The sequence below is a fragment of the Pseudomonas sp. RV120224-01b genome, from assembly GCF_003208145.1.
Lineage (GTDB): Bacteria > Pseudomonadota > Gammaproteobacteria > Pseudomonadales > Pseudomonadaceae > Aquipseudomonas > Aquipseudomonas monteilii.
On sequence record NZ_QKMQ01000002.1, the window covers coordinates 114783 to 171517 of the forward strand.

A 56735-nucleotide genomic window follows, 5' to 3' on the forward strand; every position below is an offset into this window, starting at 1 on the left:
CTGAAGACCGACGATGGCGTGAAACCGGCAATCATCGTACCGACCAAGCAAGGCAGCCTGTATGTGCTCGACCGCCGCGACGGCACGCCGATCGTACCGATTCGCGAAATCCCTACCCCGCAAGGCGCGGTGAAGGGCGACCACACCTCGCCGACCCAGGCCCGCTCCGACCTCAACCTGCTTGGCCCTGAGCTGACCGAACAGGCCATGTGGGGCGCCACGCCGTTCGACCAGATGCTGTGCCGCATCCAGTTCCGCGAGCTGCGCTACGAAGGCCAGTACACCCCGCCGTCCGAGCAGGGCTCGCTGATCTACCCAGGCAACGTCGGCGTGTTCAACTGGGGCAGCGTGTCGGTCGACCCGGTGCGCCAGCTGCTGTTCACCTCGCCCAACTACATGGCCTTCGTGTCAAAGATGGTCCCGCGTGAGCAGGTTGCCGAAGGCAGCAAGCGCGAAAGCGAGACCAGCGGTGTGCAGCCGAACACCGGCGCACCGTACGCCGTGACCATGCACCCGTTCATGTCGCCACTGGGCGTACCGTGCCAGGCCCCGGCCTGGGGCTACGTTGCCGCCATCGACCTGTTCACCAACAAGGTGGTGTGGAAGCACAAGAACGGCACCACCCGCGACAGCACCCCGGTCCCGATCGGCCTGCCGGTTGGCGTGCCGAGCATGGGCGGCTCGATCGTGACCGCTGGTGGCGTCGGCTTCCTCAGCGGCACGCTGGACCAGTACCTGCGCGCCTATGACGTGAACAACGGCAAGGAGTTGTGGAGTGCACGCCTGCCAGCAGGTGGCCAGGCCACGCCGATGACCTACACCGGCAAGGATGGCAAGCAGTACGTGCTGGTGACTGCTGGTGGCCATGGCTCGCTGGGTACCAAGATGGGCGATTACATCATCGCTTACAAACTCGCGGAGTAATCCTCAAATGCGGCGGCGCCTGCACCGCCGCATTCGCGGCTAAAGCCGCTCCTACAGGAATTGCGCTTTACCTGTAGGAGCGGCTTTAGCCGCGAAGAGGCCGGTACAGCCAACCAAAGATGAAAGCCCTGCCTGCTGCCTTCGTCTACCATTGAAACCCATCCCCCCCTGCCCCATCTAAGCACCATAGTCATTCACGCAGGTGCCCCATGAGCGACCAGCAGGATTTCCCGGAACACCCCGACGAACACAGCGAAGTCGAACACACCACCACGCAGGCCGAAGCCGGCCATGCCCTCGCCCTGCCCGGCCAGCAGCTGCCGGACAAGGTCTATGTGATCCCGATCCACAACCGCCCGTTCTTCCCGGCCCAGGTACTGCCGGTCATCGTCAACGAAGAACCTTGGGCCGAAACCCTCGACCTGGTGGCCAAGTCGCCGGACCACTGCCTGGCACTGTTCTTCATGGACACCCCGCCAGAAGACCACCGCCACTTCGACACCGCCGCGCTGCCGCAGTACGGCACGCTGGTCAAGGTACACCATGCCAGCCGTGAAAACGGCAAGCTGCAGTTCGTCGCTCAGGGCCTGACCCGGGTACGCATCCGCACCTGGCTCAAGCACCACCGCCCGCCCTACCTGGTTGAAGTCGAATACCCGCGCCAGCCCGCCGAGCCCACCGACGAGGTCAAGGCCTACGGCATGGCGTTGATCAACGCGATCAAAGAGCTGCTGCCGCTCAACCCGTTGTACAGCGAAGAGCTGAAGAACTACCTCAATCGCTTCAGCCCCAACGACCCGTCGCCGCTCACCGACTTCGCCGCCGCGCTCACCTCGGCCACCGGCAACCAGTTGCAGGAAGTGCTCGACTGCGTACCCATGCTCAAACGCATGGAAAAGGTGCTGCCGATGCTGCGCAAAGAGGTGGAAGTCGCGCGCCTGCAGAACGAGATCTCGGCCGAGGTCAACCGGCAGATCGGCGAACACCAGCGCGAGTTCTTCCTCAAGGAACAGCTCAAGGTCATCCAGCAAGAGCTGGGCCTGACCAAGGACGACCGCAGTGCCGACCTCGAACAGTTCGAGCAGCGCCTGGAAGGCAAGACCCTGCCGCCCCAGGCACGCAAGCGCATCGACGAAGAGATGGGCAAGCTGGCCATTCTCGAAACCGGCTCACCCGAGTACGCCGTTACCCGCAACTACCTCGAATGGGCCACCGCCCTGCCATGGGGTGTTTACGGCAAGGACAAGCTCGACCTCAAGCATGCGCGCAAGGTCCTCGACCAATACCATGCCGGCCTCGACGACATCAAGGAACGCATCCTCGAATTCCTCGCCGTAGGGGCCTGGAAAGGCGAGATCAGCGGCTCGATCGTGCTGTTGGTCGGCCCGCCCGGGGTGGGCAAGACCAGCATCGGCAAGTCCATCGCCGAGTCGCTTGGCCGGCCGTTCTACCGCTTCAGCGTTGGCGGTATGCGTGACGAGGCCGAGATCAAGGGCCATCGCCGTACCTACATCGGCGCCCAGCCCGGCAAGCTGGTGCAAGCCCTGAAAGACGTCGAAGTGATGAATCCGGTGATCATGCTCGACGAAATCGACAAGATGGGCCAGAGCTACCAGGGCGACCCGGCTTCAGCGCTGCTGGAAACCCTCGACCCGGAGCAGAATGTCGACTTCCTCGACCACTACCTCGACCTGCGCCTGGACCTGTCCAAGGTGCTGTTCGTGTGCACTGCCAACACCCTCGACTCGATCCCCGGCCCACTGCTCGACCGCATGGAAGTGATCCGCCTGTCCGGCTATATCACCGAGGAAAAACTGGCCATCGCCAAACGCCACCTGTGGCCCAAGCAACTGGAAAAGGCCGGCGTGGCCAAGACCAGCCTCAGCATCAGCGACAGCGCCCTGCGTATGGTGATCGAAGGCTACGCTCGCGAAGCCGGCGTGCGCCAGCTGGAGAAGCAACTGGGCAAGCTGGTGCGCAAGGCCGTGGTCAAATTGCTGGAAGACCCTGAAGCCAAACTGAAGATCGGCACCAAGGACCTGGAGGCCGCGCTCGGCACGCCGGTGTTCCGCAGCGAGCAGGTACTGGCTGGCAAAGGCGTGATCACGGGCCTGGCCTGGACCAGCATGGGCGGCGCCACGCTGCCGATCGAGGCGACCCGCATCCACACACTCAACCGTGGCTTCAAGCTGACTGGCAAGCTGGGTGACGTGATGAAGGAGTCGGCCGAAATTGCCTACAGCTATGTCAGCTCCAACCTCAAGCAGTTTGGCGGTGACCCTGGCTTCTTCAACGAAGCGTTCATCCACCTGCATGTACCTGAAGGAGCTACACCCAAAGACGGCCCGAGCGCTGGCATCACCATGGCAAGTGCCCTGCTGTCGCTGGCCCGCGACCAGGCGCCGAAAAAAGGCGTGGCCATGACCGGCGAGCTGACCCTCACCGGCCAGGTGCTACCGATTGGTGGTGTGCGCGAGAAGGTGATTGCGGCGCGGCGGCAGAAAATCTTCGAGCTGATCTTGCCAGAGCCTAACCGAGGGGACTTCGAAGAACTGCCGGACTATTTGCGCGAAGGCCTGACGGTTCACTTCGCCAAGCGCTTTGCGGATGTGGCCAAGGTCCTGTTCTAACCTGCACCGGCCTCTTCGCGGCTTTAGCCGCGAGGAGGCCGGCACTGACAACACAAAACCCAACAGCATCGGTTATCCTCGGGCCATCGCCAGCCCCCGGAGCCAACATGACCGCCCCTCGTCTGCTCGTTCCCCTGAGCTTCGCCCTGCTTTCTGCCTGCGCCCAGCACCCCACACAGCCCGTCGAACTGGATGCCGAGAGTGAATGCCCAACACGGCTGCAGGTAGGCCAGGCACTCACCCTGAGCTTGCCCAGCAACCCGTCCACCGGCTATCGCTGGCGTGTCGAAAACCCAGCCTCAAGCATACTGCTCAGCCTCGGCCCGGAGGTGTACAGCGCCCCCGAAGAAGAAGACGTGGTCGGCAGCGCCGGTGTTTCCACCTGGCGCTTCCAGGCCAGCAACACCGGGGACGCCCAACTGGTGCTGGTCTACCAGCAGCCGTGGGCCGCAGACGTCGCCCCGGTGCAAACCTTCGACTGCAAGGTTATCGTCCGCTGAGCACGATCAACTGCGGTCATACGCCATCTGCACGACCTTCAGGTAGTCACAGAGGTCTTTCAGCGCGACCGTGGCAGCATCCAGCCCCATCGTCGCGCTGAGCTTCGCGGCCTGAGCCTGCCACTCCAGTTCCACCTTGCGCAGTTCGTGCAACCACTCGTTCTTGAGCGGCTCAAGGCCGGACAAGGCCTTGAGCGCCTCCTGCTCATCCTGAGCAGTTTGCAGCGCTCGCTGTAGGTGCCGCTGGTCGCCCAGCGCTTCCTCTATTTTTGCATCAAGCCGGGTGCGGACCTTGCTCAAGTCGCTGAACGTCTTGGCCCCCTCCAGTGCATCAGCATGCTTGGCCAACTTCCCGGTCATAACCTTCAACAGGCTGGCATCAACTTTCGGGTCCTTTATCAACCCTATCACCTGGTCGATTTCTTCATCACTCGGGATCAATCCCTTCAATGCACTGGCAACTGAAGGCCTCTCGAACAGCTCGATAGCTTGGCCGATATCTACACGCTGCTGACGCAACTGAGCCAACCGCAGATCGAATGCTGCCGCCTGCTCCTGGAGGGTGACGATTCTCTTTTCCAACTCCGCCAACGGCTCTGCCAAAGCCGACAGCGAGAAGAGTTCCAATCGCAGATTCTGCCTGGCCAATAGCACATGAAGCTGGTCCAGACGGCTCAGCACACTGGCAAGCCTGTAGTGGGTATCCGTCCCCAGTTTGCTCGGAATGAAATCCCGGTCCTCCAGCAAAACGATACCGCCTATCAGGCTCTCCTTGAAGGCGCGCTCTACAGCCAACAACAGCGTGCGCAATTCTGTCAATTGCTCACGCGCCCCTGGCAGCACGTTCATATCCCAGCTTTCGATCAGGTGGAATACATGATCTTGCACCTTTTGCATCTGTACAAAATCAGGCAGGCTTGCATTCGCGTCAATAACATCCATGTCAAACATCCTCATACTCCTCGATCAGTTCATTGAACAACTCGGACAATGTATGGCAAATATTGCCTATCTTGCTCCACGGTTTGATAACTTCAGAAAAATCATGAACGAACGACTCAAGTTGAGTGATGCTGCTCAGCTCTTTGGCCTCGTTGACAGAGTTATTGGCGTAAGAGGCCAGAAACAACCAGACGTCTGCCAGGCGCTTGGTCGCTGCCGAGAGGTCCTTGCACCTGAACTGCAGGTCCCTGACCAATGTCGAAACGCGCTCGAAGTCGATCAAGGCGGGGGCCATCTTGCCCAGCGCATCCGCAAGCTCTTCACGCTGTCCGATCAACGCATTTTTGCTTGCCCGGATCTTTTCTGCCTTGTCACCGAATACACCACCGGTTATTACCAGACCGAGAGGACCCAGCAAGATACCTGTAAACGCGTAGCCCACATTGGTGTCATACTCAGACTTCAACTGATCGATCTGTACGTCCCATTGATCCAGTTGCTGGCGTTTTTTCAAAATTTCTTCATGGGAAACTTTCTCGTCGAAGTGCTTCAACAACCGCACCATTCGCGGCCTTAGTTCGCGCTTGATCTCGCTGTTAAACCAGTTGGCGCGTGCATCCACCTCATCGATTCGCCGCCGGGTGCCTTCAATCTCCCTGACGAGTTCGTTGATGCCAACTCCCAACACACTGGCGATCTGCACTTGTTCCTCTTCGCTCAGTTCCAAGGTGTATACATCATCGCCTTGTTCGGCCTTGCGCTGCTTGATCGCCACGAAAACATCGCTGCTTTCAAGATGTTCCAGCAGGCTGCCACCACGCTGTACCAGGCTTTCGGCGAACAGTTCTATTTCAGGCCCCAGTTGCTTGATGCTACGCTCCAGTATGTCCCATTCGTACACATGCCTGTGCAGCGCCGTATACAGTTCATGTACCATCGAAGCATCTAGGCCCAGTGTCGCATAATCGACTTCTCGTTCAATTTCGACTCGCGTACGGGGCAACTGATTCACGGTATTGGTGTAGCGCTTGATGGCCTTCAGATTATCAGCTGTCAACAGACTACCGACATGCTGTCCCCCCTCCAGTCGGTTCTCGATAAATGAAAAATAGCGTTCCGGCAACATTTTAACCCTGGACACCGGATCCAGCTCTTCCACGGTAACTTCATCCCGCCCACTCATGGCACTCATCACTTAATCAAAACCCCTTTTCAAGCCCAATGAACATGCGCTGAAAGTGTCCACCTTCCCCACGCTCAGTTCATTCACCTTGATAACTTAACGCTGTGGGAAAGTTCACTGCTCCCGGTCTGAACGCTCCGACCCTGAAGCATTGCCATGGCAAGATGCGCGGCCATTGGATAAAATGCGCCCCCGTTTCACCCTGTATCGAGCCTGCCGTGAGCAAACAACCCGACCGCCTCTTCTCCCAACCCCTGGAGCAGGTGCCTGATTTCGTCTTCAACGAGGACGTGGTGCGTGTGTTCCCGGACATGATCAAGCGCTCGGTGCCCGGGTACCCGACCATCGTCGAGAACCTCGGTGTGCTGGCCGCGCGTTTCGCCCAGCCAAATACCGCGCTGTACGACCTGGGCGCATCGCTGGGCGCAGTCACCCAGTCGCTGCGCCGCCATGTACGCAGCGACGGCTGCCGGGTGATCGCAGTGGACAATTCCGCCGCCATGGTCGAGCGTTGCCGCCAGTACCTCACCGCCCAGGACTCGATGTTCCAGGAGCTGCTGCCGGTGCACGTGCTGGAGGCAGATATCCTTACCCTGCCCTTCGAGCCCGCCTCGGTAGTGGCGATGAACTTCACCCTGCAGTTCATCGCCCCCGACCAGCGTCTGGAACTGCTCGGCCGTATCCGCCAGGCACTGCTGCCCGGTGGCGCGCTGATCCTCTCGGAAAAGCTGCGGTTCGCCGATGAGCAAGAGCAGGACCTGCTCAATGAACTGCACCTGGACTTCAAGCGGGCCAATGGCTACAGCGAACTGGAAATCGCCCAGAAGCGCAGCGCCATTGAAAACGTGATGCGCCCCGATACCCTCGAAGCCCACCAGGAGCGCCTGCGCGCCGCCGGTTTCTCGAAAGTGGTGCCCTGGTTCCAATGCCTTAACTTCGCCTCGTTGATAGCCCTGCCATGATCGATCTGTCCCCCCTCGTCCGCCGCCTGGCGGGCACGCCCCTGGCTTCCTGGTCGCAAGGCCTGCAAGCGCAACTGGAAGCCAAGCTGGAGAAAGGCCACGGTGACCTCGACCGCTGGCGTGGTGCGCTCGATGCGCTGCCCGCCCTGCAACCCAGCGATATCGACCTGGTCAACGGGCTGCGTCTGGACTGCGACTGCGACGACGCCACCCGTGCGCAAATGCGCCAGGCACTGATGGACCTGTCGCCTTGGCGCAAAGGCCCGTTCGACCTGTTTGGCGTGCATGTGGACACCGAGTGGCATTCGGACTGGAAATGGTCACGCGTTGCGCCGCACCTGGACCTCAAAGGCAAGCGCGTGCTCGACGTGGGCTGCGGCAACGGCTACTACCAATGGCGCATGCTCGGTGCCGGGGCCGACATGGTGATTGGCGTCGACCCCAACTGGCTGTTCTTCTGCCAGTTCCAGGCCGTGCAGCAATACCTGCCGGAGCTGCCGGCGTGGCATTTGCCGTTCGCCCTGGAGGACCTTCCCGCCAGCCTGGAAGGTTTCGACACGGTGTTTTCCATGGGCGTGTTCTACCACCGCCGCTCCCCCATCGAACACTTGCTGGCGCTGAAAGACTGCCTGGTCAAAGGTGGCGAGCTAGTGCTGGAAACCCTGGTGATCGAAGGCGACGAAAACCAGGTACTGGTACCTGAAGACCGTTACGCGCAGATGCGCAACGTCTGGTACTTGCCATCGGTTCCGGCCCTGGAGCGCTGGTTGCGCCGTGCCGGTTTCAGCGAGGTGCGTTGCGTCGATGTAAGCGTGACCAGCGTCGAGGAACAGCGCAGTACCGAGTGGATGCGCTACCAGTCGCTGGGCGACTTCCTCGACCCGAACGACCACAGCAAGACCATCGAAGGCCTGCCGGCCCCACGCCGCGCCACCCTGCTGGCGCGCAAATAAAAAAGGCGCCCGGTTGGGCGCCTGAATACACCTGCGCCGAGGAGCTGTCGCGCGCAGGTGCTGTTACCTCAGTCCTTGGCCACCTCACGGGCCTTCTCTTGCGCCTTGCGCTCGCGTTCGGCAACGGCTTGTTGCTTGTCGCCGTGCAGGCGCTGCTGGTCTTCGCGGAACGCTTGCCAGAACTGCCTGGAACGCTCCGCACCGCCCTCGGCGTAAACACTGGCGCTGCCCAGGGCAAGGGTGGCCAACAGCAGGTATTTGGTCAGGTTCATCGTGGTTGCCTCGTGATAACCGATCAGACACGGCCATCCTAGTGAGGGGTAGCTAACAGCAAGGTGAGGCGAGGATTACAGTCCTGCAATCTGCGCAGAACAGACAGCCAGATAACCGCAGCATTACAAATCCGTTATCTGCGCCGCGATTGCTTTCTCATGCCGTAACATCCCGCCCCTTGACCCTGATGCCACTACAGGGTCGAGAATCGCCCCCTTTCATCACACCGAGCCCCTTCATGCGCCTACTGATCATCGAGGACGAACTGCGTACCGCCGATTACCTGCAACAGGGCCTGCGCGAAAACGGCTACGTGGTCGACTGCGCCCACACCGGCACCGACGGCCTGCACCTGGCCCGCCAGCAGCCGTATGACCTGGTCATCCTCGACGTTAACCTGCCAGAACTCGATGGCTGGACCGTGCTGCAGCGGCTGCGTGCCGAATCGGCTACGCGCATCATGATGCTCACCGCTCACGGCCGCCTCGCCGACCGGGTCAAAGGCCTGGACCTGGGTGCCGATGACTACTTGCTCAAGCCCTTCGAGTTCCCCGAGTTGCTGGCCCGGATCCGCAGCCTCCTGCGGCGCAACGACCAGCAACTGCAGCCCAGCACCCTGCGCGTCGCCGACCTGGAGCTGGACCCCGGCCGTCACCGCGCCTACCGCGCCGGGCAACGCATCGACCTGACCGCCAAGGAGTTCGCGCTGCTCCACCTGCTGATGCGTCAGACCGGCGAAGTGTTGTCGCGCACACAGATCATCTCGTTGGTCTGGGACATGAATTTCGACTGCGACACCAACGTGGTCGAGGTCTCGATCCGGCGCCTGCGGGCGAAGATAGACGACCCCTTCGACAACAAGCTCATCCACACCCTGCGTGGCGTAGGCTATGTACTTGAGGCGCGCTTTTGAAAAACCCCAGCCTGTCGCTGCGCCTGGGCCTGAGCGTCACACTGATGGGCGCCGCACTCGTGCTGCTGCTTGCCTGCCTGGCGGTGTTCGCTCTGGATCACGAACTGGACAACCGCGCACGCAAAGACCTGGCGCGCAAGATGCTGCAGGTCGAGCACAACCTGCGCGTTGACCTGCGCAGCGAGGACCTGGGCAGCCGCGCCCACCCCCTGCTCGACCTGGTAATGGGGCATGACAACCTCAGCCTCAGCGTAATGGCCCTGGAGGGCCGCCACCCGCACCTGCTCAGCCTCGGCCCGGCTTTGGAGTCGCAGGTGGGCGAATTGCACACCAATGCCCGCCTGAGCTTTCACGCCTGGCGCGACAGCAGCGGCAATCAGATCCTCACCGTGACCCGGCTGATGCGCCTGCGCGACAACACGCCGGTGAAGGTGATGATGTCGCTCAACCGCGCCGACGACAACGCCCTGCTGCAGGCTTACCTGCATTCCACTTTGCTCGCTCTGCCACTGCTGCTGGTCTTGATTGGCGCGGGCGCCTGGTGGCTGATGCAACGCGGCCTGAAACCCCTGCGGCACTTCCGGCGCATTGCCGGGCAGGTATCGGCCCAGGACCTGCAGCATCGTTTGCCCGCCACTGGCTTGCCACAGGAGCTGGCAGAACTGGCCAGCAGCATCAACGTCATGCTCGATCGCCTCGATCAGGGCGTGAGCCAGTTGTCGCAGTTCTCCGACGATCTGGCCCATGAACTGCGTACGCCATTAAGCAATCTGATGGGCAAGGCGCAAGTGACCCTGGCCCGTGAGCGGGACAACGCCAACTACCGGGAAGTGCTGGAAGACAGCATCGAGGAACTGACGCGGCTCAACCGCATCATCAACGACATGTTGTTTCTCGCCCAGGTCAGCCAGCCTCAGGCGCAGATCGCGCTCAAGCCGATGGCATTGGCCGACGAGGCTGCAAGGGTGGTCGAGCTGTTTGCTTTCAGCGCCGAGGTGAAAACGATTGAATTGCGGGTTCAGGGCTGGGGTACGGCACTGGGTGACCGTTTGATGTTCCAGCGGGCGTTGTCGAACCTGCTGAGCAATGCGATACGGCATGGCCCTGAGGGTGACCCCATCGAACTGCGTATCGAACGCTCTGGCAGCGAAGTACGGCTATCTGTGGAGAACCAGGGGCCTGGCATCGCTGCCGAGCACCAGTCGCGGTTGTTCGAGCGGTTTTACCGGGTAGGATCGGGGCGCTCGCGGCTGGAGGGCGGGACCGGGTTGGGGTTGGCGATCGTGAAGTCGATCATGCAGTTGCATGGTGGGCAGGTTGAACTGATTAGCAGCCCCCCAGGGCCTACCCGCTTTACCCTGGTGTTTCCTGCCGAGTAATCTGCAGCCTGTACTGGCCGCTTCGCGTACCCGCGAAGTGACCAGCACAGGCGGCCCAAAAATCAGCGCGAAGCCGCCACGATCAACGCCTTCATCTCGGCAACGGCAGCCTTGAAGCCAACAAACAGCGCATGCGCCACCAGCGCATGGCCAATGTTCAGCTCATTGATACCCTTGATCGCCGCCACCGCCTCAACGTTGTGGTAATGCAGCCCGTGACCGGCATTGACGATCAGTCCCTGCCCCACGCCAAACGCCACGCCATCGACGATACGCTTGAGTTCCTCAGCCACTTCAGTCGGGGTTTCGGCATCGGCATAACGCCCGGTGTGCAGTTCGATGGCCGGTGCCCCCACGCGGCGTGAAGCCTCGATCTGCCGCTCGTCGGCATCGATGAACAGCGACACTTCGGCACCGGTGCGCGACAGGCGCTCCACGGCTGCCTTGATCCGCGCCTCTTGCCCGGCCACATCCAGGCCACCTTCGGTGGTCAGCTCCTGACGGGTTTCGGGGACCAGGCAAATGTGCGCCGGGCGGATCTTCTCGGCAAACGTCATCATCTCTTCGGTGACGCCCATCTCGAAGTTCATGCGCGTCTGCAGCACATCCTTGAGCAGCACCACGTCACGCTCCTGGATGTGCCGGCGGTCTTCGCGCAGGTGCACGGTGATGCCATCGGCGCCCGCCTCTTCGGCGTCCAGGGCAGCCTTGACCGGATCAGGGTAACGCGTGCCCCGGGCCTGGCGCAGGGTCGCCACGTGGTCGATGTTTACGCCAAGAAGCATGCGGTTGCTGTGAGTCACGAAAGGCTCTCCTGAAGATTGAGCCCCACAGCATACGTCGTGATCAGCGCTTGCGAAACAGTTCCCGGCTGACCAGCGGTTTTGCGCCCAGGTGAACGGCCAATGCCTGGCGCATCAGGCGTTTGGCGGCGAGCAAAGCGCCTGGGGCGTTCCAGTCAGCTTCTGCCAGGGCCATGAGCTCGGTGCCGCGAAACAGGCCGGGTTGCACCAGCTCGACCCGCTCCAGACCGGCATCCACGCGCAAGCGGTAAAGGCCGTCGGCCACGATGGGGTGGTCGTTGACGTCATGGTTCAAGGAAAACGCATAACCAAGCTCGTCCAGCAGCCGCCATTCGAACGAACGCAGCAGCGGCTCCAGCGGGCGCCCGGCGGCCAAGGCTTGCAGGGTCAACGTGTAATGCTCGAACAGGGCCGGGAACGGCGCTTCAGCCGGCAGCAGGCGCATGAGCAGCTCGTTGAGGTACAAGCCGCTGAACAGGGCATCACCGTGTAGCCAGGCCGCAATCCCGGCGCTGTCCATGCGACCGACATTCTTCAGCTCGCCACGCCCGCGCAGCTCCACCTCCAGCGGCACGAACGGCCGCACCAGGCTGCCGCCCTTGCCGCGCGCACGGCGCAGTACAGCGCGCATGCGGCCCTGCGGGGTGAAGAAGTCTACCAGCGCGCTGGTTTCCTTGTAGGCACGGCTGTGCAGCACATAGGCTGGCTGGCCGACGGGTTGTTCCATGGGCGATCACTCGTTCCCTGTAGCCAGGAATAACCGCATATTGGGGCTGCTGTGCAGCCCATCGCCGGCAAGCCAGCTCCCACAGGTACTGCACAAGCCTTGAAGTCGATGCGGTCGGTGTGGGAGCTGGCTTGCCGGCGATGGGCCGCACCGCGGCCCCAACAGTATTGCTTACAGGTCGCCGTAACCCAGCGAACGCAGTGCACGCTCGTCGTCGGACCAGCCGCCTTTCACCTTGACCCACAGGTTGAGCATGACCTTGGAGTCGAACAGCACTTCCATGTCCTTGCGCGCCTCAGAGCCGATGCGCTTGATGCGCTCGCCCTTGTCGCCAATGATGATCTTCTTCTGGCCATCACGTTCAACCAGGATCAGCGCGTGGATGTGCAGCACATGGCCCTGCTGCTTGAATTCTTCAATTTCCACGGTGATCTGGTACGGCAGCTCCGCACCCAGCTGGCGCATGATCTTCTCGCGCACCAGTTCGGCGGCCAGGAAACGGCTGCTGCGGTCAGTGATCTGGTCTTCCGGGAAGAAGTGATCGTTTTCAGGCAAGTGCTTGGCGATCTGTGCTTCCAGCGCTTCGAGGTTGTGCCCCTGCTGCGCAGAGATCGGCATCACCTCGGCGTTCGGCAGTTGCTCCTGCAGCCACTGCAGGTGCGGAATCAACTCGGCCTTCTCTTCCATGCGGTCGGTCTTGTTGACCGCGATGATCAGCGGGCCAGTCACGTACTGCACACGCTCCAGCACCAGTTGGTCCTCGTCGGTCCACTTGGTGCGGTCGACCACGAAAATCACCACGTCGACGTCCTTCAGGGCCGCCGAGGCGTTGCGGTTCATGTAGCGGTTCAGGGCCTTGTCGTTGGCCTTGTGCATACCCGGGGTATCGACGTAGATCGCCTGCACGTCACCCTCGGTCTTGATGCCGAGCATGTTGTGGCGGGTGGTCTGCGGCTTGCGCGAGGTAATCGCCAGCTTCTGGCCGAGGATGTGGTTAAGCAGGGTCGACTTGCCGACGTTGGGGCGCCCGACAATGGCGACGTAGCCGCAGCGGGTCGGGTTGTTATCAGTCATTGCCATTCTCCACGCCCAGGGCGATCAGTGCAGACGCGGCAGCTACTTGCTCGGCAATACGCCGGCTAACGCCCTGACCACGGCTCTTGTTGTTCAGCAGCACCACTTCGCATTCGACGAAGAACGTGCGGCAGTGCGGTTCACCCTGGATATCCACCACTTCGTAGCGCGGCAGCTCACAGCTGCGCGACTGCAGAAACTCTTGCAGGCGGGTTTTCGGGTCCTTGTTGGTATCGACCAGGGTCAAGCCTTCGAACTCATCGGCAAGCCAGGCCAGGACGCGCTCCCGTGCGGTTTCCATATCGGCGTCCAGGTAGATGGCACCGATCAGTGCCTCCAGGGCGTCGGCCAGGATCGACTCGCGGCGAAAACCGCCGCTCTTGAGCTCACCCGAACCCAGGCGCAAGTATTCGCCCAGGTCGAAGCCGCGGGCCAGCCGGGCCAGGGTTTCGCCCTTGACCAGCCGCGCACGCAGGCGCGACAGCTGGCCTTCACGGGCCTGCGGAAAACGCTCGAAAAGCGCTTCGCCGGCAACGAAGTTGAGAATGGCGTCACCGAGAAACTCCAGGCGCTCGTTGTTGCGCCCGGCATAGCTGCGATGGGTCAGCGCCAGGAGCATCTGGTCCTGGTTCTTGAAGGTATAACCGAGCTTTCGCTCCAGACGGGCAAGGGAAGCACTCATGCGGCCACCCGTTCGTTGTTCAACGCGTTGTTCAAATCAACATCCTGAAAGACTGTTTGGCTGTGGTTCGCCACACGATGTGCGGCGAATCTCCCGATCCCTGAGAACACAGCCTATGTCAGAAATGCATTCGGCGCTGTCTGCTGGACAGCGCCGATGGGTATCAATGGATCAGGCCAACCCGCGACAGGTTGGGCAGGTGGCTGAGCTTGGGTTCTGGCCAGCTCATCCACACCGCAAAGGCCTTGCCGACGATGTTCCGGTCCGGAACCATGCCGTGCAGCTCCTTGGGAATGTTCGGGTCATCCCAGAAACGGCTGTCGTTGGAATTGTCGCGGTTGTCGCCCATCATGAAGTAATGGCCTGCCGGCACGGTCCATTGCTGGTCTGGCGGCATGCGATAACGGCTCATTTCCTTGCGGATCAGGTGTTCGGCCTCGCCGAGTTTTTCCTTGTACAACTCGGCGCTACCCAAGGTACCTGGCTCGGTGCCCACCAGTTGTTCGGCAATCGGCTGGCCGTTGACGAACAGCCGCTTGTCGTTGGTGTAGCGAACCACATCACCCGGCAAGCCAACCACACGCTTGATGTAGTTGACGTTCGGGTCGCTCGGGTAGCGGAACACCATTACATCACCGCGTTGCGGGTCACCGACCTCGATGACCTTCTTGTCGATCACCGGCAAACGAATGCCGTACGAGAACTTGTTCACCAGGATGAAATCGCCCACTTCCAGGGTCGGTTTCATCGACCCCGAAGGGATCTGGAACGGCTCGACCAGGAACGAGCGTAGCACCAGCACGATGAACAGCACCGGAAAGAACGACTTGCCGTACTCGACCAGCAGCGGTTCCTTGTTCAGGCGCTCGACCACGGCCATCTCGGGCTGGCTGACGCTGCCCTGGTAGTTGGCGATTGCTGCGCGCCGGCGCGGGGCCAGGAACAGCAGGTCGATCAAGCCCAGCAGACCGCAGACGAAGACGGCGATGACTAGCAACAGCGGGAAATTTAGCGACATAGGACCTAGCTATCCAACCTGAGCACGGCGAGGAAGGCTTCTTGTGGAATCTCCACGTTGCCCACCTGTTTCATGCGTTTCTTACCGGCCTTCTGCTTCTCCAGCAGTTTCTTCTTACGGCTGACGTCACCGCCGTAGCACTTGGCCAGTACGTTCTTTCTGAGCGCCTTGACGGTTGTCCGCGCGATGATCTGGCCGCCGATAGCTGCCTGGATCGCCACGTCGAACATCTGCCGAGGGATCAGTTCCTTCATCTTTTCGGTCAACGCACGGCCTTTGTAGGCCGCGTTGTCGCGGTGCACGATCAATGCCAAAGCATCGACCTTGTCGCCGTTGATCAGTACATCCAGCTTGACCAGGTTGGCCGACTGGTAGCGGTCGAAATGATAGTCCAGCGAAGCATAGCCGCGGCTGGTGGACTTGAGGCGGTCGAAGAAGTCCAGTACCACTTCGTTCATCGGCATGTCGTAACGCACCTGAACCTGGCTGCCGAGGAACTGCATGTCGCGCTGCACGCCACGCTTCTCGATGCACAGGGTGATGACGTTACCCAGGTGCTCTTGCGGTACCAGAATGGTCGCGGTGACGATCGGCTCACGGAAGTCGGCCACAGCCGATACGTCTGGCAGCTTCGACGGGTTGTCGACAACGATGGTTTCGCCGGTTTTCAGTTCCAGCTCGTAGATCACGCTAGGTGCGGTGGTGATCAGGTCCAGGTCGTATTCGCGCTCCAGGCGCTCCTGGATGATCTCCATGTGCAGCATGCCAAGGAAGCCGCAACGGAAGCCGAAGCCCAAAGCGTCAGAGCTTTCCGGCATGTACTGCAGCGACGAGTCGTTCAGGGTCAGCTTCTGCAGGGCATCGCGGAAGTCTTCGAAGTCGTCGGAGCTGACCGGGAACAGGCCGGCGTATACCTGCGGCTGGATCTTCTTGAAGCCTGGCAGCACTTCGACCTCAGGGGTCGAGGACAGGGTCAGGGTGTCACCCACAGGGGCACCGTGAATGTCCTTGATGCTGGCGATGATGAAGCCTACTTCGCCGGCTTTCAGGTCTGCGGTCTGGGTGTGTTTCGGGGTGAATACACCCACGCTGTCGACCAGGTGCACCTTGCCGGTGGACTTGACCAGGATCTTGTCACCCTTCTTGACGCGGCCCTGGCGCACGCGCACCAGCGAGACCACGCCCAGGTAGTTGTCGAACCAGGAGTCGATGATCAGTGCTTGCAGCGGGGCATCGATCTCGCCCTCGGGTGCAGGAATGGAGTGCACCAGGCGCTCGAGCACCTCGTCCACGCCCATGCCGCTTTTGGCACTGCAGGCCACGGCGTCGGTAGCATCGATGCCGATGATCTTCTCGATCTCGTCCTTGACGCGGTCCGGGTCGGCCTGGGGCAGGTCCATCTTGTTCAGCACCGGCATGACCTCCAGGCCCTGCTCGATGGCGGTGTAGCAGTTGGCCACGGACTGGGCCTCTACGCCCTGGCCGGCGTCGACGACCAGCAGCGCACCTTCACAGGCCGCCAGCGAGCGCGAGACTTCATAGGTGAAGTCGACGTGGCCGGGGGTGTCGATGAAGTTCAGCTGGTAAGTCTTGCCGTCTTGCGCCTTGTAGTGAAGCGTGACGCTGTGGGCCTTGATGGTAATACCGCGTTCACGCTCCAGGTCCATGGAGTCAAGCACCTGGGCTTCCATTTCGCGTGCCGAGAGGCCACCGCACATCTGGATGAAACGGTCGGCCAGCGTCGACTTGCCATGGTCGATGTGGGCGATGATGGAGAAATTGCGGATATGACTCAAATCACTCACGGGTCAACACTCGAAAAGGCTGCGAGCCGGACGCCCGCCGAAAAATAGCCGGGAATTGTACCTCAAGCTGCCGGGATATGGGAGATTCCTCTGTCCGACTGTACACAGCAATCCACCGTCCAATTGTGAATAATCATGAAAAAGGGCAGCCGTAGCTGCCCTTTCTCCCTTGCCAGGCCGCTTATTCAGCGAGCTTGAAGGTGATGAAGCTGGCACGGCCCTGACGCAGCACGCGCATCGACACCGAACGGTTCTTCGGCAGCTCCTTGGCGATTTCGGTGAACTCTTTGGCCGAACCGATGGCCTGGTTGTTCAGGTGGCTGATGACATCACCCGGACGCAGGCCGATCAGCGCTGCCGGGCCATCCTGCACTTCCTTGATGACCACACCGCCTTTGAGCTCCAGGGATTTCTTCTGCTCGGCGGTCAGGTCGGCGACCGACACACCCAGACGGTTACTGCTGCGCTCTGCACTGCCATCGGCACCGGTGCCGATGTCGGCATCATCGTCCGGCAGCGCGCCGACGCTGATGTCCAGGGTCTGGCGCTTGCCGTTGCGGATGATTTCCAGCTTGGCCTTCTCGCCATCCTTGAGGCCGCCGACCAGGTGTGGCAGGTCGGCCGACATGACAATTGGCTGGCCGTTCATGCTCAGGATCACGTCGCCCACCTGCAGGCCGCCCTTGGCTGCCGGGCCGTTTTCCAGCACCTGGGCCACCAGGGCACCGGCCGGTTTGTCCAGGCCGAAGGATTCCGCCAGGTCCTTGTTGACCTCCTGGATGACCACGCCCAGCCAGCCGCGGCTGACCTTGCCGTCTTTCTTCAGCTGGTTGGACACATCGATCGCCACATCGATCGGGATGGCGAACGACAGGCCCATGAAGCCACCGGAGCGGGTGAAGATCTGCGAGTTGATACCCACCACTTCGCCCTTCATGTTGAACAGCGGGCCGCCGGAGTTGCCCGGGTTGATGGCCACGTCAGTCTGGATGAACGGTACATAGGTGTCGTTTGGCAAGGTACGACCCTTGGCGCTGACGATACCTTTGGTCACCGAATGGTCGAAGCCGAACGGCGAACCGATGGCCAATACCCATTCGCCCACCTTGAGCTTCTCGGAGTCACCCAGCTTGACCGTCGGCAGGTTCTTGCCTTCGACCTTGAGCAGGGCCACGTCGGTGCGCGGGTCGGTGCCGACCAGCTTGGCCTGCAGCTCGCTGCGGTCCGACAGACGGACGATGATCTCGTCGGCATCGGCCACCACATGGTTGTTGGTCAGCACGTAGCCATCGCTGGAAATGATGAAGCCCGAGCCCAGCGACTGCGCCTCGCGCTGGCGGTCACCACGCGGCGAACGCGGCTGCTGCGGCATGTTGCGCTCGAAGAACTCGCGGAACATCGGCGGCAGGCCTTCCAGGTCCGGCATCTGCCCGGCGGCGACGCGGTCGGGCAGCTTCTGCTTGGTACTGATGTTGACCACGGCCGGCGAGGCCTGCTCGACCAGGGTGGTGAAGTCCGGCAGGGCTTCCTCGGCCTGGGCGGTGAGCACCTGGCCAAGCATCAGCACGGCGGCGAACATCGTTAGGTAGGATTTCAAGCGTGGTATTGACATACGGCTCCCGTCACAACGAGCGGTAGTTTAGAAAGACCCCTGCACAAAGCAGGAAAGGCCAGGCTCCTGAAAGCCTGACCTATAGAAAATTTGCCGATGGATTGCAAATGACAATGCTTTAATTTCATTTCAGCCGTATGTCCGCCTGCCTTGGCACGGCCCGCAAACGCGCGCCATCACTGGCGCGCCTGGGCATCCTGAGGGCGCATCGACAAAGCGACGCGTTCTGCCGTACCGAGCGGAATTTCGCCCACCACGGTCACCATCACCTTGCCCTTTGGCGTATTCAGGCGACGCGAAACAGCCGAAGTCGGGCCGAGCTGGGTGCGCATGTCGGTGCCGCCGTCATCGTTCACCGGTTCAAGGAACACGGAAAAACGTGCGAGGCCATCGTCATACATGAGGCTACTGACCGAACTGTTGCGTTTGGGGTCGCGACGCACCGAGCTGTTGACCAGTTCGAACCCGGGCGGCAGCCAGTCCGAGCGCCAGCCAGCAACGCTGTCATTGCTGACGGGCGCGCCATGCTGCACAGGCTTGCAGGCAGCGCTGGGGCGCAAGTCATCGTCGCCAGGCGGCTCGTCGGTATCGAGGCGTGTCATCTGGAAGCGCTCCAGCAACTGCCCTTTGTCGTTGAGCATCAACGAGCGCAGTGGCAGGCCGGTATTACGGTCCAGGTGCAGTTCGAAGGCATAGCGATGCTGGTCGCGGGGCGTGAGCGTCACGATCACGGCGTCGCGCCCGGCGACCCGTGACTTGCCCGCCACGCTCAAATCGTACCAGCCCATCAGTTTCAGCGGATCAAGCACACGCGGCGCGGTCTCAGGGGGTGCCGCAACACTGCTGACCAAGGCCCCACTGACACACTCCACCCTCCCATCCACGCGCACGATTTCCTGGGCGGCGCCATCGAGCTGCAGCAGCCGCTCGCTGACCTTGCCGTCCTCGACCCGGTGCCAGATATCGTGGGAAGAGAAGCTGCCGTTGCGTTCGTAGACGAAAGAACCTTGGTAGCTCTGCTTTTGCTCGGCCTGTGCCAGCTTGTTCAGCCACTCACTCGCCTGGGGCGAGGAGTTGGCCGCCAATGCTGGCACCATCATGCAGCTGCCAATCAGCAGCGACAGGAGAGGTAGCGCGCGCATGATCCTCCTTACTTAACGGTTTTCCAGGCTGGCGGCGCGGGCATAAGGCAATGCGGTTTCAGTGCCTTTGAGCGCAGATTCCTGGGCATGCTGGCGCAGGTAGCCTGGCAGACGCTGATCCCAGCCGGCCTGGTTCTGCAGCACGCCGTTGGCCATTGGCCCGGTCGGTTGCTCACTGCTCTCACTATAGCCTGCCAAAACGGCCGGGCCTTGTGCTTGTGGCACGCTCAGGCCTTGCTGGGCAGGCTGCTGGGCTGCAAGCTCGGCACCGGTGATTTCGTCCTGGTTGTACATGCGTACACCGGCAAGCACCGCAACGGTGACCGAAGCCGCTACAGCCAGGCGACCAATGCTGCGCCACGGGCCTTTCTTGACCTTGGCCGGCACCGCTTCGTCAGCCAGCGCAGCAGACACCGCCGAGGCGATATCCAGGTTAGGCAGCAGCAGCTCCTTGTGCATGGCTGCACGGGCAACCTGGTAACGCGACCAGGTGGCACGGGTTTCGGCATCGTCGACGGCGTTCAACACCCGACGCAATTCCAGTTCGTCCGCTTCGTTATCCATCACCGCGGACAGCGATTCCTGCAAAGCTTCACGACTCATGGCGGTTCCTCTCTTGGCTGTCGCCGCTGTCTCAGGTTTCCTGCAACAACGGCTGCAGGGCTTTGTCTATGGCCTCCCGAGCGCGGAAGATTCGAGAGCGCACGGTACCCACCGGACATTGCATGACACTGGCAATGTCTTCGTAACTCAGTCCGTCGAACTCGCGCAGGGTCAATGCCGTGCGCAGATCTTCGGGCAGTTGCTGGATGGTGCGATGGACGGTGCCTTCGATTTCATCCCGCAACAACGAGCGCTCTGGGGACTCGAGATCCTTGAGGCCATGATCGCCGTCGTAAAACTCCGCATCCTCGGAGCTCACATCACTGTCTGGCGGCCGTCTTCCACGGGACACCAGGTAGTTCTTCGCCGTGTTGATGGCGATGCGGTACAGCCAGGTATAAAACGCACTGTCACCGCGAAAATTGCCAAGCGCACGGTAGGCCTTGATAAAGGCTTCCTGCGCCACATCCTGGGCCTCGTGGGTATCGTGAACGAACCGCACGATCAACCCGAGAATCTTGTGCTGATACTTCAGCACCAACAGATCGAACGCTCGCCTGTCACCGCGCTGAACGCGCTCGACAAGCTGCTGATCCTCTTCCTGGGTTAGCATGAACACTCCTCAGTGAACTCGAAGGAGCGTTGCAACAGCCATCGTTCAGGCTTGCAACCATAGACTCGGGCTTTACGCAAAAGTTCTCCCCTCCAAGCAAGTTTCCTGCAGCCCTTGGTCGGCTTGCACGGAAGACGCGGCGCGGTCACGGCCGGCTACGTCGATAATCAGGTTTCGAATACGCAGAGACAGCCCGGACAGGCCTGCCGCCCTGCGTCGCCGCGGCAAATTGTGGCGTGCGGGCAGCCTTCATAGGATTTCCGGCCATGTCGGAAAGTTCCCACAAAGGTTGCCGCAACCTGGCAAGTGGCATGGAAATTGGCCACCCCGGGCTGCTATAAAGGCATCCCGGCCAAGTTTAACGATAGTTTCACAATGCCATCTGCGCGTGACTATTGTGCCGCGCCCCTTCCAAAGATTACTAGTGTCCCGACATGAGCCAACAATTCCAACATGATGTCCTGGTGATCGGCAGCGGTGCCGCCGGTCTCAGCCTGGCACTTAACCTTCCCAGCCACCTGCGCGTTGCCGTGCTCAGCAAGGGCGACCTGGCCAACGGCTCGACCTTCTGGGCCCAGGGCGGGGTCGCTGCGGTGCTCGACAACACCGATACCGTGCAGTCGCATGTCGAGGACACCCTCAATGCCGGCGGCGGCCTGTGCAACGAAGAGGCGGTGCGCTTTACCGTCGAGCACAGCCGGGAAGCCATTCAATGGCTGATCGAGCAAGGCGTGCCCTTTACCCGCGACGAGCACTACAGCGTTGATGACGGCGGTTTCGAGTTCCATCTCACCCGTGAGGGGGGCCATAGCCACCGGCGCATCATCCACGCCGCCGATGCGACCGGCGCGGCCATTTTCACCACGCTGCTGGAACAGGCTCGCCTGCGCCCGAACATCCAGCTGCTGGAGCAGCGTGTAGCGGTCGACCTGATCACCGAACGCCGCCTGGGCCTGCCTGGCGAACGCTGCCTGGGCGCCTATGTGTTAAACCGCAATACCGGCGAGGTAGATACCTTCGGCGCACGCTTCACCGTGCTGGCCACCGGTGGCGCAGCCAAGGTCTACCTCTATACCAGCAACCCCGATGGCGCTTGCGGTGACGGTATCGCCATGGCCTGGCGGGCGGGTTGCCGGGTGGCCAACCTTGAGTTCAACCAGTTCCACCCGACCTGCCTGTACCACCCGCAGGCCAAGAGTTTCCTGGTCACCGAAGCCCTGCGCGGCGAAGGCGCGCTGCTGCGCCTGCCCAACGGCGAACGTTTCATGCCGCGCTTCGACCCACGCGAAGAACTGGCCCCGCGCGACATCGTGGCCCGCGCCATCGACCATGAGATGAAGCGCCTGGGCGTGGACTGCGTCTACCTGGACATCACCCACAAGCCGGCCGATTTCATCAAGAGCCACTTCCCCACCGTGTACGAGCGCTGCCTGGCATTTGGCATCGACATCACCCGCCAGCCGATCCCGGTGGTACCCGCAGCGCACTACACCTGCGGCGGGGTGATGGTCGACGACCGTGGCCACACCGACGTGCCCGGCTTGTACGCGATTGGCGAAACCAGCTTCACCGGCCTGCACGGCGCCAACCGCATGGCCAGCAACTCATTGCTGGAATGCTTCGTCTACGGCCGCGCCGCCGCCGCCGACATCCAGGCCAACCTGGAGCAAGTGGCCATGCCCAAGGCCCTGCCGGGCTGGGACGCCAGCCAGGTGACCGACTCGGACGAGGACGTGATCATCGCGCACAACTGGGACGAACTGCGGCGTTTCATGTGGGACTATGTCGGCATCGTGCGCACCAGCAAACGCCTGCAACGCGCGCAGCATCGCATTCGCCTGCTGCTGGATGAAATTGACGAGTTCTACAGCAACTACAAGGTCAGCCGCGACCTGATCGAACTGCGCAACCTGGCGCAGGTGGCCGAGTTGATGATCCTGTCGGCCATGCAGCGCAAGGAAAGCCGTGGGCTGCACTACACCCTGGACTACCCGGGGATGCTGGACGAGGCCAAGGACACCATCCTCAGTCCACTCTGAGATCGGCGTCGCGGCCTTCGCGGGCTCGCCCGCTCCCACAGGAGCTCCACTGCCCTGCAGCCTTGCGCAGTACCTGTGGGAGCGGGCAAGCCCGCGAAGAAGCCAACCCGGTCTGTAACTATGTGCGGGCCACTTCTGCCCACCTGCGCCTGCTGAACTTCAACCTTACCCGCAAGCGCCGATGCTCATCCGCCCCCAACGCATCGCGCGCTATGCACTGGCTCTCCTCCAACCACCGCCCTACCCGCTCAAAGCGCAACACCACCACCCCCGGCAGCGCCACGCTGTCCCGGCACAAGCGCACCGGCTGCCAGCCACGGGCACGGCTGAACACCTGCCAGCCGCGCACATCACGGCGCAAGCCAACAACGGCATGCTCATGCGTCAACAGGATACGTCGGGGAATGGCCCAGCCAGCGTGGGCAATACAGGCGGCGACAACAGAGAGGGCCAGCCACCCGGGCAGTGGGCTCGCCCACACGGCAAGCCACGCCAGTACCTGGCACACCAGATAGGCCGCTAGCAGCAGGCGTGAGCCTTGCCAGCGGCACTCGAAGCACTCACTTGGGCTGGACACGGTCCAGAATGATGCGAACCATGCGCTGCAGCTCCGGGTCTTCAGACTCGGTGCGCTCCATGAACCAGCCGAACATGTCCTGATCCTCGCAGCTCAACAGACGCACGTACAGTTCGCGGTCGGTCTCGTTGAGGGTGGGGTAGACTTCCTGGGTGAAAGGCACCAGCAGCACGTCCAGTTCCAGCATGCCACGGCGGCTGTGCCAGAAAAGCCGGTTGAGTTCAGTTTGTTCGACCATGGGGCCCTCCTCGAATGGCCCGCCAGTATACAGCCAGGCACGCGAAGCGACACCGGGCGTTGGTCTAGTCACCTACCTATTTTGTTACCGGCGTTCTATGATGGCCGCCAGTCTTTAGCCACCGCGATGACCCATGGCCGATTCCGCTTTCTTCTGCCCCCTGTCCCACGAGGGCATCCTCGCCGTCCGCGGCTCCGATGCAGGCAAGTTCCTGCAAGGCCAGCTGACTTGCAACATCAACTACCTCAGCCAGGAACACGCCAGCCTCGGCGCCCGCTGCATGGTCAAGGGGCGCATGCAGTCCAGCTTCCGCATCCTGCCCGAAGGCAACGGCTACCTGCTGGCCATGGCCAGTGAACTGCTCGATGCGCAACTGGCCGACCTGAAGAAGTACGCCGTGTTCTCCAAGGCCACGCTGACCGACGAAAGCGCCGTCTGGGCACGCTTTGGCCTGCAAGGTGGTGACGCTGCGCTGCAGGCGCTAGGGCTCGACGTGCCCGCAGCTGCCGGCAGCACCGTGCGCCATGAGGGCCTGATTGCCATTGCCGTTTCTGCAGGCCGCGTAGAACTGTGGGTGCCGGCAGACAACGCCGATACCGTGCGCCAGGCCCTCGTCGGCGCCCTGCCCGAGGGCAGTCTCAACGACTGGCTGCTTGGGCAGGTTCGCGCCGGTATCGGCCAGGTCATGGGGCCGACCCGTGAGCTGTTCATCCCGCAGATGATCAACCTGCAAGCCGTCGATGGTGTCAGCTTCAAGAAAGGCTGCTACACCGGCCAGGAAATCGTCGCCCGCATGCAGTACCTGGGCAAGCTCAAGCGTCGCCAGTACCGCCTGGCACTGGACCAGCAGGCCATTCCGGCCCCGGGTGCCGAGATATTCTCGCCCACCCATGGTTCGTCGGTCGGTGAAGTGGTCATTGCTGCTGGCAACGGTGCAGGCTGTGAACTGCTTGCGGTGCTCAGCGCCGAGGCAGTGGAAGACGACAACCTGCACCTGGGCAGCCTGGAAGGCCCGCGCCTGCAAGTGCTGACCCTGCCTTACGAACTGGACCGCGACCGGGAAATCCAGCGCTGACCAGCCTGCCCCGCCGCTGTGGCGGGGCCGCACCACCACTGCGGTAGACACGCCCATGAACAAGCTGGCCGAGATGGTTCAAGCACAGTTGCTCGATGCCATCGAAAAGGATGACCTGGTCCTGCCGACCCTGCCCGAGGTTGCCTTGAGCATCCGTGAGGCTGCGGAAGACAGCGAGATCAGCGTAGCGGCCCTGAGCAAGGTGATCGGTCGCGACGCGGCCCTTTCAGCGCGCCTGATCAAGGTCGTCAACAGCCCGCTGCTGCGTGCAGCGGTCGAGGTCACCGACCTGCACACTGCCATCACGCGGTTGGGCATCAATTACAGCTGCAACCTGGCCATTGGCCTGGTGATCGAGCAGATTTTCCATGCCCGCGCGCCGGCCGTTGAACAAAAACTGCGCGACATCTGGGCCAATAGCCTGGAAGTTGCGGGTATCAGCTACGAAATCTGCAGGCGCTACACGCACCTCAAGCCCGACCAGGCTACCTTGGGTGGGCTGGTCAACCAGATTGGCGCACTGCCGGTACTCATCTACGCCGAAGAGCACAACGAACTGCTGTCCGACCCGGTTTGCCTGCACTACGTGATCGAGCAGATCCAGCCGGTGCTGGGGGACAAGATCCTCAAGGCCTGGGAGTTTCCGGAGCAACTGGTCAACCTGCCCAGCCAGGTTCAGGACCTGGACCGGCAGACTGACAAGGTCGATTACATCGATATCGTGCAGATCGCCCGCTGCATCAGCCAGCGCGGGCGCCATCGGCCATTGGCGGCGCTGCCGGCATACCGCCACCTGGGGTTGCCGTTTGGTACTGAACTGGAAGTGGATGAGCTGCTTGAAGCGCGGAGCATGTTGCGCTGACTTGCTTCAGCCTGTTCTGGCCCTATCACCGGCATGCCAGCTCCCACAGGTGCTGCACAGGTCTCAAGGCCTGTGGTGATCTTGTGGGAGCCGGCTTGCCGGCGATAGGGCCAGAACAGCAACACATCAATCTGCGATAAAACTCACCCGCACCCGCAGCCCGCCGTTCTCGCCATCATGCAGGCTCACCTGCGCCAGGTGCGCCCGGCAGATCTCGCCGACAATCGCCAGCCCAAGCCCGCTCCCTTGCGCACTGCGCCGGTAGAACCGCTCGAACACCCGCTCACGCTCAGCCTCGGGAATGCCCGGCCCGTCGTCTTCCACCTCCAGCACCGCCGGCGCCACCACCCGCAAGATCACATTGCCACCTTCTGGCGTGTGCGCCAGGGCATTGTCCACCAGGTTGCTCAACAGCTCGTTGAGCAGCGTCGGCTCACCCTTCAGCCACACAGGTGCCTCGGCCTCCAGGGCCAGCGCAACGCCGCGTTTGTGTGCCAACGGGGCCATGGCCATGCCCAACTCACGGGCCAGCTGGCTCAGGTCCAGGCGCTGCGCGCCGCCCTCGGCAATTGCCCGTGCTCCGTTCTCCACCCGTGCCAACGACAACAGCTGGTTAGCCAGGTGGGTCAGGCGGTCAGTGCCCTGCGCCGCAGATTCCAGCGTCTGCCGCCACTCTTGCGGCTCGGACGAGCGAAGGCCCAGCTCCACCCGCGCCTTCAAGGCAGCCAGCGGCGTACGCAATTCATGGGCGGCATCGGCAATGAACTGCGCCTGGCGCTCGAACTGGCCGCGCAGGCGCTCGGTAAAGTGGTTCAAGGCCCGCACCAGCGGGCCGAGCTCACGCTGCACCTGCACCACCGGCAAGGCCCGCAAGTCATCTGGCTGGCGCTCTTCCACCGCCGTGCGCAAGCGCTCCAGGGGCCGCAACGCCGCACTCACGGCAAACCACACCATCACCAACGCACCCAGCGCCAGCATACCCAGGCGCAGCAGGGTGTCGGCCATCAGCCCACGGGCCATGCGCACCCGTGCCTCCTCCGTCTCGGCCACGCGGATTTCCGCCATGCCGTTCATGTTCGGCTCGGTCACTGCCTTCAGCAGGCTGACCACCCGAACGTCCTGGCCCAGGTAGGTGGCGTTGTAGAACCGCGCAAGCGCCGGGTAATCGTCAGTGCGCGGCGTGCCGGGCGGCGGCGGCGGCAGGTTTTCGTAGCCGGAAATCAGCCGCTGCTTGATGTCCAGCACCTGGTAGTAAATGCGCCCGGCGCTGTCGTAGGCGAACGTGTCCAAAGCCACGTAAGGCACATCCGCGCTCAGCGACCCGTCACGCTGCGACAGGCCAGCGGCAATGGTGCGCGCCGAGGCCAGCAGGGTGCGGTCGTAGGCGGTATCGGCGGCCTCACGGCCATTCCAGTAGGCGCTCAGGCCGCTGGCCAGCATCAGCACCACCAGCAGCAGGGCCAGGTTGCCCAGCAGGCGCCCGCGCAAACTGCCGTTGTCACGCATCGCGGTGCTCTAGCAGGTAACCCAGCCCACGGAAGGTGACAATGGCCACTGGGTGGCCGTCGAGTTTTTTGCGCAGCCGGTGGATATAGATTTCGATGGCATCCGGGCTGGCTTCTTCATCCAGGCCGAACACCTGGGCAGCCAGTTGCTCCTTGCTCATCACCCGACCAGGGCGTGCGATCAGCGCTTCCAGCACGCTTTGCTCGCGCGACGTCAGGGTCAGGTTGTCGTCGCCAAGGGCAAAGCGCCGGGTATCCAGGTCGTAGACCAGCGGCCCGCAACGTTGCTGGCGCTCGCCACCGAGCACACTGCGGCGCAGCAACGCCTTCACCCGCGCTTCCAGCTCGGTCAGCTCGAACGGTTTGGCCAGGTAGTCGTCTGCCCCCAGGTTCAGGCCATGAACCCGGTCCTTGACGTCGCTGCGCGCGGTCAGCATCAGCACCGGGACAGTCTTGCCACGGCCGCGCAGGCGCGCCAGCACCTCGAAGCCATCCATGCGCGGCAAGCCGACATCCAGCACGGCAACGGCGTATTCCTCGCTGGCCAGGGCCAGGTCGGCAGCCACGCCGTCATGCAGCACATCCACGGTCAGGCCGTGGCTTTTCAAGGCCTGGGCCACGCTTTCGGCCAGTTGCAGATGGTCTTCGACCAGCAGCACACGCATCGGATTCTCCCTGCTCGGGTGGGGCGGTTGGCGCGGAGTGTACCGCTGTCGCCAAGCCTGTGAAGCCCCTCGTAACAAACCTTTCACGCTGAAAGGTTAGCGAAAGGTTCGTTACCTAGCATCGCACCACGGTCGCCCTTCGCGCCGAAAAAAGCACCAGCAAGGTGCAACGAATAAGAACAATAAACGGAGTCATCGACGATGCTGTCATCGCAGCCGCAGGCGTTCGCGCCTACCCGTTCCTTTGCCGCACGCCCCTCCGCCATCGCCAGCGCCCTTGCGCTTGCCGGTGTCGCCCCGATGAGCCAGGCCGCCTTCTTCGAAGACAGCACGGCCACCTTCGAAACCCGCAACATGTACTTCAACCGCGACTTCCGCGACGGCACCAGCGCGCAGCAATCCAAGCGCGACGAGTGGGCCCAGGGCTTCATCCTCAACTTCGAGTCCGGCTACACCGATGGCACCGTAGGCTTTGGCCTGGATGCACTGGGCATGCTCGGCATCAAGCTCGATTCCAGCCCCGACCGCACCGACACCGGCCTGTTGCCGACCCACGATGATGGCAAGGCCGCCGATGAATATTCCAAACTCGGCCTGACCGGCAAGGTGAAGATTTCCCAGACCGAACTGAAGATCGGCACCCTGATCCCCGAGCTGCCAACCCTGCAGCCCAACGACGGGCGTATCCTGCCGCAAACGTTCGAAGGCGGCCTGCTCACCTCGAAGGAAATCAAGGGCCTGACCTTCACTGGCGGTCGCCTGGACAAGGCCAAGGACCGCAACGACACCAACTGGGAAGACCTGGCGCTGAACAACAAGAACGGCCGCTTCGGTGGCAGCTTCAGCGCCGACAACCTGGCCCTGGGCGGGCTGGACTACCAGTTCACCGACCGCATCACCGGCAGCTATCACTTCGCCCAGCTCGACGACATCTACCGCCAGCACTTCATTGGCATGGTCGCCACCCAGCCGTGGGGCCCGGGCACCTTCGGCGCCGACCTGCGCCTGGCCGTGAGCGACGACGCCGGTGCGGCCAAGGCGGGCAACATCGACAACACCACCGTCAACGGCATGCTCAGCTACGCCCTGGGCGGGCACAAGGTCAGCGCCGCCTGGCAGCAGCTGTCTGGGGACAGCGCCTTCCCGTATGTCGATGGTGCCGACCCTTACCTGGTCAACTTCGTCCAGATCAACGACTTCGCCGGCGCCGACGAGCGCTCCTGGCAAGCGCGCTACGACTACAACTTCGCCGCACTCGGCGTGCCCGGCCTGACTTTCATGACCCGCTACATCAGCGGCGACAACGTCAGCCGCGCCGCCGGCGGCGAGGGCAAGGAGTGGGAACGCAACACCGAGCTCAAGTACGTGGTACAAAGCGGCCCGTTGAAGAACGTCGCCGTGCGCCTGCGCAACGCCACCTTCCGCTCCAACTTCGCCCGTGACGCGGACGAAGTGCGGCTGCTGGTGAGCTACAGCGTCGCCCTGTGGTAACCCAATAACAACAACGCTCACGGAGATAGACGATGACCTTTTCACTGCGCCGCCTCGTCCTCGCTACCGGCTGCCTGCTGTTGGCCGGCAATGCCCTCGCTGCCGAACCGAAACGCCCCGAATGTATCGCCCCCGCCTCGCCCGGTGGTGGCTTCGACCTGACCTGCAAACTGGTGCAAAGCGCCCTGGTGCAGGAAAAGATCCTCAGCAAGCCGATGCGCGTCACCTACATGCCCGGCGGTGTCGGCGCGGTGGCCTACAACGCCGTGGTCGCCCAGCGCCCGGCCGATGCCGGCACCCTGGTGGCCTGGTCCAGTGGTTCGCTGCTGAACCTGGCACAAGGCAAGTTCGGCCGCTTTGACGAGAACGCGGTGAAATGGCTGGCCGCTGTCGGTACCAGCTATGGCGCCATCGCGGTGAAAAGTGACTCCCCTTACAAAACCCTCGACGACCTGGTCGCCGCGCTGAAGAAAGACCCGAGCAAAGTGGTGATCGGCTCTGGCGGCACCGTGGGCAGCCAGGACTGGATGCAGACCGCCCTGATCGCCAAGGCTGCCGGCATCAACCCGCGTGACCTGCGCTACGTGGCCCTGGAAGGCGGTGGCGAAATTGCCACGGCGTTGCTGGGTGGCCATATCCAGGTTGGCTCGACCGACATCTCCGACTCCATGCCGCATATCCAGAGCGGCAACATGCGCATCCTTGCGGTGTTCTCGGAAAACCGCCTGGACGAACCCGAGATGAAAGACATCCCCACGGCCAAGGAACAGGGCTACGACATCGTCTGGCCGGTGGTACGCGGTTTCTACCTGGGGCCAAAGGTGAGCGACGAGGACTACACCTGGTGGAAAGCGTCGTTCGACAAGATGCTGGCCTCGGAAGACTTCGCCAAGCTGCGTGACCAGCGCGAGCTGTTCCCGTTCGCCATGACCGGCGAAGAGCTGGACGGCTATGTGAAGAAGCAAGTGGCTGACTACAAGGCATTGGCCAAGGAATTTGGGCTGATTCAGTAAACCTGTTGGATTCACCACAATCCCTGTGGGAGCGGCCTTGTGTCGCGATGGGCCGCACAGCGGCCCTTGGCACAACCAATGCGATGCTTCGGACAGATCGCATTGGCAGGTTTTGCGGCCGTTTCGCGCCCGATCGCGACGCAAGGCCGCTCCCACAGGATTTGCATCTCACTTGAGCAATCCCGACGAGGATTCCCCAATGATCCTGCAACGCATCTTCGCCCTGGCCCTGCTGGCGGTGTGCGCCGCCCTGGCCGTGATGGCCTTGCCCTACCAGGCGGCGTTTTCCTATGAGCCGGTCGGCCCACGCGCCTACCCGCTGCTGATGCTCGGCCTGATGAGCCTTGGCCTGCTGTACCTGGTGTTTCGCCCTACGCCCATCGTGCGCAAGGACGACGAGCCGGAACTGGACCGCGAAACCCTGACCAAGATTGCCGCCTGTGTCGGCCTGCTGGTTGTTTTCGCCGCCACCTTCGAGCCTTTGGGCTTCATTCTCAGCGCCATGCTGGTCGGTGTGCCCATGGCCCGGCTGTACGGCGGTCGCTGGCTGCACAGTGCCATCGTGGTGGTCGGCATGAGCGTCTTTCTCTACTGGCTGTTCGACCGCGTAATGGACGTGCCCCTGCCCCTTGGCCTGCTGAGCGTACTGGAGAACTGACACATGGATACCTTGAGCTACCTGGGCCAGGGCTTCGGCGTCGCCCTGTCCCCCTACAACCTGGTCACCGCCCTCTCCGGCACCCTGATCGGCACCGTGGTCGGCCTGCTGCCAGGCCTGGGCCCGATCAACGGTGTGGCCCTGCTGATTCCCATCGCCTTCGCCCTGGGCCTGCCACCGGAGTCGGCGCTGATCCTGCTGGCAGCGGTGTACCTGGGCTGCGAATACGGTGGGCGTATCAGCTCGATCCTGCTGAACATCCCGGGCGAGGCCTCGACCGTGATGACCACCCTCGACGGTTACCCGATGGCCCGCCAGGGCCTGGCCGGCGTGGCCCTGTCGCTGTCGGCCTGGAGCTCGTTCATCGGTGCCTTCATCGCCACTTGCGGCATGGTGCTGTTCGCCCCGTTGCTGGCGAAATGGGCCATTGCTTTCGGCCCGGCGGAGTACTTCGTGCTGATGGTGTTCGCCATCGTCGCCCTGGGCGGCATGGCCGGTGACAAGCCCCTGAAAACCTTCATTGCCGCCCTGATCGGCCTGTTCCTGTCGGCGGTCGGCATCGACGCCAACAGCGGCGTCTACCGCTTCACCGGTGACAGCGTGCACCTGGCCGACGGCATCCAGTTCGTGGTGCTGGTGCTGGGCCTGTTCTCCATCAGCGAAATCCTCCTGCTGCTGGAAAAGACCCACCATGGCCACCAGGCGGTCAAGGCTACCGGCCGCATGCTGTTCAACTTCAAGGAAGCGGCTTCGGTGTTCGTGGTGAACATTCGTTGCGGTCTGCTTGGTTTCATCATGGGTGTTCTGCCTGGCGCCGGCGCAACGTTGGCCAGTGCCGTGGCCTACATGACCGAGAAGCGCCTGGCGGGTGAAAGCGGCAAGTTCGGCAAGGGCGATGCCCGTGGCCTGGCCGCACCGGAAACCGCCATCGGTGCTTCGTGCTGTGGCGCCCTGGTGCCGATGCTGACCCTGGGTGTACCGGGCTCTGGCACCACCGCCGTGATGATCGGTGCCCTGACCCTGTACAACATCACCCCCGGCCCACTGCTGTTCGAACAGCAGCCAGACATCGTCTGGGGCCTGATCGCGTCGCTGTTCATCGCCAACATCATGCTGGTGATCCTCAACATTCCGATGATCCGCATTTTCACCCGCATCCTCGCCGTGCCGAACTGGGCGCTGGTGCCGGTGATCGCCATCATCACCGCCATCGGCGTGTACGCCGTGCATGCCACCACCTTCGACCTGTTCCTGATGGTCGGCATCGGCATCATGGGTTACATCCTGCGCAAGCTGGACTTCCCGCTGTCGCCAATCCTGCTCGGTTTCATTCTCGGCGGGCTGATGGAGCAGAACCTGCGCCGTGCGCTGTCGATCTCCAACGGTGAGCTGGGCATCCTCTGGTCGAGCCCCATCAGCATGGGCGTGTGGGCGCTGGTGGCGCTGATGCTTGCCTTGCCGCTGCTGCGCATCTGGCGCAAACGCAGCCAGCAGCGCCGGGCCCTGGCCGATGCCTGATCGCGCGTTGCCGTTGTTTGTCGCAACCGGGCTGGTCGGCCTTGCTGGCGGTTACATCGCCAGCAAGGTCGGCTGGCCTTTGCCGTGGATGGTCGGCTCGCTGCTGGCCATCATCCTGGTGCGCTGCCTGACGCCCTGGCAACTGTCAGAGATACCCAACGGCCGCAAGTGCGGGCAGTGCATCATCGGCATCGGCATTGGCCTGCACTTTACCCCGGCAGTGATCGAGCAGGTGGGCAGCCATTTTGCGCTGATTTTCTTCGGCGCCCTGTTCACGACCCTGTCCAGCGTGATCAGCGTGTGGCTGTTGCGAAAGACCGGTGAAGACCGCGCCACGGCTTTTTTCGCGAGCATGCCTGGAGGCTCAGGGGAGATGGTCAACCTCGGCGCACGCAACGGCGCGGTACTGAGCCAGGTGGCTGCGGCGCAGAGTTTGCGGGTGCTGGCGGTGGTCCTGTGCGTACCGGCGCTGTTCAAGTTCTTGCTGGGTGACGGGGTGCCGCTAAATCACGCCGGCAGCGTCAGCTGGGGCTGGCTGGCCTTGATTGTATTGTTGGGTGTTGCCGCTGCACTGCTCTGGCAACGCTTGCGCCAGCCCAATCCGTGGCTGTTCGGGCCATTGCTGGTAGCGGCCACGGTCAGCCTGGCCGGCAACCTGCAAATCGCACTGCCCAATGGTGCCAGCCAGATCGGCCAGTGGCTGATAGGCAGCGGCCTGGCTTGCCACTTCAACCGCGCCTTCTTCCGCCGCGCACCTTCGTTCCTGGGGCGCACGCTGTTAGCCACGGCGCTGTGCATGGCGATTGCCGGCAGTGCCGCGTGGGTGCTTAGCGTGATGACCGCGCTGGATTTGCGTTCGTTGACGCTGGGGATGATGCCGGGCGGGATTGCCGAAATGAGCCTGACGGCAGAAACCCTGCAACTGTCGGTACCGCTGGTGACGGCGTTGCAGGTGATGCGTTTGCTGTTTGTGCTGTTTCTGGCGGAGCCGTTGTTCCGCTTGTGGAACACAAATCCGGAATAATCGCGTTGCCTGCTTCGCGGGCTCGCCCGCTCCCACAGGGATAGCACCTGCCTTAAGGGCGTTGCAGTACCTGTGGGAGCGGGCGAGCCCGCGAAGAAGGCGCCGCGGTCTTTCAAGTGATCAGAGTGGCGGCAATGCCCAGTTGATCGGCGCCATGCCACGCTGCTCAAGGAAGCTGTTGGTCCGGCTGAAATGCCCGCAGCCCAGGAACCCACGGTAAGCCGACAGTGGCGACGGATGCACCGACTTCAGCACCAGGTGCCTGGTCCCATCGATCAGCTTCTGTTTGCTCTGCGCATGCGACCCCCACAGCAGGAACACCACGTTCGGGCACTGCTCACTGACCACCTGGATAACCCGGTCGGTAAAGAACTCCCACCCCTTCTTGGCGTGCGACGCCGCATTGGCACGTTCCACGGTCATGGTGGTGTTGAGTAGCAAAACTCCCTGCTCGGCCCAGCTTTGCAGGTAGCCATGGCTGGCAATCGGGATGTTCAGGTCGCGCTGCAGTTCCTTGTAGATGTTGACCAGCGACGGCGGCGTGGCCACGCCCGGTTGCACCGAGAAACACAGACCATGCGCCTGGCCCGGCCCGTGGTAAGGGTCCTGGCCAAGGATGACCACCTTCACTTGGTCCAGCGGTGTCGAGTTGAGTGCATTGAAGATCAGCGGCCCTGGCGGGTAGATCTCCTTGCCGGCGGCATATTCGCTGCGCAGGAACGCTCGCAGCTGATGCATGTAGGGCTGGTCGAATTCGGCGCGCAGTGCGGCCTTCCAGCTGGGTTCGAGTTTGATGCGATCGTCGTCAGTCATGGGGCCATCCGTAAACAATGGCGCGACACTAGGTAAGCCCTTCCCGCTTGTCAAACGATCCGACCGACAACCGGCATGTTCGGCCAGGCAGGCCATACTTGTGCGATGACTTGAGCGAGGTAGTCCATGGCCATTCATTGCGAGGTACTCACCGGCGCCGATGGCGCCCGCATCGGCATTGCCACCCTGGATGCACCCAAGGCACTCAATGCCCTGAACCTGCCCATGATCGAAGTATTGGGCGAACAACTGCATGCCTGGGCCCGCGACCCGCGCGTAGCCTGCGTGCTGCTGCGCGGCAACGGCGCAAAAGCCTTCTGCGCCGGTGGCGATGTACGTGCACTGGTACAAGCCTGCCGCGACCACCCCGGCAGCGTGCCGCCCCTGGCTGCCACCTTCTTCGCCGCCGAGTACCGCCTGGACTTTGCCCTGCACACCTACCCCAAGCCGCTGCTGTGCTGGGGGCATGGGCATGTGCTAGGTGGCGGCATGGGGCTGTTGCAGGGGGCTAACGTGCGTATCGTCACACCCAGCAGCAGGCTGGCCATGCCGGAAATCAGCATTGGCCTGTACCCGGATGTGGGCGCGAGCTGGTTTCTGGCACGGCTGCCGGGCAAGCTGGGGTTGTTCCTGGGGCTGACGGGGGCACCGATCAACGCCCGCGATGCCCTGGACCTGGGCCTGGCCGACCGTTTTCTGGGCGAACACCAGCAAGAGGCGCTGATCGAAGAACTGCTGCAGTTGAACTGGCAAGAGCAGACAGCCCTGCAGCTGAACAGCCTGCTCAAGGCAGAACAGCACCGCGCCTGTGCCGAGTTGCCCGAAGCCCAGTGGTTGCCAAGGCGGCAGGTGATCGATGCGTTGCTCGACGTGGCCGATGCGGCGGCGGCCTGGCGTGCGCTGGAAGGGCTCAAGCACCATGATGACCCGCTGCTGGCCGATGCCGGCCAACGGTTGCATCAGGGTTGCCCACTGACGGCGCACCTGGTCTGGGAGCAAATCCGCAGGGCACGGCATCTGTCGCTGGCACAGGTGTTCCAGATGGAATACAGCATGAGCCTGAACTGTTGCCGTCACCCCGAGTTCAGCGAAGGCGTACGCGCCCGCCTGCTGGATAAGGACGACCAGCCGCGCTGGCACTGGCCGGATGTAGCGCAGGTACCGGCGGCAGTGGTCGAGGCTCATTTTGCCAAGGTATGGGAGGGGCGGCACCCATTGGCAGATCTGGGTTAGGCTGAAGAAGGTGGGGCTGCTTTGCAGCCCATCGCCGGCAAGCCAGCTCCCACAAGAGGCCTTGTCGCAGAACCTGTGGGAGCTGGCTTGCCGGCGATGGGGCGCAAAGCGCCCCCGTTTCACTTCACCTTACCGCTGCCAGTTACCTCCTTGCCCCTGCCCCCGCTGGCCATCCCAACGCCCGCCACCATTCCCCTGCCTGTTGGAATGCGAATCGCCACGCTGGTAGCGCTGGCTGCCATCACGATAGTCATGGCGATCCCGGTCTTGCCTGTAGTCTTGCCGTTGGCGATTGCCATAGTCGTAGCGCGGGTTGCCATGCCACCGGTTCATCCCCGGCTGCGGATACGGCCGGTATTGCGGCGCGGGGGCTGGCCGGTAGTAATAGCGGGGCGCCGGCTGGTAGTAATAGCGCGGTTGCGGCGTGACGTAGTAACGGTCATAGCGGTAATAACCCGGCGAGACGTAACGGTCGGTGGAGTAGTAGTCCGAACGGTAATAGCCCCCGCTCTCGTAGTACGGGGCGCAGGCGGAAGTCATCAGCCCCAGCAGGGCGATCAACAGGATTCGATAGGACATGGCGGCCTCCTGGACCGCTGGAGTGCCCGAACAGCGGCGCTGGCGAGCATCGATGCGTGATGCGTTCATCGACACTGAATAAGACAGCGACGCCGAGGTGCAGTGCCATTTCTGCAACAATTTGATACAGGTGCGATAGGCCCGAAAAACTTGCAGTCATTTATCGGTCATCTCACTAGAATGGGCGGCTCGGCACACATCATGGGAAGATCATGCCCTCACGTTCCGCTCTGTTCTCGCAGCGCTCGCTGATCGTTACCCTGCTGGTGCTGCTGGCCTGCGGCTTCCTTGCTACCTCGCTGCTCAGCTACTTCTCCTCGCGCAGCGCCATCCGCGACGGCATTATCAATACCGAATTGCCGCTGACCTCCGACACGGTCTACTCGGAAATCCAGAAAGACCTGATTCGCCCGGTACTGATCGCCTCGATGATGGCCCAGGATACTTTTTTGCGTGACTGGGTACTGTCGGGCGAAAAGGACACCCAGCGCATGACACGCTACCTGGGCGAGGTCATGGGCAAGCAGGACACCTTCACCTCGTTCTTCGTCTCCGACCGCACCCTCACCTACTATCAAGCCAAGGGCGTGCTCAAGCATGTGCAAGCCGGCACATGGCGCGATGCCTGGTATTTCCGCCTGCGTGACCTCAAGGCCCCTTACGAGATCAATGTCGACCTGGACATGGCCAACCAGGACAGCCTGACCGTGTTCATCAATTATCAGGTGCACGACTACCAGCACCGCTTTATCGGTGCTGCCGGGGTGGGGCTGAGTGTGTCCTCGGTGGTCAAGCTGATCGATCAGTACCAGCGCCGCTACCAGCGGTCGGTCTTGTTTGTCGATGCCAAAGGCAAAGTGTTGCTGACCGGCTCCGAAGGTGGCCCGCACGGTTTGCGGGTCGGCCAGCCACTGAGCGACAACGCCGAATTGAGCGATGTGCTGGCCGAACAGCGGGTGCCCGGCGAAGGCAGCCACGAGTACCACGACAGCGACAACCACAGCCACTTCCTCAACGTGCGCCACTTGCCCGAGCTGGACTGGTACCTGTTGGTGGACAAGCGCGAAACCGGCGCCCTCGACCGCATTCGCCACTCCCTGTACCTGAACCTGGCCATCTGCGCGATGATCACGTTGGTGGTGCTGGCGCTGGTGCATGCCATGGTGCGCCGCCATCAGGCCAGCACCGAGGCACTGGCCACGCTCGACAGCCTTACCGGCCTGCCCAACCGGCGCAGCTTCGACTTGCTTGCCGCCCAGGCGTTGCACGAAGCCCAGCGCGACAGTGGGCCGCTGGTGGCGCTGCTGATCGACCTGGACCACTTCAAGGCGCTGAATGACACCCACGGCCACCTGGCAGGCGACGAAGTGCTGCGCCAGTTCGCCAATGTGCTGCAGGGCAGCCTGCGCCAATCGGATATACTCTGCCGCTGGGGCGGTGAGGAGTTCATCGTGCTGCTGCGTGAAGCCGAAGGTCGGCAGGCCATCGAGGTAGCGGAAAAGATCCGCCGCCGCACCGAACAGCTCACGTTCAGCTACGACGAACAACCCCTGCGCCTGACCACCAGCATCGGCCTGAGCAGCCTGCAACCGGAAGATACCCTGCACGCCTTGCTGACCCGCGCCGACCGAGCGCTCTATCGTGCCAAGCAGGCCGGCCGTAACCGCGTCTGCAGTGAAACCCAAGATGAATGACAGCCAACACTGCCCCGCTTGCGGTGCCCTCAACCAGTGCAGCCTGGCCGACCCACGCCGCGCCACCCAGGCCTGCTGGTGCTACAGCGTGAGTATCGACCCGGCCGTGCTCCAGGCCCTGCCCGCCGAATTACGCGACAAAGCCTGCCTGTGCCCACGCTGCGCCGCCGTTGAAGAACAACTTCGATCAACCACTTCTCACTGACCTGTTGCAATGCGCCTCGACCGCTTCCTTGCCAACCTGCCCAGCCTCAACCGCCAACAAACCCGCCTGATGCTGGTACAACGTCGTGTGCGGGTAGATGGACAGGTGGTCAGCGACCCGCTGACCGAGGTACGCGAATTCAGCCGCGTGGAGCTGGACGACCAGGTGCTGCAGGCTGGCCGACCGGCGCGCTACCTGATGCTGCACAAACCCACAGGCTGCGTCAGCGCCACCCAGGACCCACAGCACCCTACCGTGCTCGACCTGCTGCCCGAAGCATTGCGAGGCGACCTGCACATAGCCGGGCGCCTGGACTTCAACACCACCGGGTTGATGATCCTGACCAACGATGGCCAATGGTCACGGCGCCTGACCCAACCTGCCACCAAGCTGCCCAAGCACTACCTGGTGGACACCGAGGACGAGATTGGCGAGCACTATGAGGCCAAGTTTCGTGAGGGTTTCTACTTCGCCTTTGAAGGCCTCACCACCCTGCCCGCCCAGCTGGACATCCTCGGCCCGCGCCAGGCGCGGCTGGCGATCGTCGAAGGGCGCTATCACCAGGTCAAGCGCATGTTCGGGTTCTTCGACAACAAGGTGGTGGGGTTGCACCGGGAAAGCATGGGCGCAATCCGCCTGGATCCTGATTTGGCTCCGGGGGCGTTTCGTGACCTGACGGCGGATGAAATCGCCACTGTCTAGGCTGCCCGTTCTGGCCCAAGGTGGTCATACGACCGCTCAGCGACAAAAGTCACAAAATCTCCCGAACGGCACTTGCAGGATCCCCGACCCACTGCTTGAATCCAAATCGTCAGTCTGCATGTGACCAACAAGTCACGCCCGCAGTCGAAGACGCCTTTTGCCGGCCACCCAGGGCCTTGATGCCTTGGGGCACGGCAAATTGCCCGCCAAAAACAATACCGTCGACAAATGTGCCAAGGATCGACACAGGGCCCCCCGGTTACTCTTCAGGCGAATGCCTACCTGTCATAAAGAACGTGCACCCTAGGTGACGCGAATACCCTTTTTGCGCCAGGAGTCGATGACATGAGGCCAGAAATCGCTGTACTTGATATCCAAGGTCAGTATCGGGTTTACACGGAGTTCTATCGCGCGGAAGCGGCCGAGAATACGATCATCCTGATCAATGGCTCGCTGGCCACCACGGCCTCGTTCGCCCAAACGGTACGTAACCTGCACCCGCAGTTCAACGTAGTGCTGTTCGACCAGCCGTATGCCGGCAAGTCCAAGCCACACAACCGCCAGGAACGGCTGATCAGCAAGGAGACCGAGGCGCACATACTCCTTGAGCTGATCGAGCACTTCCAGGCCGACCATGTGATGTCGTTCTCATGGGGTGGCGCAAGTACGCTGCTGGCGCTGGCGCACCAGCCGCGGTGCGTGAAGAAGGCCGTAGTGAGCTCGTTCTCGCCGGTGATCAACGAACCGATGCGCGACTACCTGGACCGTGGCTGCCAGTACCTGGCCGCCTGCGATCGCTATCAGGTCGGCAACCTGGTCAACGACACCATCGGCAAGCACCTGCCATCACTGTTCAAGCGCTTCAACTACCGCCACGTCAGCAGCCTGGACAGCCACGAGTACGCGCAGATGCACTTCCACATCAACGAGGTGCTGCAACACGACCTGGAGCGGGCGCTGGATGGCGCACGCAATATCAACATTCCGGTACTGTTCATCAACGGCGACCGCGACGAGTACACCACGGTCGAAGATGCGCGGCAGTTCGGCAAGCACGTGGGCCGAAGCCAGTTCAGCGTGATCCGCGATGCGGGCCACTTCCTGGATATGGAAACCAAGGCCGCCTGCGAGGACACCCGCAATGTCATGCTGGGGTTCCTCAAACCAACTGTGCGTGAAACCCGTCAACGCTACCAGCCGGTACAACAGGGGCAGCATGCATTGGCCATCTGAGCGCATCGGCGCCCTGTGGCTGATCCCGCAGGCTGTAGGGTGCCGACAAGCTTTTTTATAACTTGGGCTTCTAATTCGTGGAGGGTTCTGGTAAAAAGTGCTGCGCAGACGCGGGTATAGTTTAGTGGTAAAACGAAAGCTTCCCAAGCTTTAGTTGAGGGTTCGATTCCCTCTACCCGCTCCACATTGCATCACCGCATGGCGTTCCAGCAACGTCATCGCTGTCAAAAGGAGCCTTGGCTCCTTTTTTCGTTTCTGCCCTCCCGGTTTGATCTGGCCCATGGCCAATTGCCTGCCGATCCGCTTCAATGCGTAGATGGTTACGTGAAGCATTTCGAAAGGACAACGCATGTTTCTCTCCCGCTGGCTACCGGGCCTTGCCAACCTGCTGCACTACCGCCGCGAATGGTTCCATGCCGATTTGCAGGCAGGCCTCTCGGTCGCAGCGATTCAGATACCCATCGCCATCGCTTACGCACAAATTGTCGGTTTGCCGCCACAATACGGCCTGTACGCCTGCGTGCTGCCAATGATGGTCTACGCCCTGATCGGCAGCTCGCGCCAGCTGATGGTAGGCCCTGACGCCGCCACCTGCGCGATGATCGCCGGTGCCGTGGCGCCGCTGGCCATGGGTGACCCGCAACGCATCGCCGAACTGTCGGTGATCGTCACCGTGCTGGTCGGAGTGATGCTGATCGCTGCCGGCCTGGCACGGGCCGGGTTCATTGCCAGCTTCTTCTCGCGACCGATCCTGATCGGCTACCTCAACGGCATCGGCCTGAGCCTGATCGCCGGGCAGCTGTCCAAGGTGGTGGGGTTCAAGATCGAGGGCGACGGTTTTATCCTCAGCCTGATCAACTTTTTCCAGCGCCTGGGTGAGATCCACTGGATCACGTTGTTCATCGGCCTGGCCGCTCTGGGCCTGCTGATCTGGCTACCACGGCGTTTCCCACGCCTGCCCGCCGCGCTGACCGTGGTGGCACTGTTCATGTTGCTGGTCGGCCTGTTTGGCCTCGACCGCTTCGGCGTCGCCATCCTCGGCCCGGTGCCGGCCGGCATCCCACAGCTGGCCTGGCCGCACAGCAACCTGGCGGAAATGAAGAGCCTGCTGCGCGACGCCCTGGGTATCGCCACCGTCAGCTTCTGCAGCGCCATGCTCACCGCACGCAGCTTTGCCGCCCGCCACGGCTACGCGATCAACGCCAACCACGAATTCGTCGCCCTGGGCGTGAGCAACCTGGCGGCCGGGGTGTCCCAGGGCTTTGCCATCAGCGGCGCCGACTCGCGCACCGCCGTCAATGACATGGTGGGTGGCAAGAGCCAGCTGGTCGGCATCGTCGCCGCGCTGGTCATTGCCCTGATCCTGTTGTTCTTCACCGCGCCGATGGCGTGGATCCCGCAGGCAGCATTGGGCGCCGTGCTACTGATGGCCGGCTGGGGGCTGATCGACATCAAGTCGCTGGGGCTCATCCGCCGCCTGAGCCGCTTCGAGTTCTGGCTCTGCCTGCTGACCACGGCGGGCGTGCTGGGCCTGGGCGTGCTGCCCGGCATCGTGTTTGCTGTGACCCTGGCGATCCTGCGCCTGCTCTACAGCATCTACCAACCCACCGACGCCGTGCTCGGCTGGCTGCCGGGCACCGAAGGCCAGGTCGACATCCGCAAGCACAAGGACGCCCGCACCGTGCCGGGCCTGGTGGTGTACCGCTTCGACGACGCGATCCTGTTCTTCAACGCCGACTACTTCAAGATGCGCCTGCTCGAAGCGGTGCAGAGCCAGGACCAGCCCAAGGCCGTGCTGTTCGATGCCGAAGCCGTCACCAGCATCGACGTCAGCGGTATCGCCGCCTTGCGTGAAGTGCGCGACACCCTGGCCGCGCAAGGCATCTTCTTTGCCATCGCCCGCGCCCGGGGCACCTTCCTGCGCATGCTGGTGCGCTCGGGGATGGCACGGGAAATGGAAGACAAACTGCTGTTCGGCTCGGTGCGGGCGGGAATTCGGGCGTATCGGGTGTGGCGTAACCGCAACCGCAGCACGCTCATTACCGGAGCGGGATGAACAGAACGCTATCGCAACCCATTCGGCCCCTACAGAGAAAAGGACTACCCGCCCCCCGGAAAAGGATGATCGCCCAGTGAGGAGCGGATTCGCTAGCCTCGCTGACCCGATCCTGAATACGGCCGGGCAATCCTTCTCCGTGGCGCTGGACAACCAGCAGCTACGCCAATGGCGTACAACCTGTTATGCTTTTTACCGAAACAGCCTTGTTCACCAAGCGAGTCAAGGAACGCCTAGATCAGCAACGCAACGCGCTGAGGTCGATCATTGAACACTGGAGGCACGCATGAACCGCTTTTTTGACGAACTGCTGGAAAGCGTGCAACAAATGGACGACATCGTCCAAGGGAAGCAGGCGCCTTCTCGGGAATTCGAGATTGATGCACTCCTGGTGCGTAACATCCGCAAGGCAACGGGGCTCACGCAAGCACGCTTTGCCGAGATAATCGATGTTCAGGTAGCAACATTGAGGAATTGGGAACAAGGACGACGAGAACCTACCGGGCCTGCCAAGGCATTACTACGCGCAATACGTAATGATCCTGATCATGTATTAAAGGCCCTTGCGCACTGACAAGGGCCTGTAGGCGTCGCACGCCCTGCACGACATGCTAAAGTCGCCCCGCTCCCCGCTCCACCCAACGGACTCCAGCATGCCTGCACTTGACGCTACCCTCACCCCTTGGCCAGAACTCGCCGCCCGCCATCCCTGCGATGCCCTGCTACTGGGCAATGGCGCCAGCCGCGCAGTGTGGAAGCCGTTCGGCTATTTCTCGCTGTTCGAGGAAGCACAACGCGCAGGCCGCAAGAAAGGCCTGGCGGTCAGTGACCAGGCCCTGTTCAAGTCGTTGGGCACGGAACTGTTCGAGCCGGTGCTCAGCGCCCTCAACACCACCGTGCGCGCCAACGCCGCGCTGGCCATCAACTCCACCGCACCGCTGAACCGCTATTACTCGATCAAGGAAGCGTTGATTCACGCCGTGCGCACGGTACACCTGCCGTGGCCGCTGATGCCGCCAGCCACCCTCGCGGCCCTCAACCAGGCCCTGCGTGGCTACCGCAGCGTCTACACCAGCAACTACGACCTGCTGCTACCGTGGGCTGTACAGAGCGCCCCACACGGCTTCGCCGAACTGTTCGACGAACAAGGCTTCTTCGACGTGCGTCGCACCCGCAGCGAAGGCACGCGGGTGATGCACCTGCACGGCGGCCTGCACCTGCTAAAGCTGCCCGATGGCACCACCCGCCAACGCAGCGCCGACAGCGCCGAACTGCTTGATGGCTTTGCCGTGAACATCCCAGGTGAAGTGCCACTGTTCGTCAACGAAGACCGCAGCGACGAAAAGCTGCGCGCCATCCGCCATTCGGACTACCTCAGCTGGTGCCTGGGGCAACTGGCCCAGGAAAGCCAAGGGTTATGCCTGTTCGGTCAGCACCTGGACAGCAGTGACCAGCACCTGCTCGAAGCCATCCGCCTGGCCCGGCCGAAGCAGCTCTCGATTGCTATCCGGCCGGTGAGCGAAGCGTCGGTGATCAACCAGAAGCAGCATTTTGTTGATCGGTTTGGAGATTTGGCCGGGACGCAGGTGCATTTCTATGACGCCAGTACGCATCCGCTGGGGCTACCAGATTTGGCGATCGATCGACCAGCGGCTAGACGCTAGCACGCCCGCGGCACGAGCACGCCAGCAGGCTTGCTAGTGGTTGCTTTCAAAGCAACCCATCCGCCCGCAACAACGTCTCCAGGCAATGCTCCTGCACCCCATAAAACGCCTTGAGCTGGCCAATCTTCTCCAGCAACTCGCCGTTAGCCATCGGCTGCCGCCGCTTCACCGCAAGAATCATCTTGTTCTTGTTGGTGTGCTCCAGCGAGATGAACTCGAACACCTTGGTTTCGTAACCGCAGGCTTCCAGGTACAACGCGCGCAGGCTGTCGGTGAGCATTTCGGCCTGCTGGCCCAGGTGCAAGCCGTATTGCAGCATGGGTTGCAGCAACCCCGGGCTGTGCAGTTGCGGGCGGATCTGCTTGTGGCAGCACGGCGAGCACATGATGATCGCGGCGTTGCAGCGGATACCGGTGTGAATGGCGTAGTCGGTGGCGATATCGCACGCATGCAGGGCGATCATCACTTCGATGGCCTCGGGCACCACGCTACGTACATCACCGCACTGGAATTCCAGGCCCGGATGCTCCAGGCGCGAAGCGGCGGCGTTGCACAAGTCGACCATGTCCTGGCGCAGCTCTACACCGGTGACCTGTGCCTCACGGCCCAGGCTGTTGCTCAGGTAGTCATGCATGGCAAAGGTCAGGTAGCCCTTGCCCGAGCCGAAGTCGGCCACCCGCAGCGCCTGCTCCGCAGGTACCGGCGCACTGGCCAGGGCGTGATCGAAGACCTCGATGAACTTGTTGATCTGCTTCCACTTGCGCGACATGGACGGGATCAATGCACCTTGTGCATCAGTCACGCCAAGGTCACGCAGAAACGGCCTCGACAAATCCAGGTAGCGCTTCTTCTCGCGGTCATGGCCGCTGCTCGCCGTGGCCTCGCGTGGAGCCTGCGCGCCGTGACGTTGCAACATCGGCTTGCCCTTCTTGCTGAAGGTCAGTTGCACTTCGCCATCTGCGTCGAACAGGTGGGCATTGCGGAAGCTGTCCGGCAGCAGCTCGGCTACCAGCGCCTGCGCCTGTTCCAGCGACAGGTTGCGGGTAATGTCGCGGGTCTGGTGGCGGTAGACCAGCGACAGGCATGGCTGGCCCTTGACCTGCAGCGGCTTGGCGATGATCCGTTGCAAGGTCTGGTCGGCACCGACATGGCGCGCCAGCACCAGTTTGACCAAGGTGTTGCCGTGCAAGGCTGCATTCAGAAGGCCGAGAAACCGGGCGCGTGCATCTGACGCAGAGGGGGCGGAAGAACTGGCGGACATGGAGAAACGGTGCCTCGAATAGCGGGAACCGCATTCTACACCCTGCAGGTTCCAAGTCAGTCCAGGATCACCAACCGGTTGGGCAACTCGTTGCGCGCATGGGTAGGCGGCACATGCTCGCTAAGCAGCTCGCCGCACGCATCGATGCACTCGACAAACCCCTGCAAGGTCCGCCCCTGACGCACCTGCTCGGCAAAGCGGGCGACGATGGCCGCCCGCGCGTTGGCATCCAGATGATGCTCGATACCGCGGTCGACCAGGATCTCCACGTGCCTCTCCGCCTCGCTGACGAAGATCAGCACGCCCGTGGCAGCTGCGGTGCGCTGCAGGTTTTGTTCGCGAAACTGCTGGCGGGCCAGCCGCGAAGCGCGCCAGCGGCGCAAGGCCCGGGGAATTAGCCAACCGGCCAGGCGCGGGTTGCGCAGCAACAGGCACAACCCGACGAACAGCAGCACGTTGGCCACCAGCAGACCGCGCATGCCAGGCCAGCCCAGCAGCCACTGCAGCAGCCCTGGCACGGCCAGCGCCAGCACGGCAGCCCAGAACAACGGCCAATAGGCGTAATCGTCAGCACGGCGCGCCAGTACCGTCACCAGTTCGGCATCGGTTCGCTTTTCAGCACGGGCAATGGCTTCGGCAATCTGCCGTTGATGGTATTCGTCGAAAGGGGTCATGCCGTCGGTCTCTTGAGCGTTCTTATAGTTGTTGTCCCGGCATTCGGGGCTTCGTCCCCAGGCGACATATTCAGGCATAATCCGCCGCTGGAAAACGAGCGTGTCAATCGTACAACAATAGCCGCCTGAAAACTTCGGCCGCGCACGTATCACCGCTGGATACGGCAGAGGCCCCACAACGGAATTGATGATGAAATTGTCTTTGCTGGGCCTGGCCATGGGCCTTGCCAGTCAGGCGGCCCTCGCCGCCCCCACCGCCCCGCCCCTGCAGGACAAGCAGGCGTTCATCGACCATCTGATCAGCCAGATGACCGAAGCCGAGAAAATCGGCCAGTTGCGCCTGATCAGCATCGGCCCGGAAATGCCACACGAAAAGATCCGCGAGGAAATCGCCGCTGGCCGTATCGGTGGCACGTTCAACTCACGCACCGCGCCCGAAAACCGCCCGATGCAGGACGCGGCCATGCGCAGCCGCCTGAAGATCCCGATGTTCTTCGCCTACGACACCGTCCACGGCGAGCGCACCATCTTCCCGATCGGCCTGGGCATGGCCGCCACCTGGGACATGGACGCCGTGGCCAAGGTTGGCCGCACCGCCGCCATCGAAGCCTCCGCCGACGCTCTGGACATGACCTTCGCACCCATGGTCGATATTGCCCGCGACCCACGTTGGGGCCGCACCAGTGAAGGCTTTGGTGAAGACACCTACCTGACCTCGAAGATTGGCCAGGTGATGGTGCGCTCGTTCCAGGGCAGCAGCCCGGCCAACCCCGACAGCATCATGGCCATCGTCAAGCACTTCGCCCTGTACGGCGCCGTGGAAGGCGGGCGCGACTACAACACGGTCGATATGAGCCTGCCGAAGATGTACAACGACTACCTGCCGCCCTACCGCGCCGCCCTCGACGCCGGTGCCGGCGGGGTGATGGTGGCACTGAACTCGATCAACGGCGTGCCGGCCACCTCCAACACCTGGCTGATGAACGACCTGCTGCGCAAGGAGTGGGGCTTCAAGGGTGTGACCATCAGCGACCATGGCGCCATCCAGGAGCTGATCCGCCACGGTGTCGCCCGCGACGGTCGCGAAGCCGCCAAGCTGGCGATCAAGGCCGGCATCGACATGAGCATGAACGACACCCTGTACGGCGAAGAGCTGCCAGGCCTGCTGAAGTCCGGTGAAGTGACCCAGGGCGAGCTGGACCAGGCGGTGCGCGAAGTACTCGGAGCCAAGTACGACATGGGCCTGTTCAAGGACCCGTACGTGCGCATCGGCAAGGCCGAAACCGACCTGAAAGACTACTACGGCAACGACCGCCTGCACCGCGAAGCCGCGCGTGATGTGGCCCGCCGCAGCCTGGTACTGCTGGAAAACCACAACCAGACCCTGCCGCTGAAAAAAGCCGGCACCATCGCCCTGGTCGGCCCGCTGGCCGATGCACCGATCGACATGATGGGCAGCTGGGCCGCCGACGGCAAACCCGTGCACTCGGTGACAGTGCGTGAAGGCTTGCGCCGCGCCGTAGAAGGCAAAGCCAAGCTGGTCTACGCCAAAGGCTCCAACGTCACCGGCGACAAGGCGATATTCGATTACCTGAACTTCCTCAACTTCGACGCACCGGAAATCGTCGACGACCCACGCCCGCCTGCGGTGCTGATCGACGAAGCCGTGAAGGCTGCCAAGCAGTCCGACGTGGTCGTAGCGGTTGTCGGCGAGTCGCGTGGCATGTCCCACGAGTCGTCCAGCCGCACCACCCTGGAAATTCCAGCCAGCCAGCGTGAGCTGATCAAGGCCTTGAAGGCGACCGGCAAGCCGCTGGTGCTGGTGCTGATGAACGGCCGGCCACTGTCGATCGGCTGGGAACGCGAGCAGGCCGACGCCATCCTCGAAACCTGGTTTGCCGGTACCGAGGGCGGCAATGCCATCGCCGACGTACTGTTTGGCGACTACAACCCATCCGGCAAGCTGGCCATCACCTTCCCGCGTTCGGTCGGGCAGATCCCGATGTATTACAACCACACGCGCATTGGCCGGCCGTTCACGCCGGGTAAGCCGGGTAACTACACGTCGCAGTACTTCGAAGAGCCTAACGGCCCGCTGTACCCGTTCGGCTATGGCCTGAGCTACAGCAGCTTCGAGCTGTCCGGCCTGAAGCTGTCGCACAAGGACCTCAAGCGCGGTGACAACCTGGAGGCCAAGGTGACGGTAAAGAATACTGGCAAGGTGGCCGGCGAGACCGTGGTGCAGCTGTACCTTCAAGATGTGTCGGCATCGATGAGCCGCCCGGTCAAGGAACTGAAAAACTTCCAGAAGCTGATGCTCAAGCCGGGTGAGTCGCGGACCTTGACCTTCCGCATCAACGAGGATGACCTGAAGTTCTACAATGGCCAGCTGCAGCGGGTTGCCGAGCCAGGTGAGTTCAATGTCCAGGTAGGGCTGGACTCCCAGGCGGTGCAACAGCAGAGCTTTGAACTGCTGTAACTGAAACCGGCCGCCTGTACCGGCCCTTTCGCCGTTAGACCTGCGAAAGGGCCGGCCCCGATCCCCAAATATTCCGGATCCGCCCCAATGCCCTTTTCCTTTCGCGCCCTGCGTCTGGGGCTGATCACCTTGCTCATCCTGCTGGGCACCGCCCTCAGTGCCGGCTGGGCCATGGACCAGGCCAAGCGCCAGGCCATGGAAGACGACGCCCGGCGTGCCAGTCAGCAACTGGGGCTGTACGCCAATGCCCTGCACACCCTGATCGACCGCTACCGCGCCCTGCCCGCCGTACTGGCACTGGACCCGGAACTGATCGCCGCCCTGCGCGGCCCGGTCAATGAACAGGTGCAGGACGCCCTGAACCGCAAGCTGGAGCGCATCAATGGCGCGGCCAATTCCTCAACCCTCGAGCTGCTCGACCGCACCGGCCTGGCCATTGCCGCCAGCAACTGGCGGCTGCCCAGTAGCTACGTCGGCTCCAACTACGGTTTCCGCCCCTATTTCAAGCAAACCCGCAGCCAAGGCAGTGGCCGCTTCTACGCCGTGGGCGTAACCAGTGGCGTACCGGGCTACTTCCTCGCCAGCGCGGTAAATGACGAGCATGGCCGCTTTCTCGGAGCCATGGTGGTCAAGCTGGAATTCCCCGAGCTGGAACGCGAATGGCGCCAGGGCAGCGATATCCTGCTGGTCAGTGACGCCCGTGGCATCACCTTCATCGCCAACCAGGATGGCTGGCGCTACCGCGAGCTCCAGCCGCTGAGTGGTGCCGACCGTGCCGAGCTGGCTGAAACACGCCAGTACGACAAACAGCCGCTGGTGCCCCTGCAGCATCAGGTGCTGACCCGTTTTGCCGAGTACAGCACCCTTAGCCGCGTGCAAGGCCCGCAGGGCAGTGCCGAGTACCTGTGGGAAAGCCTGCCGCTGGAAGGTGACCACTGGACCTTGCACCTGTTGCGCAAGCCACAGGTGGCCGCCGATGGCCGCAATGCCGCCCTGGGCGCCGCAGCCGTGTGGCTGAGCCTGGTGTTCGCCGCCCTGTTCGTCAGCCAGCGCCTGCGCCTGGCCCGCCTGCGCCAGCGCAGCCGGCTAGAGCTCAAACGCCAGGTCGAAGAACGCACCCGTGAGTTGCGCACCGCCCAGGAGGGCCTGGTGCAGTCGGCCAAACTGGCCGCCCTCGGGCAGATGTCGGCCGCCATGGCCCACGAAATCAACCAGCCGCTGACCACACAGCGCATGCAACTGGAAACCCTGCGGCTGCTGCTGGACCACGGCCGTTACGACGAAGCGCGCCAGGCCCTGGAACCGCTGGAACAAATGCTCACACGCATGGCCGCACTGACCAGCCACCTGAAAACCTTTGCCCGCAACAGCCCCGTCGGCCTGCGCGAGCGCCTCGATCTGGCCACCGTGGTCGACCAGGCCTTGCACCTGCTGGAAACCCGCATCCGTAGTGACGAGGTCGAGGTGGCCTTGTACCTGGCACGCCCGGCCTGGGTACGCGGCGATGCCATTCGCCTGGAGCAAGTGCTGATCAACCTGCTGCGCAATGCCCTCGACGCCATGGCCGACAAGCGCTACAAACGCCTGGAGGTGCGCATCGAGCCAGATGGCGAGCTGTGGCGCCTGAGCGTGCTGGATTCGGGTGGAGGCATCACCGAGGCCGACCTGGCCAAGGTGTTCGACCCGTTCTTCACCACCAAGCCGGTGGGTGAAGGGCTGGGCCTGGGCCTGGCCATTTCCTACGGTATCGTCCACGAGGCCGGTGGCCAACTGCTGGCCGAAAACGTACCTGGTGGCGCACGCCTGAGCCTTACCCTGCCCCGTGACCTGGAGCCTGTATGTTGAATTCAGTGATCGTCGTCGATGATGAAGCCAGCATCCGTACTGCCGTCGAGCAATGGCTGAGCCTGTCCGGTTTCACTGTGCAGTTGTTCGCTCGCGCTGATGAATGCCTGGCACACCTGCCACGGCACTTCCCGGGGGTGATCATCAGCGATGTGCGCATGCCAGGCATGGACGGCCTGCAATTGCTCGCGCGCCTGCAGGCGGACGACCCCGACCTGCCCGTGATCCTGCTGACCGGCCACGGTGATGTGCCCATGGCAGTAGAAGCCATGCGCAACGGGGCCTATGACTTCCTGGAAAAACCCTTCACCCCGCAGCACCTGCTGGGTAGCCTGCGCCGGGCACTGGAAAAGCGCCAGCTGGTCCTTGAAAACCGTCGGCTGCACGAACAGGCTGACCTCAAGTCACGCCTGGAAGGCACACTGCTGGGGATGTCCCAGGGCCTGCAGCAACTGCGCAGGCAGGTGCTGGACCTGGCCGGCCTGCCAGTCAACGTGCTGATTCGTGGTGAAACCGGCAGCGGCAAGGAGCGGGTCGCCCGTTGCCTGCACGATTTTGGCCCGCGCGCCGGCAAACCATTCGTTGCCCTCAACTGCGCGGCCATCCCCGAAGCGCTGTTCGAAGCCGAACTGTTCGGCCATGAAAGCGGTGCCTTCACCGGCGCCCAAGGCAAGCGCATCGGCAAACTGGAGTACGCTAACGGTGGCACGGTGTTCCTCGACGAAATCGAGAGCATGCCACTGGCGCAACAGGCCAAGCTGCTAAGGGTGATCCAGGAGCAGAAACTGGAGCGTTTGGGGGCTAACCAGAGCATCAGCATCGACTTGCGAATCATTGCCGCGACCAAGCCCGACCTGCTCGACGAGGCCCGTGCCGGGCGTTTTCGCGAAGACCTGGCCTACCGCCTGAACGTGGCCGAACTGCGCCTGGCGCCGTTGCGTGAGCGGCGCGAGGACATTCCACTGCTGTTCGAACACTTTGCCCGTGCAGCAGGCGAAAAGCTTGGACGCTGCGCACCGCCGCTGTCGGGGGCACAGCTGGCGCAACTGCTGTCGCATGACTGGCCAGGTAACGTTCGCGAGCTGGCCAATGCGGCGGAGCGGCACGCGTTGGGGCTAGGTTCGCCGAACATCGAGGTAGCGCCTGCCGGGCAATCGCTGGGCGAGCAGATGGAGGCGTTCGAGGCGCAATGCCTGCGCGCAGCGTTGCGACAGCATGGGGGCGAGATCAAGGCGGTGATGGAGACCTTGCAGCTGCCGCGGCGCACGCTTAATGAAAAGATGCAGCGGCACGGGTTGGTGCGCGAGGATTTTGTCGGGCGAGAATGAGCGGAAATCCGCTTATGACCAGGATTTAGTAGGCGAGATTCCGCTTATCAACTCAAGATTTTGGGGCTGCTTTGCAGCCCATCGCGACGCAAGGCCGCTCCTGCAAGGGCCGTGCAAGGCTTGCTATTACGGGGTTCGCGGAGCTCGCAACGCCCCCAAATGAATCACCCTGCACCCATTTGGCACACCTTCTGCAATTGCCTTGGCAAGCTGCGCCACGGCGCGCTCCACAAAAACAACGAGAAGGTATCCCTGATGGATAACGCCACCTCCCTGCCCGCCGGGGCGGCCACTGCGCCCGCCGCGGAAAAAACCACCGCCAGCCGCCTGAAGTCGATCTTCAGCGGGTCCATCGGCAACATGGTCGAATGGTACGACTGGTACGTCTACGCCGCATTCTCGCTGTACTTCGCCAAGGCCTTCTTCCCGGCCGGCGACTCCACCGCACAATTGCTCAACACCGCCGCGATCTTCGCCGTGGGCTTCCTGATGCGCCCGATCGGTGGCTGGTTGATGGGCCTGTACGCCGACCGCAAGGGCCGCAAAGCTGCATTGATGGCCTCGGTACTGCTGATGTGCGCAGGCTCGCTGGTCATCGCCCTGACCCCGGGCTACGAAACCATCGGTGTCGCCGCACCGATCCTGCTGGTGATTGCGCGCCTGATGCAGGGCCTGTCGGTGGGTGGTGAATACGGCACCTCGGCCACCTACCTCAGCGAGATGGCCAGCAAGGACCGCCGTGGTTTCTTCTCCAGCTTCCAGTACGTGACCCTGATCTCCGGCCAGCTCATCGCCCTGGCAGTACTGATCATCCTGCAGCAGACCCTGACCACCGAGCAGCTGTACGCCTGGGGCTGGCGCGTGCCGTTCGTGATCGGTGCGCTGTGCGCCGTGGTGGCCCTGTACCTGCGTCGCGGCATGGAAGAAACCGCCTCCTTCACCAAGAAGGAAAAGGCCAAGGAAAGCCTGATGCGCACCCTGATGCGCCACCCCAAAGAGCTGATGACCGTGGTCGGCCTGACCATGGGCGGCACCCTGGCCTTCTACACCTACACCACCTACATGCAGAAGTACCTGGTCAACACAGTGGGCATGAGCATCAGCGACTCGACCACCATCTCGGCCGCCACGCTGTTCCTGTTCATGTGCCTGCAGCCGGTGATTGGTGGGCTGTCCGACAAGATCGGCCGTCGCCCGATCCTGATCGCCTTCGGTGTGCTCGGCACCCTGTTCACCGTCCCTATCCTCAGCACCTTGCACACCATCCAGACCTGGTGGGGCGCGTTCTTCCTGATCATGGCCGCGCTGATCATCGTCAGCGGCTACACCTCGATCAACGCAGTGGTCAAGGCAGAGCTGTTCCCGACGGAAATCCGCGCCCTGGGCGTGGGCCTGCCGTACGCCCTGACCGTGTCCATCTTCGGCGGCACCGCCGAATACGTGGCCCTGTGGTTCAAGAGCGCTGGCATGGAAAGCGGCTTCTACTGGTACGTCACCGCCTGCATCGCCTGTTCGCTGCTGGTGTATGCAACCATGAAGGACACCAAGCAGCACTCGCGGATTACTACTGAGTAATGCTGGCCTTGCAGGACTGACAAGGGGCGCCTTATTGAATAGGGCGCCCTTTTTTCATTCACGAACGGCACCCGTGAGCCGATTAACAAACCTAATCGGCTCACAAGTTGAGCCGAATAGCGCTATTATTCGGCTCACTTAATGAGCCGAATAGCCGGCTTATTTGGCTCACGGGATGGATCGGCAACAATCATGAACAGCCCTTCGTGGATCTGGCAGCAACCTGCCTGGCCTCAATTTACCTGGCAAAACGAAGCCATCACCCCACTGCTGCGCAACTGCATCGACATGCAAGGCCGCCTGCTGGGCAAGATGGGCAACGTCGACGCGCTCAGCGAATGCCAGAACATGCTGGACACGCTGCTTCAGAACATCGTCACATCCTCGGCAATCGAAGGTGAAAAGCTGAATGATGGCGAAGTCCGCTCTTCCCTCGCTCGCCGACTAGGCATTGAAGAACAGGGCGCCACCAATGCTCGCAGTGAAGGACTAGCGGAGTTGATGCTGGATGCAACGCAAGGGTATGACCGACCGCTGACCCTGCAACGCCTGTTCATTTGGCACCAGTGGCTGTTCCCGGTGACGCAAGGTACCTTGAGCAAAGCGGTACTGGTTGGCCAGTTACGGGATGAATTGCCCATGCAAGTGATCTCTGGCCGCCTCGACAAGCCCACCGTGCATTTCCAGGCACCACCGCGCGATGGCCTTGAAGCTCAGCTCGCCGAATTTCTCGACTGGTTTGCCAACAGCCTCGACACTGCCAGCCTGGACCCACTGCTGCGCGCCGGTATCGCCCACTTCTGGTTCGTTACACTGCACCCATTCGACGATGGCAATGGTCGCCTGACCCGAGCAATTACCGACCTGGCGCTGGCGCAAGGTGAGCGCCAGGCCATTCGCTTCTATGCCATGTCCGCCAGTATTCTCGAAGACAGGGCCGGCTATTACCAGGTGCTGGAGCGCAGCCAGAAGGGCGGTCTGGATATCACCCTGTGGCTAAGCTGGTTTCTTGCCACACTGCTGCGTAGCCTCGAACAGGCACTGGCCAACATCGACCGGACATTGGCCAAGGCCAGGTTCTGGCAGGCGCATCGCGCAGATGGTTTGCTGCCAGAACAGGTAAAGGTACTCAACAGGTTGCTTGATGGTGGCCCCCGCGGTTTCGAGGAAGGCATCAGCGCCACTCAATATCAGGCAGTGGCGAAGGTGTCCAAGGCCACTGCGACCCGCCACCTAGCCGACCTGCTCGACAAGGCCTGCCTTGTTCGCTTGCCAGGCGGGGGCCGTAGTACGCGCTACCGCATCAATACTCAAGACATCTCCAACGCCTGACGCGGCTCACGGCGCTGGTACCAGCTGGCCATCAGCACCAGCACCAGCAACACCCCGCCCAGCACAGCCGAAGAGCCGACCGTGCCAAAGTCCAGGCCGCCCTTTTCATGGGGTTTGGTCAGGACATCGCCCAGCGTGGCGCCAAACGGACGGGTAAGCACGAACGCCACCCAGAACAGCACAACGCCTGGAATACGCGTCCAGTAGCGGGCCACCACTACGAGGGCAATGGCACTGCCGATCAGCAACGCGCCGCCTGCAAAACCCAGCCCCGAATCGTCGGCCAGGTAATCGCCCAGGGCGGTGCCAAGCGTGTTGGAAAACAGGATCGCCACCCAGTAGAACAGCTCGCCCGTGCGGTTCTTGATACGGGTGACATCCAGTGGGTTGCCGCTCAGGCGCCACACCAGGAAGGTCAGCAGCAGGATGCCGATGAGCAAGGCCGACCCCGTGGCATAACCCAGGCCCAGGGTGCGGTCCATGAAGTCGGACATGGTGGTGCCGGCGGTACTGGTGGAGAGGATCACCAGCCAATACAGCATCGGGTGGTAGCGGCGCGAGTAAAGCTGGCCGAGCAAGGTCAGCAGGAACACGCTGATCAGCAGCAGCGAGCTGACGGCATAGCCAACGTTCAGCGTCATCGACAGCAAGTCGCCCGCCGTTTCGCCAAGGGTGGTAGCGCAGATCTTCATGACCCAGAAGGCCAAGGTGATTTGCGGGAGTTTGTTCATTGTTGTGCCGCTCCAGTTTGAGGTGCGGCGATGGTGCTGATCGAGGCCTGAAAAATCGGTTGGTGATGCATGAAAAAAGCGTTGATAGATCTTTGAAACAAGATATTTCGTTCTTAACGTCCCATTAATTCCCACCCTTCAAGCTGAAACAGCTGACAGAACGACGACGCGCGGGCATGCGGCTCCTGAGTGATGCCACAGCCTGATTCACGCGAAGCGTTCCCATATACATCGAATAATTCGATTTTTAATCGCTATTTTTTGCGCTTTTCAATCAAATTAATCGGCGTAGGATTAAACCCATAGAAACAAACAACCCCTGTAGCCCTTGGAGCAACGACCATGAAAAACAAACTGATCCTTACCTTGGCCCTCTCGGTTTTCGCAGCTGGCGCCTATGCCGAAGATGGCTTCGACCGTACCAACGCCCACACGTTTGCAGCGGTACAGAGCCAGTCCGCTACCTACGCTGAAGATGGTTTCGACCGCACCGGCGGCCAACGCTTCGCCGAAGACGGCTTCGACCGCACCGGTGGCCAACGCTTCGCCGAAGACGGCTTCGATCGCACCGGCGGCCAACGCTTCGCCGAAGACGGCTTCGACCGCACCGGTGGCCAACGCTTCGCCGAAGACGGCTTCGATCGCACCGGCGGCCAACGCTTCGCCGAAGACGGCTTCGACCGCACCAACGCCCACCGCATCAGCTGATCCCTGATGCGAGCACCCAGCCCGGCTTTGGCCGGGCTTGATCATTTGCAGACGGGCACAGGCTTGGCACACTAGGCACCTCGCAACCCAGGAGGTGGGCCAGCAAGCCCAGCACAGATGTATTACTACGAACCCGCCAAAGGCCACGGCCTGCCCCACGACCCGTTCAACGCCATCGTCGGCCCCCGCCCCATCGGCTGGATCTCCTCGCAAGACCGTGAAGGCCGCCTGAACCTGGCGCCCTACAGCTTTTTCAACGCCTTCAACTACATCCCGCCGATCATCGGTTTCTGCAGCGTCGGACGCAAAGACAGCCTGAACAACATCGAACAGACCGGCGAATTTGTCTGGAACCTGGCCACCCGCCCGCTGGCTGAGCAGATGAACCAGAGCTGCGCACCGGTTGCGGCCGAAGTAAACGAATTTGAATTGAGCGGCCTCACTGCCACGCCGTCGAGCATCGTCAACGTACCGCGCGTGGGGGAAACCCCCGTGGCCTTCGAGTGCAAGGTCAGCCAGATCGTGCAGCTCAAGCGGGCAGACCAGGCGCTGGTGCCCAGCTGGCTGATCCTGGGTGAAGTGGTGGCGGTGCACATTGCCGAGCACCTGCTGAAAAACGGCATCTACGACACCGCTGCCGCCGAACCGATCCTGCGTGGCGGTGGCCCGGCGGACTACTTCGAGCTGGGCAACCTGTTCAAGATGGCCCGCCCGCCGGCCTGATCACCAGATCAGCTCACCCTCTTCGCTGACGCCTTGCAGGCGTTGCAGCTCGGCCGTAGCCGCTTCGTCGGCGGCCACGGCCCCCTTGAACACCTGCCCGTCCAGTACCTTGTGAAAACGCGGCGCGCCGCCCATGCCCAAGGCCTTGACCGCGATGGCCGCGTTGTAGCCGCCCCCCTCGACCGGGACCATTGCCGAAACCGCTTCAAAATGCGGGAATTCCCTACGTGCCATGTTGCTATCCACTTGGTTGAACAAGGCCGTCATTTTACCCCATCACTGATCAATCGAAGGTATGCAGGTCCAAGCTGCTGACCACCTGTGCCTGCACCAGCTCGCCAAACACCTCCAACGTTGGCGAAGCGAAGTAGCCACTCATCGCCTGCTGGTCCTGCCAGCTACCGCTGAGCAACCAAAGGTCGGCATCCGCCTGGGAGCGCTGAACCGTGAAACTCAGGCAGCCCGGCGCCCGCAGCGAGGGTTCGAGCAGGTCACGC

At 62.4% G+C, this 56735-nt stretch carries 54 protein-coding genes and 1 tRNA gene (2 of these 55 cut by a window edge); 31 read left to right on the forward strand and 24 right to left on the reverse strand.

Annotation, left to right across the window (positions count from 1 at the left end; genetic code table 11):
• The 3 genes from N436_RS03730 to N436_RS03740 form a co-directional block, all read left to right on the forward strand.
• Positions 1–924: the final stretch of a glucose/quinate/shikimate family membrane-bound PQQ-dependent dehydrogenase gene (locus tag N436_RS03730; RefSeq protein ID WP_105945825.1), read on the forward strand. 1488 nt of this gene lie to the left of the window's left edge; the window shows 924 of its 2412 coding nt (coding positions 1489–2412); the start codon falls outside the window, past its left edge; it ends in the stop codon at positions 922–924.
• Positions 925–1133: 209 nt separating this feature from the next.
• Positions 1134–3554 carry an endopeptidase La gene (lon, locus tag N436_RS03735; RefSeq protein ID WP_105945824.1) on the forward strand — a complete coding sequence of 807 codons (2421 nt, stop codon included), beginning with the start codon at positions 1134–1136 and terminating at the stop codon, positions 3552–3554.
• 107 nt (positions 3555–3661) lie between these two features.
• Positions 3662–4054, forward strand: a complete 393-nt coding sequence (locus tag N436_RS03740; RefSeq protein ID WP_105945823.1) for a protease inhibitor I42 family protein — start codon at positions 3662–3664, stop codon at positions 4052–4054.
• Positions 4055–4060: 6 nt separating this feature from the next.
• Here N436_RS03740 and N436_RS03745 read toward each other — a convergent pair whose 3' ends face one another.
• Both N436_RS03745 and N436_RS03750 read right to left on the reverse strand, forming a co-directional pair.
• On the reverse strand, positions 4061–4996 hold the full coding sequence (locus N436_RS03745; RefSeq protein ID WP_110740626.1) for an alpha-xenorhabdolysin family binary toxin subunit B: 936 nt from the start codon (positions 4994–4996) through the stop codon (positions 4061–4063).
• 1 nt (position 4997) lies between these two features.
• Positions 4998–6188, reverse strand: a complete 1191-nt coding sequence (locus tag N436_RS03750) for an alpha-xenorhabdolysin family binary toxin subunit A (protein WP_105945822.1) — start codon at positions 6186–6188, stop codon at positions 4998–5000.
• 209 nt (positions 6189–6397) lie between these two features.
• Here N436_RS03750 and cmoA point away from each other — a divergent pair, with 209 nt between their 5' ends.
• Together cmoA and cmoB are read left to right on the forward strand one after the other, a co-directional pair.
• A complete protein-coding gene (gene cmoA, locus N436_RS03755; protein ID WP_019097224.1) occupies positions 6398–7141 on the forward strand; it encodes a carboxy-S-adenosyl-L-methionine synthase CmoA in 744 nt (247 codons plus the stop codon).
• The gene (gene cmoB / locus N436_RS03760) at positions 7138–8094 is read left to right on the forward strand and encodes a tRNA 5-methoxyuridine(34)/uridine 5-oxyacetic acid(34) synthase CmoB (protein WP_105945821.1); all 957 of its coding nucleotides are present in this window, start codon (positions 7138–7140) and stop codon (positions 8092–8094) included. Before cmoA ends, cmoB begins: the two co-directional genes overlap by 4 nt.
• 68 nt (positions 8095–8162) lie before the next feature.
• Here cmoB and N436_RS03765 read toward each other — a convergent pair whose 3' ends face one another.
• A complete protein-coding gene (locus N436_RS03765) occupies positions 8163–8366 on the reverse strand; it encodes a hypothetical protein (RefSeq protein WP_009684756.1) in 204 nt (67 codons plus the stop codon).
• Positions 8367–8605: 239 nt separating this feature from the next.
• Here N436_RS03765 and N436_RS03770 point away from each other — a divergent pair, with 239 nt between their 5' ends.
• On the forward strand, positions 8606–9280 hold the full coding sequence (locus N436_RS03770; protein ID WP_003258489.1) for a heavy metal response regulator transcription factor: 675 nt from the start codon (positions 8606–8608) through the stop codon (positions 9278–9280).
• Positions 9277–10659 (forward strand): heavy metal sensor histidine kinase, encoded by a 1383-nt coding sequence (locus N436_RS03775; RefSeq protein ID WP_110740454.1) that lies wholly within the window; start codon positions 9277–9279, stop codon positions 10657–10659. The genes N436_RS03770 and N436_RS03775 overlap by 4 nt, the downstream gene beginning before the upstream one ends.
• Positions 10660–10721: 62 nt before the next feature.
• On the opposite strand, the gene pdxJ is transcribed toward N436_RS03775, so the two are convergent.
• The 10 genes from pdxJ to rpoE all read right to left on the reverse strand — a co-directional run bounded on the left by pdxJ (position 10722) and on the right by rpoE (position 20738).
• Positions 10722–11444 (reverse strand): pyridoxine 5'-phosphate synthase, encoded by a 723-nt coding sequence (gene pdxJ, locus N436_RS03780; RefSeq protein WP_371920892.1) that lies wholly within the window; start codon positions 11442–11444, stop codon positions 10722–10724.
• A 61-nt stretch (positions 11445–11505) separates the two neighbouring features.
• On the reverse strand, positions 11506–12189 hold the full coding sequence (recO, locus tag N436_RS03785; protein WP_060497921.1) for a DNA repair protein RecO: 684 nt from the start codon (positions 12187–12189) through the stop codon (positions 11506–11508).
• 171 nt (positions 12190–12360) lie between these two features.
• A complete protein-coding gene (gene era, locus N436_RS03790) occupies positions 12361–13263 on the reverse strand; it encodes a GTPase Era (protein WP_016498176.1) in 903 nt (300 codons plus the stop codon).
• Positions 13256–13945: a ribonuclease III gene (rnc, locus tag N436_RS03795; protein WP_016713699.1), complete on the reverse strand. Its 690-nt coding sequence runs from the start codon at positions 13943–13945 to the stop codon at positions 13256–13258. The genes era and rnc overlap by 8 nt, the downstream gene beginning before the upstream one ends.
• A 163-nt stretch (positions 13946–14108) precedes the next feature.
• A complete protein-coding gene (lepB, locus tag N436_RS03800; protein WP_016713698.1) occupies positions 14109–14963 on the reverse strand; it encodes a signal peptidase I in 855 nt (284 codons plus the stop codon).
• A 5-nt stretch (positions 14964–14968) separates the two neighbouring features.
• The gene (gene lepA / locus N436_RS03805) at positions 14969–16768 is read right to left on the reverse strand and encodes a translation elongation factor 4 (protein ID WP_025754588.1); all 1800 of its coding nucleotides are present in this window, start codon (positions 16766–16768) and stop codon (positions 14969–14971) included.
• Positions 16769–16949: 181 nt separating this feature from the next.
• Positions 16950–18347, reverse strand: coding sequence for a DegQ family serine endoprotease (locus N436_RS03810; RefSeq protein WP_371920893.1), 1398 nt, complete (start codon positions 18345–18347; stop codon positions 16950–16952).
• Between the two features lie 209 nt (positions 18348–18556).
• Positions 18557–19522 carry a MucB/RseB C-terminal domain-containing protein gene (locus N436_RS03815; protein WP_105945817.1) on the reverse strand — a complete coding sequence of 322 codons (966 nt, stop codon included), beginning with the start codon at positions 19520–19522 and terminating at the stop codon, positions 18557–18559.
• A gap of 12 nt (positions 19523–19534) precedes the next feature.
• Positions 19535–20125, reverse strand: coding sequence for a sigma-E factor negative regulatory protein (locus tag N436_RS03820; protein ID WP_015271600.1), 591 nt, complete (start codon positions 20123–20125; stop codon positions 19535–19537).
• A gap of 31 nt (positions 20126–20156) precedes the next feature.
• Complete coding sequence (rpoE, locus tag N436_RS03825) at positions 20157–20738, reverse strand: RNA polymerase sigma factor RpoE (protein ID WP_003252049.1); 582 nt, start codon at positions 20736–20738, stop codon at positions 20157–20159.
• A 434-nt stretch (positions 20739–21172) separates the two neighbouring features.
• On the opposite strand from rpoE, the gene nadB reads away from it, so the two are divergent.
• Positions 21173–22777 (forward strand): L-aspartate oxidase, encoded by a 1605-nt coding sequence (gene nadB, locus N436_RS03830; protein ID WP_105945816.1) that lies wholly within the window; start codon positions 21173–21175, stop codon positions 22775–22777.
• Positions 22778–22895: 118 nt separating this feature from the next.
• Here nadB and N436_RS03835 read toward each other — a convergent pair whose 3' ends face one another.
• Positions 22896–23354 (reverse strand): protein YgfX, encoded by a 459-nt coding sequence (locus tag N436_RS03835; protein WP_105945815.1) that lies wholly within the window; start codon positions 23352–23354, stop codon positions 22896–22898.
• Positions 23338–23592, reverse strand: a complete 255-nt coding sequence (locus N436_RS03840) for a succinate dehydrogenase assembly factor 2 (RefSeq protein ID WP_003252043.1) — start codon at positions 23590–23592, stop codon at positions 23338–23340. The genes N436_RS03835 and N436_RS03840 overlap by 17 nt, the downstream gene beginning before the upstream one ends.
• A 133-nt stretch (positions 23593–23725) precedes the next feature.
• Here N436_RS03840 and N436_RS03845 point away from each other — a divergent pair, with 133 nt between their 5' ends.
• Together N436_RS03845 and N436_RS03850 are read left to right on the forward strand one after the other, a co-directional pair.
• The gene (locus N436_RS03845) at positions 23726–24667 is read left to right on the forward strand and encodes a folate-binding protein YgfZ (RefSeq protein ID WP_105945814.1); all 942 of its coding nucleotides are present in this window, start codon (positions 23726–23728) and stop codon (positions 24665–24667) included.
• A 55-nt stretch (positions 24668–24722) separates the two neighbouring features.
• Complete coding sequence (locus tag N436_RS03850) at positions 24723–25529, forward strand: HDOD domain-containing protein (protein WP_105945813.1); 807 nt, start codon at positions 24723–24725, stop codon at positions 25527–25529.
• 126 nt (positions 25530–25655) lie between these two features.
• Here N436_RS03850 and N436_RS03855 read toward each other — a convergent pair whose 3' ends face one another.
• Entirely contained in the window at positions 25656–27035 is a 1380-nt protein-coding gene (locus tag N436_RS03855; RefSeq protein WP_060497929.1) for a sensor histidine kinase, read from the reverse strand.
• Positions 27028–27699 carry a response regulator gene (locus N436_RS03860; protein ID WP_016713688.1) on the reverse strand — a complete coding sequence of 224 codons (672 nt, stop codon included), beginning with the start codon at positions 27697–27699 and terminating at the stop codon, positions 27028–27030. Before N436_RS03860 ends, N436_RS03855 begins: the two co-directional genes overlap by 8 nt.
• Before the next feature lie 201 nt (positions 27700–27900).
• Between N436_RS03860 and N436_RS03865 the strand changes: the two genes are divergently transcribed.
• From N436_RS03865 to N436_RS03885, 5 genes are all read left to right on the forward strand, one after another.
• Positions 27901–29190, forward strand: a complete 1290-nt coding sequence (locus N436_RS03865; protein ID WP_016713687.1) for an OprD family porin — start codon at positions 27901–27903, stop codon at positions 29188–29190.
• Positions 29191–29222: 32 nt separating this feature from the next.
• Entirely contained in the window at positions 29223–30203 is a 981-nt protein-coding gene (locus N436_RS03870) for a tripartite tricarboxylate transporter substrate binding protein (RefSeq protein ID WP_110740455.1), read from the forward strand.
• A 199-nt stretch (positions 30204–30402) separates the two neighbouring features.
• Positions 30403–30861, forward strand: a complete 459-nt coding sequence (locus N436_RS03875; protein WP_060497932.1) for a tripartite tricarboxylate transporter TctB family protein — start codon at positions 30403–30405, stop codon at positions 30859–30861.
• Positions 30862–30864: 3 nt separating this feature from the next.
• Entirely contained in the window at positions 30865–32379 is a 1515-nt protein-coding gene (locus tag N436_RS03880) for a tripartite tricarboxylate transporter permease (protein ID WP_105945812.1), read from the forward strand.
• Entirely contained in the window at positions 32372–33403 is a 1032-nt protein-coding gene (locus N436_RS03885) for an AbrB family transcriptional regulator (protein WP_110740456.1), read from the forward strand. The genes N436_RS03880 and N436_RS03885 overlap by 8 nt, the downstream gene beginning before the upstream one ends.
• A gap of 120 nt (positions 33404–33523) precedes the next feature.
• On the opposite strand, the gene ung is transcribed toward N436_RS03885, so the two are convergent.
• Positions 33524–34216 carry a uracil-DNA glycosylase gene (gene ung / locus N436_RS03890; protein WP_110740457.1) on the reverse strand — a complete coding sequence of 231 codons (693 nt, stop codon included), beginning with the start codon at positions 34214–34216 and terminating at the stop codon, positions 33524–33526.
• A 126-nt stretch (positions 34217–34342) separates the two neighbouring features.
• Here ung and N436_RS03895 point away from each other — a divergent pair, with 126 nt between their 5' ends.
• Positions 34343–35449 (forward strand): enoyl-CoA hydratase/isomerase family protein, encoded by a 1107-nt coding sequence (locus N436_RS03895; RefSeq protein ID WP_110740458.1) that lies wholly within the window; start codon positions 34343–34345, stop codon positions 35447–35449.
• A 129-nt stretch (positions 35450–35578) separates the two neighbouring features.
• Here N436_RS03895 and N436_RS03900 read toward each other — a convergent pair whose 3' ends face one another.
• Positions 35579–36028, reverse strand: a complete 450-nt coding sequence (locus N436_RS03900; RefSeq protein ID WP_105945808.1) for a hypothetical protein — start codon at positions 36026–36028, stop codon at positions 35579–35581.
• A 212-nt stretch (positions 36029–36240) separates the two neighbouring features.
• On the opposite strand from N436_RS03900, the gene N436_RS03905 reads away from it, so the two are divergent.
• From N436_RS03905 to N436_RS03945, 8 genes are all read left to right on the forward strand, one after another.
• Positions 36241–37722 carry a sensor domain-containing diguanylate cyclase gene (locus N436_RS03905; RefSeq protein ID WP_105945807.1) on the forward strand — a complete coding sequence of 494 codons (1482 nt, stop codon included), beginning with the start codon at positions 36241–36243 and terminating at the stop codon, positions 37720–37722.
• Entirely contained in the window at positions 37715–37927 is a 213-nt protein-coding gene (locus tag N436_RS03910; protein WP_060497939.1) for a cysteine-rich CWC family protein, read from the forward strand. The genes N436_RS03905 and N436_RS03910 overlap by 8 nt, the downstream gene beginning before the upstream one ends.
• A 9-nt stretch (positions 37928–37936) precedes the next feature.
• Entirely contained in the window at positions 37937–38629 is a 693-nt protein-coding gene (locus N436_RS03915; RefSeq protein WP_110740459.1) for a pseudouridine synthase, read from the forward strand.
• 345 nt (positions 38630–38974) lie between these two features.
• Positions 38975–39862, forward strand: coding sequence for a (R)-3-hydroxydecanoyl-ACP:CoA transacylase (gene phaG, locus N436_RS03920; RefSeq protein WP_105945805.1), 888 nt, complete (start codon positions 38975–38977; stop codon positions 39860–39862).
• A gap of 110 nt (positions 39863–39972) precedes the next feature.
• Positions 39973–40046: transfer RNA gene (locus N436_RS03925), tRNA-Gly, on the forward strand.
• 165 nt (positions 40047–40211) lie between these two features.
• On the forward strand, positions 40212–41918 hold the full coding sequence (locus tag N436_RS03935; protein WP_105945803.1) for a SulP family inorganic anion transporter: 1707 nt from the start codon (positions 40212–40214) through the stop codon (positions 41916–41918).
• Between the two features lie 286 nt (positions 41919–42204).
• On the forward strand, positions 42205–42492 hold the full coding sequence (nadS, locus tag N436_RS03940; protein ID WP_025754594.1) for a NadS family protein: 288 nt from the start codon (positions 42205–42207) through the stop codon (positions 42490–42492).
• Between the two features lie 79 nt (positions 42493–42571).
• Entirely contained in the window at positions 42572–43582 is a 1011-nt protein-coding gene (locus N436_RS03945) for a DUF4917 family protein (RefSeq protein ID WP_110740460.1), read from the forward strand.
• Positions 43583–43628: 46 nt separating this feature from the next.
• On the opposite strand, the gene N436_RS03950 is transcribed toward N436_RS03945, so the two are convergent.
• Complete coding sequence (locus tag N436_RS03950) at positions 43629–44843, reverse strand: SAM-dependent methyltransferase (protein ID WP_110740461.1); 1215 nt, start codon at positions 44841–44843, stop codon at positions 43629–43631.
• Between the two features lie 56 nt (positions 44844–44899).
• Positions 44900–45517: a TPM domain-containing protein gene (locus N436_RS03955; protein ID WP_105945800.1), complete on the reverse strand. Its 618-nt coding sequence runs from the start codon at positions 45515–45517 to the stop codon at positions 44900–44902.
• Between the two features lie 187 nt (positions 45518–45704).
• On the opposite strand from N436_RS03955, the gene bglX reads away from it, so the two are divergent.
• The 5 genes from bglX to N436_RS03980 all read left to right on the forward strand — a co-directional run bounded on the left by bglX (position 45705) and on the right by N436_RS03980 (position 54076).
• Positions 45705–47996, forward strand: a complete 2292-nt coding sequence (gene bglX, locus N436_RS03960) for a beta-glucosidase BglX (protein WP_105945799.1) — start codon at positions 45705–45707, stop codon at positions 47994–47996.
• An 87-nt stretch (positions 47997–48083) separates the two neighbouring features.
• Positions 48084–49841 carry an ATP-binding protein gene (locus N436_RS03965; protein WP_110740462.1) on the forward strand — a complete coding sequence of 586 codons (1758 nt, stop codon included), beginning with the start codon at positions 48084–48086 and terminating at the stop codon, positions 49839–49841.
• On the forward strand, positions 49835–51169 hold the full coding sequence (locus tag N436_RS03970) for a sigma-54 dependent transcriptional regulator (RefSeq protein WP_105945797.1): 1335 nt from the start codon (positions 49835–49837) through the stop codon (positions 51167–51169). The genes N436_RS03965 and N436_RS03970 overlap by 7 nt, the downstream gene beginning before the upstream one ends.
• 255 nt (positions 51170–51424) lie before the next feature.
• Positions 51425–52744 carry an MFS transporter gene (locus tag N436_RS03975; RefSeq protein ID WP_060498004.1) on the forward strand — a complete coding sequence of 440 codons (1320 nt, stop codon included), beginning with the start codon at positions 51425–51427 and terminating at the stop codon, positions 52742–52744.
• Between the two features lie 192 nt (positions 52745–52936).
• Entirely contained in the window at positions 52937–54076 is a 1140-nt protein-coding gene (locus tag N436_RS03980) for a Fic family protein (protein ID WP_110740463.1), read from the forward strand.
• Here N436_RS03980 and N436_RS03985 read toward each other — a convergent pair.
• On the reverse strand, positions 54055–54807 hold the full coding sequence (locus N436_RS03985) for a membrane protein (protein ID WP_019097251.1): 753 nt from the start codon (positions 54805–54807) through the stop codon (positions 54055–54057). The genes N436_RS03980 and N436_RS03985 overlap by 22 nt on opposite strands.
• 342 nt (positions 54808–55149) lie before the next feature.
• Between N436_RS03985 and N436_RS03990 the strand changes: the two genes are divergently transcribed.
• Positions 55150–55515 carry a hypothetical protein gene (locus N436_RS03990; RefSeq protein WP_028698581.1) on the forward strand — a complete coding sequence of 122 codons (366 nt, stop codon included), beginning with the start codon at positions 55150–55152 and terminating at the stop codon, positions 55513–55515.
• A 117-nt stretch (positions 55516–55632) separates the two neighbouring features.
• Positions 55633–56238 (forward strand): flavin reductase family protein, encoded by a 606-nt coding sequence (locus tag N436_RS03995; protein WP_016713656.1) that lies wholly within the window; start codon positions 55633–55635, stop codon positions 56236–56238.
• Here N436_RS03995 and N436_RS04000 read toward each other — a convergent pair whose 3' ends face one another.
• Positions 56239–56505: a hypothetical protein gene (locus tag N436_RS04000; protein WP_016713655.1), complete on the reverse strand. Its 267-nt coding sequence runs from the start codon at positions 56503–56505 to the stop codon at positions 56239–56241.
• Positions 56506–56521: 16 nt separating this feature from the next.
• Positions 56522–56735: the 3' portion of a putative quinol monooxygenase gene (locus tag N436_RS04005; RefSeq protein WP_016713654.1), read on the reverse strand. Its footprint extends 80 nt past the window's final position; the window shows 214 of its 294 coding nt (coding positions 81–294); its start codon lies beyond the right edge, outside the window; it ends in the stop codon at positions 56522–56524.

Bases quoted from the DNA above. Each gene is read 5' to 3' on its own strand.
- lon (WP_105945824.1), top strand. From the start codon at position 1,134: ATGAGCGACCAGCAGGATTTCCCGGAACACCCCGACGAACACAGCGAA.
- N436_RS03740 (WP_105945823.1), top strand. From the start codon at position 3,662: ATGACCGCCCCTCGTCTGCTCGTTCCCCTGAGCTTCGCCCTGCTTTCT.
- N436_RS03745 (WP_110740626.1), bottom strand. From the start codon at position 4,996: ATGGATGTTATTGACGCGAATGCAAGCCTGCCTGATTTTGTACAGATG.
- N436_RS03750 (WP_105945822.1), bottom strand. From the start codon at position 6,188: ATGAGTGCCATGAGTGGGCGGGATGAAGTTACCGTGGAAGAGCTGGAT.
- cmoB (WP_105945821.1), top strand. From the start codon at position 7,138: ATGATCGATCTGTCCCCCCTCGTCCGCCGCCTGGCGGGCACGCCCCTG.
- N436_RS03765 (WP_009684756.1), bottom strand. From the start codon at position 8,366: ATGAACCTGACCAAATACCTGCTGTTGGCCACCCTTGCCCTGGGCAGC.
- N436_RS03770 (WP_003258489.1), top strand. From the start codon at position 8,606: ATGCGCCTACTGATCATCGAGGACGAACTGCGTACCGCCGATTACCTG.
- pdxJ (WP_371920892.1), bottom strand. From the start codon at position 11,444: ATGCTTCTTGGCGTAAACATCGACCACGTGGCGACCCTGCGCCAGGCC.
- recO (WP_060497921.1), bottom strand. From the start codon at position 12,189: ATGGAACAACCCGTCGGCCAGCCAGCCTATGTGCTGCACAGCCGTGCC.
- era (WP_016498176.1), bottom strand. From the start codon at position 13,263: ATGACTGATAACAACCCGACCCGCTGCGGCTACGTCGCCATTGTCGGG.
- rnc (WP_016713699.1), bottom strand. From the start codon at position 13,945: ATGAGTGCTTCCCTTGCCCGTCTGGAGCGAAAGCTCGGTTATACCTTC.
- lepB (WP_016713698.1), bottom strand. From the start codon at position 14,963: ATGTCGCTAAATTTCCCGCTGTTGCTAGTCATCGCCGTCTTCGTCTGC.
- N436_RS03810 (WP_371920893.1), bottom strand. From the start codon at position 18,347: ATGTTCGCCGCCGTGCTGATGCTTGGCCAGGTGCTCACCGCCCAGGCC.
- N436_RS03815 (WP_105945817.1), bottom strand. From the start codon at position 19,522: ATGCGCGCGCTACCTCTCCTGTCGCTGCTGATTGGCAGCTGCATGATG.
- N436_RS03820 (WP_015271600.1), bottom strand. From the start codon at position 20,125: ATGAGTCGTGAAGCTTTGCAGGAATCGCTGTCCGCGGTGATGGATAAC.
- rpoE (WP_003252049.1), bottom strand. From the start codon at position 20,738: ATGCTAACCCAGGAAGAGGATCAGCAGCTTGTCGAGCGCGTTCAGCGC.
- nadB (WP_105945816.1), top strand. From the start codon at position 21,173: ATGAGCCAACAATTCCAACATGATGTCCTGGTGATCGGCAGCGGTGCC.
- N436_RS03840 (WP_003252043.1), bottom strand. From the start codon at position 23,592: ATGGTCGAACAAACTGAACTCAACCGGCTTTTCTGGCACAGCCGCCGT.
- N436_RS03845 (WP_105945814.1), top strand. From the start codon at position 23,726: ATGGCCGATTCCGCTTTCTTCTGCCCCCTGTCCCACGAGGGCATCCTC.
- N436_RS03850 (WP_105945813.1), top strand. From the start codon at position 24,723: ATGAACAAGCTGGCCGAGATGGTTCAAGCACAGTTGCTCGATGCCATC.
- N436_RS03855 (WP_060497929.1), bottom strand. From the start codon at position 27,035: ATGCGTGACAACGGCAGTTTGCGCGGGCGCCTGCTGGGCAACCTGGCC.
- N436_RS03860 (WP_016713688.1), bottom strand. From the start codon at position 27,699: ATGCGTGTGCTGCTGGTCGAAGACCATCTGCAACTGGCCGAAAGCGTG.
- N436_RS03865 (WP_016713687.1), top strand. From the start codon at position 27,901: ATGCTGTCATCGCAGCCGCAGGCGTTCGCGCCTACCCGTTCCTTTGCC.
- N436_RS03870 (WP_110740455.1), top strand. From the start codon at position 29,223: ATGACCTTTTCACTGCGCCGCCTCGTCCTCGCTACCGGCTGCCTGCTG.
- N436_RS03875 (WP_060497932.1), top strand. From the start codon at position 30,403: ATGATCCTGCAACGCATCTTCGCCCTGGCCCTGCTGGCGGTGTGCGCC.
- N436_RS03880 (WP_105945812.1), top strand. From the start codon at position 30,865: ATGGATACCTTGAGCTACCTGGGCCAGGGCTTCGGCGTCGCCCTGTCC.
- N436_RS03885 (WP_110740456.1), top strand. From the start codon at position 32,372: ATGCCTGATCGCGCGTTGCCGTTGTTTGTCGCAACCGGGCTGGTCGGC.
- ung (WP_110740457.1), bottom strand. From the start codon at position 34,216: ATGACTGACGACGATCGCATCAAACTCGAACCCAGCTGGAAGGCCGCA.
- N436_RS03895 (WP_110740458.1), top strand. From the start codon at position 34,343: ATGGCCATTCATTGCGAGGTACTCACCGGCGCCGATGGCGCCCGCATC.
- N436_RS03900 (WP_105945808.1), bottom strand. From the start codon at position 36,028: ATGTCCTATCGAATCCTGTTGATCGCCCTGCTGGGGCTGATGACTTCC.
- N436_RS03905 (WP_105945807.1), top strand. From the start codon at position 36,241: ATGCCCTCACGTTCCGCTCTGTTCTCGCAGCGCTCGCTGATCGTTACC.
- N436_RS03910 (WP_060497939.1), top strand. From the start codon at position 37,715: ATGAATGACAGCCAACACTGCCCCGCTTGCGGTGCCCTCAACCAGTGC.
- N436_RS03915 (WP_110740459.1), top strand. From the start codon at position 37,937: ATGCGCCTCGACCGCTTCCTTGCCAACCTGCCCAGCCTCAACCGCCAA.
- phaG (WP_105945805.1), top strand. From the start codon at position 38,975: ATGAGGCCAGAAATCGCTGTACTTGATATCCAAGGTCAGTATCGGGTT.
- N436_RS03935 (WP_105945803.1), top strand. From the start codon at position 40,212: ATGTTTCTCTCCCGCTGGCTACCGGGCCTTGCCAACCTGCTGCACTAC.
- nadS (WP_025754594.1), top strand. From the start codon at position 42,205: ATGAACCGCTTTTTTGACGAACTGCTGGAAAGCGTGCAACAAATGGAC.
- N436_RS03945 (WP_110740460.1), top strand. From the start codon at position 42,572: ATGCCTGCACTTGACGCTACCCTCACCCCTTGGCCAGAACTCGCCGCC.
- N436_RS03950 (WP_110740461.1), bottom strand. From the start codon at position 44,843: ATGTCCGCCAGTTCTTCCGCCCCCTCTGCGTCAGATGCACGCGCCCGG.
- N436_RS03955 (WP_105945800.1), bottom strand. From the start codon at position 45,517: ATGACCCCTTTCGACGAATACCATCAACGGCAGATTGCCGAAGCCATT.
- bglX (WP_105945799.1), top strand. From the start codon at position 45,705: ATGATGAAATTGTCTTTGCTGGGCCTGGCCATGGGCCTTGCCAGTCAG.
- N436_RS03965 (WP_110740462.1), top strand. From the start codon at position 48,084: ATGCCCTTTTCCTTTCGCGCCCTGCGTCTGGGGCTGATCACCTTGCTC.
- N436_RS03970 (WP_105945797.1), top strand. From the start codon at position 49,835: ATGTTGAATTCAGTGATCGTCGTCGATGATGAAGCCAGCATCCGTACT.
- N436_RS03975 (WP_060498004.1), top strand. From the start codon at position 51,425: ATGGATAACGCCACCTCCCTGCCCGCCGGGGCGGCCACTGCGCCCGCC.
- N436_RS03980 (WP_110740463.1), top strand. From the start codon at position 52,937: ATGAACAGCCCTTCGTGGATCTGGCAGCAACCTGCCTGGCCTCAATTT.
- N436_RS03985 (WP_019097251.1), bottom strand. From the start codon at position 54,807: ATGAACAAACTCCCGCAAATCACCTTGGCCTTCTGGGTCATGAAGATC.
- N436_RS03990 (WP_028698581.1), top strand. From the start codon at position 55,150: ATGAAAAACAAACTGATCCTTACCTTGGCCCTCTCGGTTTTCGCAGCT.
- N436_RS03995 (WP_016713656.1), top strand. From the start codon at position 55,633: ATGTATTACTACGAACCCGCCAAAGGCCACGGCCTGCCCCACGACCCG.
- N436_RS04000 (WP_016713655.1), bottom strand. From the start codon at position 56,505: ATGACGGCCTTGTTCAACCAAGTGGATAGCAACATGGCACGTAGGGAA.